Annotated in this window: 42 protein-coding genes, 5 tRNA genes and 1 other RNA gene (1 of these 48 running past the window's edge); 32 read left to right on the top strand and 16 right to left on the bottom strand. The window is 67.6% G+C overall.

What is annotated here, in order from left to right; translation table 11 throughout:
• The 5 genes from carA to F1599_RS07400 form a co-directional block, all read left to right on the top strand.
• A protein-coding gene (gene carA, locus F1599_RS07420) for a glutamine-hydrolyzing carbamoyl-phosphate synthase small subunit (protein WP_064576072.1) crosses the window boundary here: on the top strand, positions 1-559 show its end. The gene continues 578 nt to the left of window position 1, outside the view; 559 of the gene's 1,137 nt are visible here — the last part of the coding sequence; the start codon falls outside the window, past its left edge; it ends in the stop codon at positions 557-559.
• Between the two features lie 82 nt (positions 560-641).
• Positions 642-1,352: a leucine efflux protein LeuE gene (leuE, locus tag F1599_RS07415; RefSeq protein WP_149319829.1), complete on the top strand. Its 711-nt coding sequence runs from the start codon at positions 642-644 to the stop codon at positions 1,350-1,352.
• 67 nt (positions 1,353-1,419) lie between these two features.
• The gene (carB, locus tag F1599_RS07410) at positions 1,420-4,668 is read left to right on the top strand and encodes a carbamoyl-phosphate synthase large subunit (protein ID WP_149319830.1); all 3,249 of its coding nucleotides are present in this window, start codon (positions 1,420-1,422) and stop codon (positions 4,666-4,668) included.
• Between the two features lie 303 nt (positions 4,669-4,971).
• Positions 4,972-5,448 (top strand): transcription elongation factor GreA, encoded by a 477-nt coding sequence (gene greA, locus F1599_RS07405; protein WP_149319831.1) that lies wholly within the window; start codon positions 4,972-4,974, stop codon positions 5,446-5,448.
• 67 nt (positions 5,449-5,515) lie between these two features.
• The gene (locus F1599_RS07400) at positions 5,516-5,989 is read left to right on the top strand and encodes a DUF4149 domain-containing protein (RefSeq protein WP_149319874.1); all 474 of its coding nucleotides are present in this window, start codon (positions 5,516-5,518) and stop codon (positions 5,987-5,989) included.
• A 67-nt stretch (positions 5,990-6,056) separates the two neighbouring features.
• Here F1599_RS07400 and F1599_RS07395 read toward each other — a convergent pair whose 3' ends face one another.
• Positions 6,057-6,557 carry a YhbY family RNA-binding protein gene (locus F1599_RS07395; RefSeq protein WP_150082652.1) on the bottom strand — a complete coding sequence of 167 codons (501 nt, stop codon included), beginning with the start codon at positions 6,555-6,557 and terminating at the stop codon, positions 6,057-6,059.
• Between the two features lie 148 nt (positions 6,558-6,705).
• On the opposite strand from F1599_RS07395, the gene F1599_RS07390 reads away from it, so the two are divergent.
• From F1599_RS07390 to phoR, 11 genes are all read left to right on the top strand, one after another.
• A complete protein-coding gene (locus F1599_RS07390) occupies positions 6,706-7,371 on the top strand; it encodes an RlmE family RNA methyltransferase (RefSeq protein ID WP_149319833.1) in 666 nt (221 codons plus the stop codon).
• Between the two features lie 250 nt (positions 7,372-7,621).
• Entirely contained in the window at positions 7,622-9,505 is a 1,884-nt protein-coding gene (gene ftsH, locus F1599_RS07385) for an ATP-dependent zinc metalloprotease FtsH (RefSeq protein WP_006576612.1), read from the top strand.
• Between the two features lie 212 nt (positions 9,506-9,717).
• Positions 9,718-10,584: a dihydropteroate synthase gene (gene folP / locus F1599_RS07380; RefSeq protein WP_150082651.1), complete on the top strand. Its 867-nt coding sequence runs from the start codon at positions 9,718-9,720 to the stop codon at positions 10,582-10,584.
• A gap of 85 nt (positions 10,585-10,669) precedes the next feature.
• Complete coding sequence (gene glmM / locus F1599_RS07375) at positions 10,670-12,013, top strand: phosphoglucosamine mutase (protein ID WP_150082650.1); 1,344 nt, start codon at positions 10,670-10,672, stop codon at positions 12,011-12,013.
• A 291-nt stretch (positions 12,014-12,304) separates the two neighbouring features.
• A complete protein-coding gene (gene pstS, locus F1599_RS07370) occupies positions 12,305-13,336 on the top strand; it encodes a phosphate ABC transporter substrate-binding protein PstS (RefSeq protein ID WP_149319836.1) in 1,032 nt (343 codons plus the stop codon).
• Positions 13,337-13,431: 95 nt separating this feature from the next.
• The gene (pstC, locus tag F1599_RS07365) at positions 13,432-14,397 is read left to right on the top strand and encodes a phosphate ABC transporter permease PstC (RefSeq protein ID WP_149319837.1); all 966 of its coding nucleotides are present in this window, start codon (positions 13,432-13,434) and stop codon (positions 14,395-14,397) included.
• Positions 14,394-15,305: a phosphate ABC transporter permease PstA gene (gene pstA, locus F1599_RS07360; protein WP_150082649.1), complete on the top strand. Its 912-nt coding sequence runs from the start codon at positions 14,394-14,396 to the stop codon at positions 15,303-15,305. Before pstC ends, pstA begins: the two co-directional genes overlap by 4 nt.
• Before the next feature lie 49 nt (positions 15,306-15,354).
• Complete coding sequence (gene pstB / locus F1599_RS07355) at positions 15,355-16,143, top strand: phosphate ABC transporter ATP-binding protein PstB (RefSeq protein WP_006576607.1); 789 nt, start codon at positions 15,355-15,357, stop codon at positions 16,141-16,143.
• A 74-nt stretch (positions 16,144-16,217) separates the two neighbouring features.
• Positions 16,218-16,922: a phosphate signaling complex protein PhoU gene (gene phoU, locus F1599_RS07350; protein ID WP_006576606.1), complete on the top strand. Its 705-nt coding sequence runs from the start codon at positions 16,218-16,220 to the stop codon at positions 16,920-16,922.
• A gap of 180 nt (positions 16,923-17,102) precedes the next feature.
• Positions 17,103-17,810 (top strand): phosphate regulon transcriptional regulator PhoB, encoded by a 708-nt coding sequence (gene phoB / locus F1599_RS07345; protein WP_149319839.1) that lies wholly within the window; start codon positions 17,103-17,105, stop codon positions 17,808-17,810.
• A 191-nt stretch (positions 17,811-18,001) separates the two neighbouring features.
• Positions 18,002-19,321 (top strand): phosphate regulon sensor histidine kinase PhoR, encoded by a 1,320-nt coding sequence (gene phoR / locus F1599_RS07340; RefSeq protein ID WP_149319840.1) that lies wholly within the window; start codon positions 18,002-18,004, stop codon positions 19,319-19,321.
• A gap of 92 nt (positions 19,322-19,413) precedes the next feature.
• Here the strand turns inward: phoR and ppk1 are convergent, their stop codons facing one another.
• Positions 19,414-21,531, bottom strand: a complete 2,118-nt coding sequence (gene ppk1, locus F1599_RS07335) for a polyphosphate kinase 1 (RefSeq protein ID WP_150082648.1) — start codon at positions 21,529-21,531, stop codon at positions 19,414-19,416.
• A gap of 130 nt (positions 21,532-21,661) precedes the next feature.
• On the opposite strand from ppk1, the gene ppx reads away from it, so the two are divergent.
• Positions 21,662-23,194, top strand: a complete 1,533-nt coding sequence (ppx, locus tag F1599_RS07330; protein WP_149319842.1) for an exopolyphosphatase — start codon at positions 21,662-21,664, stop codon at positions 23,192-23,194.
• 168 nt (positions 23,195-23,362) lie between these two features.
• On the opposite strand, the gene F1599_RS07325 is transcribed toward ppx, so the two are convergent.
• From F1599_RS07325 to fabI, 6 genes are all read right to left on the bottom strand, one after another.
• On the bottom strand, positions 23,363-24,199 hold the full coding sequence (locus tag F1599_RS07325) for a GNAT family N-acetyltransferase (RefSeq protein WP_149319843.1): 837 nt from the start codon (positions 24,197-24,199) through the stop codon (positions 23,363-23,365).
• 346 nt (positions 24,200-24,545) lie between these two features.
• Entirely contained in the window at positions 24,546-25,022 is a 477-nt protein-coding gene (locus F1599_RS07320) for a SixA phosphatase family protein (RefSeq protein WP_149319844.1), read from the bottom strand.
• A gap of 677 nt (positions 25,023-25,699) precedes the next feature.
• A complete protein-coding gene (infA, locus tag F1599_RS07315; protein WP_006578938.1) occupies positions 25,700-25,921 on the bottom strand; it encodes a translation initiation factor IF-1 in 222 nt (73 codons plus the stop codon).
• Between the two features lie 249 nt (positions 25,922-26,170).
• Positions 26,171-26,247, bottom strand: a tRNA-Arg gene (locus F1599_RS07310).
• A gap of 51 nt (positions 26,248-26,298) precedes the next feature.
• Positions 26,299-26,375, bottom strand: a tRNA-Pro gene (locus F1599_RS07305).
• A gap of 107 nt (positions 26,376-26,482) precedes the next feature.
• On the bottom strand, positions 26,483-27,271 hold the full coding sequence (gene fabI / locus F1599_RS07300) for an enoyl-ACP reductase FabI (protein WP_006578939.1): 789 nt from the start codon (positions 27,269-27,271) through the stop codon (positions 26,483-26,485).
• Between the two features lie 373 nt (positions 27,272-27,644).
• Here fabI and F1599_RS07295 point away from each other — a divergent pair, with 373 nt between their 5' ends.
• The 5 genes from F1599_RS07295 (at position 27,645) to F1599_RS07275 (ending at position 34,603) form a co-directional block, all read left to right on the top strand.
• Positions 27,645-29,534, top strand: coding sequence for an extracellular solute-binding protein (locus tag F1599_RS07295; protein WP_150082647.1), 1,890 nt, complete (start codon positions 27,645-27,647; stop codon positions 29,532-29,534).
• A gap of 46 nt (positions 29,535-29,580) precedes the next feature.
• On the top strand, positions 29,581-30,630 hold the full coding sequence (locus F1599_RS07290; RefSeq protein ID WP_149319846.1) for a microcin C ABC transporter permease YejB: 1,050 nt from the start codon (positions 29,581-29,583) through the stop codon (positions 30,628-30,630).
• Complete coding sequence (locus F1599_RS07285) at positions 30,627-31,829, top strand: ABC transporter permease (RefSeq protein ID WP_149319847.1); 1,203 nt, start codon at positions 30,627-30,629, stop codon at positions 31,827-31,829. Before F1599_RS07290 ends, F1599_RS07285 begins: the two co-directional genes overlap by 4 nt.
• Positions 31,830-31,846: 17 nt before the next feature.
• Positions 31,847-33,544, top strand: coding sequence for an ABC transporter ATP-binding protein (locus tag F1599_RS07280; protein WP_150082698.1), 1,698 nt, complete (start codon positions 31,847-31,849; stop codon positions 33,542-33,544).
• 378 nt (positions 33,545-33,922) lie between these two features.
• Positions 33,923-34,603, top strand: coding sequence for a C40 family peptidase (locus F1599_RS07275; protein ID WP_149319848.1), 681 nt, complete (start codon positions 33,923-33,925; stop codon positions 34,601-34,603).
• Positions 34,604-34,781: 178 nt separating this feature from the next.
• Here F1599_RS07275 and F1599_RS07270 read toward each other — a convergent pair whose 3' ends face one another.
• Positions 34,782-35,720: a patatin-like phospholipase family protein gene (locus F1599_RS07270; RefSeq protein WP_150082646.1), complete on the bottom strand. Its 939-nt coding sequence runs from the start codon at positions 35,718-35,720 to the stop codon at positions 34,782-34,784.
• Between the two features lie 306 nt (positions 35,721-36,026).
• On the opposite strand from F1599_RS07270, the gene gltX reads away from it, so the two are divergent.
• The 4 genes from gltX (at position 36,027) to F1599_RS07250 (ending at position 38,157) form a co-directional block, all read left to right on the top strand.
• Complete coding sequence (gltX, locus tag F1599_RS07265; RefSeq protein WP_150082645.1) at positions 36,027-37,433, top strand: glutamate--tRNA ligase; 1,407 nt, start codon at positions 36,027-36,029, stop codon at positions 37,431-37,433.
• A 316-nt stretch (positions 37,434-37,749) separates the two neighbouring features.
• Positions 37,750-37,825 (top strand) — tRNA-Ala (locus F1599_RS07260).
• Between the two features lie 102 nt (positions 37,826-37,927).
• Positions 37,928-38,003 (top strand) — tRNA-Glu (locus F1599_RS07255).
• A 77-nt stretch (positions 38,004-38,080) separates the two neighbouring features.
• Positions 38,081-38,157 (top strand) — tRNA-Asp (locus F1599_RS07250).
• A gap of 142 nt (positions 38,158-38,299) precedes the next feature.
• Here the strand turns inward: F1599_RS07250 and F1599_RS07245 are convergent.
• The 6 genes from F1599_RS07245 to trxA all read right to left on the bottom strand — a co-directional run bounded on the left by F1599_RS07245 (position 38,300) and on the right by trxA (position 45,111).
• The gene (locus F1599_RS07245) at positions 38,300-39,649 is read right to left on the bottom strand and encodes an MATE family efflux transporter (RefSeq protein ID WP_150082644.1); all 1,350 of its coding nucleotides are present in this window, start codon (positions 39,647-39,649) and stop codon (positions 38,300-38,302) included.
• A 130-nt stretch (positions 39,650-39,779) separates the two neighbouring features.
• Positions 39,780-41,561 (bottom strand): ArnT family glycosyltransferase, encoded by a 1,782-nt coding sequence (locus F1599_RS07240; protein ID WP_150082643.1) that lies wholly within the window; start codon positions 41,559-41,561, stop codon positions 39,780-39,782.
• 291 nt (positions 41,562-41,852) lie between these two features.
• Complete coding sequence (locus F1599_RS07235; RefSeq protein ID WP_149319853.1) at positions 41,853-42,116, bottom strand: type B 50S ribosomal protein L31; 264 nt, start codon at positions 42,114-42,116, stop codon at positions 41,853-41,855.
• 193 nt (positions 42,117-42,309) lie between these two features.
• Positions 42,310-43,161 (bottom strand): M90 family metallopeptidase, encoded by an 852-nt coding sequence (locus tag F1599_RS07230; protein ID WP_150082642.1) that lies wholly within the window; start codon positions 43,159-43,161, stop codon positions 42,310-42,312.
• Between the two features lie 159 nt (positions 43,162-43,320).
• The gene (gene rho / locus F1599_RS07225; protein WP_006578219.1) at positions 43,321-44,583 is read right to left on the bottom strand and encodes a transcription termination factor Rho; all 1,263 of its coding nucleotides are present in this window, start codon (positions 44,581-44,583) and stop codon (positions 43,321-43,323) included.
• A 201-nt stretch (positions 44,584-44,784) separates the two neighbouring features.
• Positions 44,785-45,111, bottom strand: coding sequence for a thioredoxin TrxA (gene trxA / locus F1599_RS07220; RefSeq protein WP_006578220.1), 327 nt, complete (start codon positions 45,109-45,111; stop codon positions 44,785-44,787).
• On the opposite strand from trxA, the gene F1599_RS07215 reads away from it, so the two are divergent.
• From F1599_RS07215 to F1599_RS07200, 4 genes are all read left to right on the top strand, one after another.
• On the top strand, positions 45,110-45,412 hold the full coding sequence (locus F1599_RS07215; RefSeq protein WP_150082641.1) for a hypothetical protein: 303 nt from the start codon (positions 45,110-45,112) through the stop codon (positions 45,410-45,412). The genes trxA and F1599_RS07215 overlap by 2 nt on opposite strands.
• A 334-nt stretch (positions 45,413-45,746) precedes the next feature.
• Complete coding sequence (locus tag F1599_RS07210; protein WP_370639541.1) at positions 45,747-46,061, top strand: hypothetical protein; 315 nt, start codon at positions 45,747-45,749, stop codon at positions 46,059-46,061.
• 144 nt (positions 46,062-46,205) lie between these two features.
• Entirely contained in the window at positions 46,206-49,523 is a 3,318-nt protein-coding gene (locus tag F1599_RS07205) for a PD-(D/E)XK nuclease family protein (protein ID WP_223819521.1), read from the top strand.
• Entirely contained in the window at positions 49,520-53,188 is a 3,669-nt protein-coding gene (locus tag F1599_RS07200) for a UvrD-helicase domain-containing protein (RefSeq protein WP_150082640.1), read from the top strand. The genes F1599_RS07205 and F1599_RS07200 overlap by 4 nt, the downstream gene beginning before the upstream one ends.
• Positions 53,189-53,383: 195 nt before the next feature.
• Here the strand turns inward: F1599_RS07200 and ffs are convergent.
• An RNA gene (ffs, locus tag F1599_RS07195) (signal recognition particle sRNA small type) lies at positions 53,384-53,482 on the bottom strand.
• Positions 53,483-53,698: 216 nt separating this feature from the next.
• Between ffs and F1599_RS07190 the strand changes: the two genes are divergently transcribed.
• Positions 53,699-56,221, top strand: a complete 2,523-nt coding sequence (locus tag F1599_RS07190) for an adenosylcobalamin-dependent ribonucleoside-diphosphate reductase (RefSeq protein ID WP_150082639.1) — start codon at positions 53,699-53,701, stop codon at positions 56,219-56,221.
• Between the two features lie 99 nt (positions 56,222-56,320).
• On the top strand, positions 56,321-57,671 hold a 1,351-nt coding region (locus F1599_RS07185; RefSeq protein ID WP_150082638.1), incomplete at its 3' end, for a DNA polymerase III subunit gamma/tau.

The raw sequence follows: 57,671 nt of genomic DNA, 5'->3' as shown, positions 1-57,671 counted from the left end.
GGTCGCGTTCGACTACGGCGTCAAGTTCAACATCCTGCGGATGCTGGCCCAGCGCGGCTGCCGCATCACGGTGCTGCCGGCCCAGTCGACCGCCGCCGACGCGCTGGCCTACAAGCCGGACGGCATTTTCCTGGCCAACGGCCCGGGCGATCCCGAGCCGTGCGACTACGCGATCCGCGCCACGCAGGAATTCCTGCAGCGCGGCATCCCGACCTTCGGCATCTGCCTGGGCCACCAGATCATGGGCCTGGCCGTCGGTGCGAAGACCGTCAAGATGCCGACCGGCCACCACGGCGCCAACCATCCGGTCAAGGACCTGGATGACGGCCGCGTGGTGATCACCTCGCAGAACCACGGCTTTGCGGTCGACGCCGCGACGCTGCCGGCCAACGCGCGCGTGACCCACGTCTCGCTGTTCGACGGCACGCTGCAGGGCTTCGCGCTGAACGACAAGCCGGCCTTCTGCTTCCAGGGGCACCCGGAAGCGTCGCCCGGCCCGCACGACGTGGCCTATCTGTTCGACCGCTTCACGAAGCTGATGGAGGAGGCCCGCCAGTAAGGCGGACCTCGACATCGAGACCGGACGAGACGCGGACGAGACGCTGACAAGACGCGGACGAGACGACGACAGGATCGCGACCATGAACGCCCTGATGCACGCCACCTTCGGCATTACCGATTTCTGGACCTACCTGCTGGGCACGATCTTCATCGTGCTGCTGCCGGGGCCGAATTCGATGTACGTGCTGTCGGTCGCCGCGCAGCGGGGCGTGCGCGCCGGCTATCGCGGCGCCTGCGGCGTGTTTCTCGGCGACGCCATCCTGATGGTGCTGTCGGCGGCCGGCGTGGCCTCGCTGCTCAAGGCCAGCCCCGGGCTGTTCTACGTGATCAAGTACATCGGCGCCGCCTATCTGGCATGGATCGGCTTCCAGATGCTGCGCGGCGCGCTGCGCAGCTGGACCGGCCACGGCAAGGGCGCGCAAGCCGCGGCGGCGGTTGAGGGCGCGGGGCAGGGCGAGGGCCAGGGACCGGTGCAGGCCACCGACCCGACCAACCCCTTCCGCAAGGCGCTGCTGATCAGCCTGCTGAATCCCAAGGCCATCCTGTTCTTCGTCTCGTTCTTCATCCAGTTCGTCGATCCGCAGTTCGCCTATCCGGTGCTGTCGTTCGCCGCGCTGGGGCTGGTCTGCCAGGTCTGCAGCTTCGCCTACCTGACCGCCATCATCTTCGTCGGCGCGAAGCTGGCCGAGGCCTTCCGCCGCCGGCGCAGGCTGTCGGCCGGCATGGCGAGCGGCGTGGGCGCGATGTTTATCGGCTTCGGCGCCAAGCTGGCGACGGCCACCCTGAACTGAATATTGATATCCGGCGCGGTGCGCCTGCTCCCAGCGAGCGCGGACCGGCCGACAAAGAGAGCGTGCAATGCCAAAACGCACAGACATCCAGAGCATCCTGATCATCGGCGCGGGCCCCATCATCATCGGCCAGGCCTGCGAGTTCGACTATTCCGGCGCGCAGGCGTGCAAGGCGCTGCGCGAGGAAGGCTTCAAGGTCATCCTGGTCAATTCGAACCCGGCGACCATCATGACCGACCCGAACACCGCCGATGTGACCTACATCGAGCCCATCACCTGGGAAGTGGTCGAGCGCATCATCGCCAAGGAGCGTCCCGATGCGATCCTGCCGACCATGGGCGGCCAGACCGCGCTGAACTGCGCGCTGGACCTGCACCGCCACGGCGTGCTCGACAAGTACAAGGTCGAGCTGATCGGCGCCTCGCCCGAGGCGATCGACAAGGCCGAGGACCGCCAGAAGTTCAAGGACGCGATGACCAGGATCGGTCTCGGTTCGGCCAAGTCCGGCATCGCCCACTCGATGGAAGAGGCGCTGGCCGTGCAGTCGCAGATCGCGCGCGAGACCAACACCAGCGGCTATCCGATCGTGATCCGCCCCTCCTTCACCTTGGGCGGCACCGGCGGCGGCATCGCCTACAACCGCGAGGAATTCGAGGAGATCTGCAAGCGCGGCCTGGACCTGTCGCCGACGCGCGAGCTGCTGATCGAGGAATCGCTGCTGGGCTGGAAAGAGTATGAGATGGAAGTGGTCCGCGACAAGAAGGACAACTGCATCATCGTCTGCTCGATCGAGAACCTGGACCCGATGGGTATCCACACCGGCGACTCGATCACCGTCGCGCCGGCGCAGACCCTGACCGACAAGGAATACCAGCTGCTGCGCAACGCCTCGCTGGCGGTGCTGCGCGAGATCGGCGTCGATACCGGCGGCTCCAACGTGCAGTTCTCGATCAATCCCAAGGATGGCCGGATGATCGTGATCGAGATGAACCCGCGTGTGTCGCGTTCGTCCGCGCTGGCCTCGAAGGCCACCGGCTTCCCGATCGCCAAGGTCGCCGCCAAGCTGGCGGTCGGCTACACGCTGGACGAGCTGAAGAACGAGATCACCGGCGGCCAGACCCCGGCATCGTTCGAGCCGTCGATCGACTACGTGGTCACCAAGGTGCCGCGCTTCGCCTTCGAGAAGTTCCCGCAGGCCGACAGCCACCTGACCACGCAGATGAAGTCGGTGGGCGAGGTGATGGCGATGGGCCGCACCTTCCAGGAATCGTTCCAGAAGGCGCTGCGCGGCCTCGAGGTCGGCGTCGACGGTCTGGACGAGAAGTCGACCGACCGCGACGAGATCGTCGAGGAGATCGGCGAGGCGGGCCCGGACCGGATCTGGTACGTCGGCGATGCGTTCCGCCTGGGCATGTCGCTCGAGGAGGTGTACGCCGAGACCGATATCGACCCGTGGTTCCTCGCGCAGATCGAGGACATCGTCAAGACGGAAGCCCAGGTCAAGGCCCGCACGCTGGACAGCCTGTCGGCGGCCGAGCTGCGCTACCTGAAGCAGAAGGGCTTCTCCGACCGGCGCCTGGCCAAGCTGATGAAGACCGACGCCAAGGCCGTGCGCCAGGCGCGCCTGGCCAGCAACGTGCGCCCGGTCTACAAGCGCGTCGACACCTGCGCGGCGGAATTCGCCACCAACACCGCCTACATGTACTCGACCTACGAGGCCGAGCACGGCGAGTGCGAGGCCAACCCGACCGACAAGCGCAAGATCATGGTGCTGGGCGGCGGCCCGAACCGGATCGGCCAGGGCATCGAGTTCGACTACTGCTGCGTGCACGCGGCGCTCGCGCTGCGCGAGGATGGCTACGAGACCATCATGGTCAACTGCAACCCGGAGACCGTGTCGACCGACTACGATACCTCCGACCGCCTGTACTTCGAGCCGCTGACGCTCGAGGACGTGCTGGAGATCGTCGACAAGGAAAAGCCGGTCGGCGTGATCGTGCAGTACGGCGGCCAGACCCCGCTGAAGCTGGCGCTGGATCTGGAGGCCAACGGCGTGCCCATCATCGGCACGAGCCCCGACATGATCGACGCGGCCGAGGATCGCGAGCGCTTCCAGAAGCTGCTGCAGGAACTCGGCCTGCGCCAGCCGCCGAACCGTACCGCACGCGCCGAGGACGAGGCGCTGAAGCTGGCCGAGGAAATCGGCTACCCGCTGGTGGTGCGCCCGTCGTACGTGCTGGGCGGCCGCGCGATGGAGATCGTCCATGAGCCGCGCGACCTCGAGCGCTACATGCGCGAGGCGGTCAAGGTGTCGAACGACTCGCCGGTGCTGCTCGATCGCTTCCTCAACGATGCGATCGAGTGCGACGTCGATGCGCTGTGCGATGGCAAGCGCGTCTTCATCGGCGGCGTGATGGAGCATATCGAGCAGGCGGGCGTCCACTCGGGCGATTCGGCGTGCTCGCTGCCGCCGTACTCGCTGTCGCAGGCGACCGTCGACGAACTGAAGCGCCAGACCGCCGCGATGGCCAAGGCGCTGAACGTGGTCGGCCTGATGAACGTCCAGTTCGCGATCCAGCAGAAGGACGGCCAGGACATCGTCTACGTGCTCGAAGTGAACCCGCGCGCCTCGCGCACGGTGCCGTACGTGTCGAAGGCCACCGGCCTGTCGCTGGCCAAGATCGCCGCGCGCTGCATGGCCGGCCAGTCGCTGGACGAGCAGGGCATCGGCGACGAGGTGGTGCCGCCGTACTACAGCGTCAAGGAAGCGGTGTTCCCGTTCAACAAGTTCCCTGGCGTCGATCCGGTGCTCGGACCCGAGATGCGTTCGACCGGCGAGGTGATGGGCGTGGGCAAGACCTTCGGCGAGGCCCTGTTCAAGAGCCAGCTGGCGGCCGGTTCGCGCCTGCCGGAACGCGGCACCGTGCTGCTGACCGTCAAGGACAGCGACAAGCCGCACGCGGTCAGCGTCGCCCGCATGCTGCACGACATGGGCTACCCGCTGGTGGCGACCCGCGGCACCGCGTCCGCGATCGAGGCGGCCGGCATTCCGGTGCGCGTGGTCAACAAAGTCAAGGACGGCCGTCCGCATATCGTCGACATGCTGAAGAACGGCGAGCTGGCGCTGGTGTTCACCACGGTCGACGAGACCCGCACCGCGATCGCCGATTCGCGCTCGATCCGGATCTCGGCGCTGGCCAACCGCGTGCCGTACTACACGACCATCGCCGGTGCCCGCGCCGCGGTCGAGGGCCTGAAGCAGATGCAGAATCTGGAGGTCTACGACCTGCAGGGCCTGCACGCTTCGCTGGCCTGATCACGGTCCCAGCCGAGCCCAGGTTCGGCTGACGGGACCGGATGCGCCGGACCCCTGCGTCCGCCGGTGTTGATGCCGGCGGACGTCTTGTCCTAAACTAACGGGAATTTCGGCGGCCTGCCGGCCGAAAAAGAAGCAATACGAAGCAATATCCGGTATTGCAACGGTATCGCAACGCATTACCGAATATTCCCTGGTAGTCACCAACGAACCTAAAAGCCGCGGTTGAGCGGAGGTGTGCCGGCAAAACCGCTGCGTACATCGCCCGCTGCGCTGCGGCTCATTTTTTTGCCTGACGAAGACATGAGCACCATTCCGATTACCAAGCGCGGCGCAGAACTCCTGAAAGCGGAGCTGCAACGCCTGAAGGCCGTCGAACGTCCCGCGGTGATCAATGCCATCGCCGAGGCGCGCGCGCAGGGCGATCTGTCGGAAAACGCGGAATACGACGCAGCCAAGGAAAAGCAGGCCTTTATCGAGGGCCGCATCCAGGAAGTGGAGGCCAAGCTGTCGGCCGCGCAGATCATCGATCCCACCCAGCTCGACACCGATGGCCGTATCGTGTTCGGCGCCACCGTCGACCTGGAAGACCTGGAGTCGGGCAAGTCGGTCCGCTATCAGATCGTCGGCGAGGACGAAGCCGATCTCGACAGCGGCAAGATCTCCGTCAGCTCGCCGATCGCGCGGGCGCTGATCGGCAAGTTCGAGGGCGATGTCGCAACCGTGCTGGCCCCCGGGGGCGAGCGCGAGTACGAAGTCATCACCGTCCGCTACATCTGAGGCGGCGCGCGCCGTGGTCTCGCCGTCCTCCCCGCTGCCGGGCCCGGCGTCCGCCGGCCAGCCGCTGCTGCCCCACCGGCTGTTCCTGCTGCTGACGGTGATCTGGGCCGGCAGCCTCTGGACGATCGGCTATCTGGTCGCTCCCACGCTGTTTGCCGTGCTGCCGAGCCGCGAAATGGCCGGCATGCTGGCGGGGCAGCTGTTCCGCACCGAGGCCGTGCTCGGCGTGGTGATCGGCGTGCTGCAGCTGGTGCTGTGCAACGTAATGATCCGGCGCGGCGCCACGCGCTACCGGGCGCTGCGCTGGCTGGTGCTCGGCATGCTGTGCTGCGTGCTGATTGGGTATTTCGGGCTGCAGCCCTTCATGGAGAGCCTGCGGCACAAGGCGCAGGCGATGGGGCTCGGCGTGTCCGAGTCGCCGTTCCGCGCGCGCTTCGGCATGCTGCACGGCATCTCGAGCGCCTTCTATCTGCTGCAGAGCGTGCTGGCGCTGGTGCTGGTCTGGCGTCTCGCCGGCCGGCGCACCGTGGCGGAGGACTGAAGGGACTTCCCCGCTGGGCGGTTTTTTTGCCCCTCTCCGCTTGCGGGAGAGGGGTGCACGGCACCGATCAGCCCAGCGACTTCTTTTTCTGGCTGGCCTGGCGGCTGCGGGCGCGCTTGACGTTGCCGCCGGCGGTCACGCGCTCGTTGCCGAGCACGCGCACCTCGTTGCGGGTCGGGCGGCCGCCCGGCTTGGCGGCGGGCTTGCGCACCGTGACGGTGCGCGGTGCCGCGCCGCGGCGAGCCGGCGCCATGCGGCCGAGGTCCTGCGGCTGGTTCTCCTTGAGCCGCGCGGGGCCGGGACGCCAGACCACCAGCAGCTTGCCGATGTGCTGGATCGGGGCGGCGCCGAGTTCATCGCAAATGGCTTCGTAGATGGCGATGCGGGTGTCGCGCTCGTCGCCGAACACGCGGATCTTGATCAGTTCGTGGGCCGCAAGGCTGCGGTCGATCTCGGCCAGGACGGCACGGGTCAGCCCCTCGGCGCCGATCATCACGACCGGGTTCAGGCCGTGGGCACGGGAGCGGAGTTCGGAGCGCTGGGCGGGATTCAATTGAAGGGCAGGCATAGTCAGGCAGGAATAGGGGCGACGCCGGTAAAGGCGGCTGCGAAGTCGGCTGGAAATGCGGCCGGTAGGGCCTCTTACGTCGCAAGGGCGTCGCAACGGCGCGTATTATCCGTCAAACCGTCACGGTCTGGCGGCGAAATCACGAGAAATGGCCAAGAACAAGTTCAGGCAGTCGTGGCTGCACGACCATATCAACGATCCCTACGTCAAGCTGGCGCAGCGCGAAGGCTATCGCGCGCGCGCGGCCTACAAGCTCAAGGAGATTGACGAGCAGGACAAGCTGATCCAGCCGGGGCAGGTCATCGTCGACCTGGGCGCGGCGCCGGGCAGCTGGAGCCAGTATGTGCGCAACAAGCTGGCGGCCTCGCCCCGGGCGCGGGAAGGGCATATCGACGGGGCGGTGGTCGCGATCGACCTGCTGCCGATGGAGCCGGTCGCCGACGTGACCTTCATCCAGGGCGACTTCCGCGAGGAGGCGGTGTTCCGCCAGCTCGAGCAGATCGTGCTGGAGGCCTCCGGCGGCAACAAGATCGACCTTGTTTTGTCCGATATGGCCCCCAATTTGTCCGGTGTGGCCTCGGCCGATGCGGCGCGCATCGAATATCTGTGCGACCTGGCGCTCGAATTCGCCCAGGCCCATCTGAAACCCGATGGCGCGTTGCTGGTAAAGTGCTTCCACGGCAGCGGCTACAGCCAGATCGTCGAAAAGTTCAAGCGCCAGTTCAAGGTGGTCGCCAAGCGCAAGCCGAAGGCCTCGCGGGACAAGTCCTCCGAAACCTTCATTCTGGGGCGCCACCTGAAGTCGCCGGGCTGAAGTTGCCCGGCTGCGTGGCGGAAGCCGCCGGACCGCCCGGCACGGGGGCCGGGCACTGCCCATGGACCCGAAGCCGGGCACCATTTGAGCCGTTGCCGGTCTGAGTGTCGTCCCGCATTGGCCTACGGGCTGTCGGCCGCTGGCGCTATCGCTATCGGTCCGATAGGGACGCTTTTCGCCCCCCGGGGCGGCGCTGCATTACAATGCAATGCAGCTATCGTTGGCAAGGCATTCGCAAAGGAGTTCGGCCTTGAATAACAACCTGTTTCAAAAGGCGGCAATCTGGCTCGTGATCGCGCTGGTGTTGTTTACCGTCTTCAAGCAGTTCGACAAGCCCCGTGCGCAGGAAAGCGTCACCTATTCGCAGTTCATGGATGACGCCAAGAACGGCAAGGTGAGCCGCGTCGACGTACAGGGCCGAAACCTCGTGGTGACGCCCAAGGAAGGGCAGAAATACACCATCATCTCGCCGGGCGACATCTGGATGGTCGGCGACCTGATGAAATACGGCGTCCAGGTGACCGGCAAGGCCGATGACGAGCCCAATGTGCTGGTCCAGGCCCTGTACTACCTCGGACCGACCCTGCTGATCATCGTGTTCTGGTTCTACATGATGCGGCAGATGCAGGGTGGCGGGAAAGGCGGCGCCTTCTCGTTCGGCAAGTCGCGTGCGCGCCTGATCGACGAGAACCAGAACGCGGTCACCTTCCAGGACGTCGCCGGGTGCGACGAGGCCAAGGAAGAAGTGGTCGAGCTGGTCGACTTCCTGAAGGACCCGCAGAAGTTCCAGAAGCTGGGCGGACGCATTCCGCGCGGCGTGCTGCTGGTCGGCCCTCCGGGTACCGGCAAGACGCTGCTGGCGCGCGCCATCGCCGGCGAGGCCAAGGTCCCGTTCTTCAGCATCTCCGGTTCGGACTTCGTCGAAATGTTCGTCGGCGTGGGTGCTGCCCGCGTGCGCGACATGTTCGAGAACGCCAAGAAGCAGGCCCCCTGCATCGTGTTCATCGATGAAATCGACGCGGTCGGCCGCCATCGCGGCGCCGGCATGGGCGGCGGCAACGACGAGCGCGAGCAGACGCTGAACCAGATGCTGGTCGAGATGGACGGCTTCGAGGCCAACTCGGGCGTGATCGTGATCGCCGCGACCAACCGTGCGGACGTGCTGGACAAGGCCCTGCTGCGTCCGGGCCGCTTCGACCGCCAGGTCTTCGTCGGCCTGCCGGACATCCGCGGCCGCGAGCAGATCCTGAAGGTCCATATGCGCAAGGTGCCGATCGGCAACGATGTCGACGCGTCGGTGATCGCGCGCGGCACGCCGGGCTTCTCCGGCGCCGACCTGGCCAACCTGGTCAACGAGGCCGCGCTGTTCGCCGCCCGCCGCAACAAGCGCGTGGTCGACATGCAGGACTTCGAGGACGCGAAGGACAAGATCTACATGGGTCCGGAGCGCAAGTCCACGGTGATGCGCGAAGAGGAACGCAAGGCGACCGCGTACCACGAGTCGGGCCATGCGGTGGTGGCCAAGCTGCTGCCCAAGGCCGACCCGGTGCACAAGGTCACGATCATGCCGCGCGGCTGGGCGCTGGGCGTGACCTGGCAGCTGCCCGAGCATGACAAGTACTCGAAGTACAAGGACAACATGCTCGACGAGATCGCCATCCTGTTCGGCGGTCGCGCCGCGGAAGAGGTGTTCCTCAATGCGATGAGCACCGGGGCGTCCAACGACTTCGAGCGCGCCACCAAGATCGCGCGCGACATGGTGACCCGCTTCGGCATGAGCGACACGCTGGGCACGATGGTCTATGTCGACACGGAGCAGGAAGGCCTGTTCGGCAAGATGTCGTCCAAGTCGGTGTCCGAAGTCACGCAGCAGAAGGTCGACGGCGAGATCCGCCGCATCCTCGACGAGCAGTACGCGCTGGCCAAGCGCCTGCTGGAAGAGAATCGCGACAAGGTCGAGGCCATGACCGCCGCGCTGATGGAATGGGAAACCATCGATGCCGACCAGGTCAACGACATCATGGCTGGCAAGCCGCCGCGTCCGCCGCGCGGCATGCCCGGCGCCAGCGGTGGCGGCACGCCGCCGTCGGGCGGCTCGCCGGTGACGCCGTCGAACGCGCCGGCCGCGGCCTGATCCGGGACCGTCCGGGACTGTCCAGTCAAAGGATGATGGCAGCGCTGCGCGTCACGCGCTGAGCCTCGCAAAGCCGGTGCCCCAGGGCACCGGCTTTTTTCGTCCCCGACTGTCGTGCCGGCTTTGGTCCCGGCTTTCGTCCCGACTTTCCGCGCCACGTGCCTCGCCCGACGTCCCCGCATATTCCTTCCCCGCTTATCCAGGACCGCAACTTGTCGACCTCGTATTTCCAGTGCGGGCGCTATCGCTTTGCACGCGACCGCCGCCCGCTGGTCATGGGCATTCTCAACGTGACGCCGGACTCGTTCTCCGACGGCGGCCAGCATGCGAGCCGCGACGCGGCGCTGCGGCATGCCGAGCAGATGATCGCCGAGGGCGTGGACATCATCGATATCGGCGGCGAATCGAGCCGGCCAGGCTCGGCGTCGCTTCCGCTGGAGCAGGAGCTGGCGCGCGTGCTGCCCGTCGTCGAGGCGCTGCGCGACTGCGGCAAGCCGCTGTCGATCGATACCTACAAGCCCGAGACCATGCGCGCCGCGCTGGCGGCCGGCGCCGACCTGATCAACGACATCTGGGGCCTGCGCATGCCGGGCGCGCTCGAGGCCGTGGCGGCAGCCGAGGCGGGCAATGCGGGACTATGCGTGATGCACATGCAGCGCGACCCGCAGACGATGCAGGAGGCCCCGCACTACGACGACGTGATCGGAGAGGTCCGCGGTTTCCTGCGCGAGCGGGTCGATGCGCTGCGCGCGGCCGGCATCGACGACAGCCGCATCGTGCTCGACCCGGGCTTTGGCTTCGGCAAGACCGCGGATCATAATCTGCGCCTGCTCGGCGAACTGCCGCAGCTGGCCGTCGATGGCCTGCCGCTGCTGGCAGGGCTGTCGCGCAAATCGACGCTCGGCGCGATCCTTGGCGGACGGCCGCCGCGGGAGCGCGTCGCGGCCAGCATCGCCGCGGCTGTGTGCGCGGCCGAACGCGGCGCCTATATCGTGCGCGTGCACGATGTGCAGGCGTCGGTCGATGCGATCAAGACCTGGTGGGCCGTGCGGCAACAGCGCGTGGATGCCGCGGCCTGAGCCCGGGCACTGCATCGCCGCAACACCGCGAACCCCCTCACAACGCAAACACCTGAACCCGAATCAGAACAGGGAGAACGATCGGATGACACGTAAATATTTCGGCACCGATGGCGTGCGCGGCAGGGTCGGCGAGGCGCCGATCACGCCGGACTTCGTGATGCGGCTCGGCTATGCGGCCGGACGCGTGCTGGCGCTTGGCCAGCCGAGCGCGCAGGGCAAGCCCACGGTGCTGATCGGCAAGGACACGCGGATCTCCGGCTACATGCTGGAGGCCGCGCTGGAGGCGGGCTTTACCGCGGCCGGTGTCCATGTGCTGCTGACCGGTCCGCTGCCGACGCCGGGCATCGCCTATCTGACCCGCGCGCTGCGCCTGGCCGCTGGTGTGGTCATTTCGGCCAGCCACAATCCGTATCACGACAACGGCATCAAGTTCTTCTCGGCCACGGGCGACAAGCTGCCCGACGAGGTCGAACTGGCGATCGAGGCCGAGCTTGAGGCGCCGATGCATTGCGTGCCGTCCGACCAGCTGGGCCGCGCCCGCCGGATCGACGATGCGGCAGGCCGCTACATCGAGTTCTGCAAGAGCACCTTCCCGTACGACCGGGACCTGCACGGCCTGAAGCTGGTGGTCGACTGCGCGCATGGCGCCGCCTACCACATCGCGCCGCACGTGTTCCACGAGCTGGGCGCCGACGTGGTGTCGATCGGCAACCAGCCCAATGGCCGCAACATCAATGACGGCCACGGCGCCACCGCGCCCGACAAGCTGGTCGAGGCCGTCAAGGCCCAGGGTGCGGACCTCGGCCTGGCCTTCGACGGCGACGCCGACCGGCTGCAGGTGGTCGACGCCGACGGCCGGCTCTACAACGGCGACGAGCTGCTGTACGCGATCGTGCAGGACCGCATCGCCTGCGGACAAAGCGTCCCCGGCGTGGTCGGCACGCTGATGACCAATATGGCGGTCGAACTGGCCCTGCAACGCCAGGGCGTCCAATTCGTACGGGCCAAGGTTGGCGACCGCTACGTGCTTGAAGAGCTGGGCAAGCGCGGCTGGACGCTGGGCGGCGAGGGCTCCGGCCACTTGTTGTGCCTGGATCGTCACTCGACGGGCGACGGTATCGTGTCGGGCCTGCAGGTGCTGGCGGCGCTTCGCCGCAGCGGCAAGACGCTGGCCCAGCTGCTCGACGGCGTGTCGCTGTTCCCGCAGACGCTGATCAATGTGCGCGTGCAGAAGGGCTTCGACTGGCAGAACCACGCCGGCCTGCAGGCCGCGCGCGCCGAGATCGAGCCGGCGCTGGCCGGCAAGGGCCGGGTGCTGATCCGCGCTTCCGGCACGGAGCCGGTGGTGCGGGTGATGGTCGAGGCCGAACAGGCCGAGACCGCCGAACAGGCGGCCCGCAAGCTGGCCGACGCGCTGGCGACCTGACACGGCGCAAGGCAGTCAGCCGCCATGGAACGCCCGGCCTCGGCCGGGCGTTTTCCTTTGGCCCCCAGCCCCCACTCAACCGCCAGCAACCCACCCCCCGGTCACCTCCGCGGTCCTCCCAGCCACCCCAGCCACCCGCATCCGCTCCAGCTACCCCCAGCCGACGCCCCTCGCTTGCCTTAAATGTCTCTTCAGAGAAATTTTCGCGATGTCATGGAACTGTCATAGAGGCCGCATACAGTTCGGGATGTCAAAAAACTGACATTCCCAACCATGTTCTCTGGAGGACATATGAAGCTGGTCAAGACTGCCGTTGCGGGCATCGTTTCGATGGTGGTAGCAGGCTCCGCATTCGCGGCAGAAATTACCGGTGCAGGCGCTTCTTTTCCGGCGCCCGTCTATTCCAAGTGGGCCGACGCATACCAAAAAGCTACGGGTAACAAGGTCAACTATCAATCGATCGGCTCGTCCGGCGGCATCAAGCAGATCAACGCCAAGACGGTCGATTTCGGCGCCTCGGACGCCCCGCTGAAGGACGAGGAACTGGCCAAGCAAGGCCTGGTGCAGTTCCCGACGGTGATCGGCGGCGTGGTGCCCGTGGTCAATCTGCAAGGCATCAAGCCGGGCGAACTGACCATCACCGGCGAAGTGCTGGCCAACATCTACCTGGGCAAGATCAAGAAGTGGGACGATCCGGCGATCAAGGCGCTGAACCCCAACGCCAAGCTGCCGAGCCAGGACATCCTGCCGGTGCGCCGCGCCGACGGTTCGGGCACCACCTTCATCTTCACCAACTACCTGTCGAAGGTCAGCGCTGACTGGAAGAGCTCGGTGGGCGAAGGCACCTCGGTCAACTGGCCGGGCGGCGGCACGGGCGGCAAGGGCAACGAGGGCGTGGCCGCCTTCGTGCAGCGCCTGAACGGTGCGATCGGCTATGTCGAGTACGCCTACGCCAAGCAGAACAAGATGACCCACGTGAAGATGAAGAACGTCGCGGGCGCGGTCGTCGAGCCGAGTGACGACGCCTTCAAGGCTGCCGCCGCCGGCGCCGACTGGAGCAAGTCGTACTACCAGATCCTGACCAACCAGCAGGGCAAGGACGCCTGGCCGATCGCCGGCGCGACCTTCATCCTGGTGCACAAGAACCAGGAAAAGCCGGCGCAGGGCGCGGAAGTGCTGAAGTTCTTCGACTGGGCCTACAAGAGCGGCGCCAGCATGGCGAGCGAACTGGACTACGTGCCGATGCCCGAGTCGGTCGTCAACCAGATCCGCGCGACCTGGAAGAGCAGCATCAAGGACGCCTCGGGCAAGGGCCTGTACTGATCGTCTGTCGATGCGAAGGGAGGGCGTAGTCGGCCCTCTCCCCAAGCCCTTCTCCCGCATGCGGGGGAGGGGCGCAAACCGGAATACTCCCTGCCATGGCGACCACGTCCGATCTTCCCGCCGTACGCGCACCCGGCCGCACCGGTGACATCCTGTTCGGTGGCCTGACCCGCGGCGCCGCCATCATCACGCTGATGCTGCTGGGCGGCATCATCGTCTCGCTCGCCATCAGCGCCTGGCCTTCGATCCAGGCCTTCGGCTTCAAATTCCTGTGGACCGCGCAGTGGGACCCCCCCGCGGATATCTACGGCGCGCTGGTGCCGATCTACGGCACGGTGGTGACCTCGCTGATCGCGCTGATCATCGCGGTGCCGGTCAGCTTCGGCATCGCGCTCTTTCTGACCGAGCTCTCGCCCGCATGGCTGCGCCGCCCGCTGGGCACGGCGATCGAGCTGCTGGCCGCGGTGCCGTCGATCGTCTACGGCATGTGGGGCCTGCTGGTATTTGCGCCGCTGTTCGGCGAATACTTCCAGAAGCCGCTGGCCGCCACGGTGGGCCAACTGCCGCTGATCGGGCCGCTGTTCCAGGGCGCGCCGCTGGGCATCGGCCTGCTGTGCGCGGGCGTGATCCTGGCCATCATGATCATTCCGTACATCGCCTCGGTGATGCGCGACGTGTTCGAGGTCACCCCGGTGCTGCTCAAGGAGTCCGCCTACGGCGTGGGCTGCACCACCTGGGAGGTGATGTGGAACGTCGTGCTGCCCTATACCCGCGCCGGCGTGATCGGCGGCGTGATGCTCGGCCTGGGCCGCGCGCTGGGCGAGACCATGGCGGTCACCTTCGTGATCGGCAACACCAACCTGCTGGACAACGCCTCGCTGTTCTCGCCGGGCAACAGCATCACGTCCGCGCTGGCGAACGAGTTCGCCGAGGCCGGTCCCGGCCTGCATACCGCCGCGCTGATGGAGCTCGGCCTGATCCTGTTCTTCATCACCTTCGTGGTGCTGGCGCTGTCCAAACTGCTGCTGCTGCGCCTGTCGCGCAATGAGGGCAAGAAATGAATTCGACCAGCCAAGCGACCATGTCGACGTCGTCGATTCCGGCTGTCCATGCCGATGCCAACGAGGTGCGTGAGCGCCTGCAGGCACGGCGCAAGCGCATGAACGTCTACGCGCTGGCGGCCTCGCTGGCGGCGATGACCTTCGGCCTGTTCTGGCTCGCGTGGATCCTGTGGACCACGATCTCGCTGGGCATCGGCGGCCTGTCGATCGACCTGTTCACGCAGATGACGCCGGCGCCGAACACCGCCGGCGGAGGCCTTGCCAACGCCATCTTCGGCAGCTTCGTGATGGTGGGCCTGGCCACCGTGCTGGGCACGCCGCTGGGCATCCTGGCCGGCATCTATCTGGCCGAGTACGGCCAGAAGTCGCCGCTGGCCAGCTTCATCCGCTTCATCAACGACATCCTGCTGTCGGCGCCGTCGATCGTGATCGGCCTGTTCGTCTACGCGCTGGTGGTGGCCCGGATGGGGCATTTCTCGGCCTGGGCCGGCATCTGCTCGCTGGCGCTGCTGCAGATCCCGATCGTCGTGCGCACCACCGAGAACATGCTGAACCTGGTGCCCAACGCGCTGCGCGAGGCCGCCTTCGCGCTCGGCACGCCGAAATGGAAGATGGTGCTGTCGATCACCGTCAAGGCCTCGTACGCGGGCATCATCACCGGCGTGCTGCTGGCGGTGGCCCGGATCGCCGGCGAAACCGCGCCGCTGCTGTTCACCGCGCTGTCGAACCAGTTCTGGAGCACGGACCTGAACAAGCCGATGGCCAACCTGCCGGTGACGATCTTCCGCTTCGCCATGAGCCCGTTCACCGAATGGCAGCAGCTGGCCTGGGCCGGCGTGTTCCTGATCACGATCGGCGTCCTGGCGCTGAACATCCTGGCGCGCGTGCTGTTCAAGAAGAGCCAGTGAGCCAAACCGCGCAGCCTGCGAAACCACGAATCTACCTGCGAGACCCAGCATGACTTCGACTGTCATCGACATCCCCGACAGCGTCCGCGCCAAGATCGACGTGCGCAACCTGAACTTCTACTACGGACAGTTCCACGCGCTGAAGAACATCAACATGTCGATCCCGGACCGCAAGGTCACGGCCTTCATCGGTCCCTCGGGCTGCGGCAAATCGACCCTGCTGCGCACCCTGAACAAGATGTACGCGCTCTATCCCGAGCAGCGTGCCGAGGGCGAGATCAACATGGACGGCGAGAACCTGCTGACCAGCCGCAAGGACATCGCGCTGCTGCGCGCCAAGGTCGGCATGGTGTTCCAGAAGCCGACGCCGTTCCCGATGTCGATCTACGACAATATCGCCTTCGGCGTGCGGCTGTTCGAGAAGCTGTCGCGCTCGGAGATGGACGACCGCGTCGAGTGGGCGCTGTCGAAGGCCGCGCTGTGGAACGAGGCCAAGGACAAGCTGCACCAGTCGGGCTACAGCCTGTCCGGCGGCCAGCAGCAGCGGCTGTGCATCGCGCGCGGCATCGCGATCCGCCCCGAGGTGCTGCTGCTCGACGAGCCGTGCTCGGCGCTGGACCCGATCTCGACCGGCCGCATCGAGGAACTGATCGCCGAACTGAAGGACGAGTACACGGTGGTGATCGTGACCCATAATATGCAGCAGGCCGCGCGTTGCTCGGACTTCACCGCCTATATGTACCTGGGCGAGCTGATCGAGTTCGGCGAGACGGAGAAGATCTTCATCAAGCCGCACCGCAAGGAAACCGAGGACTACATCACCGGCCGTTTCGGCTGAGCACCAAGGCAGCCCGTCCAAGCAACGCCCGCCGTGCCGCGCGACGCGCCAGCATCCGCGGCCAGGAGAACATGATGACCGACAAGCACCTGTCGACCCAATTCGACGCCGACCTCAACGCGATCAATACCAAGCTGCTGCAGATGGGCGGCCTGGTCGAGGCGCAGATCGATACCGCGATGAAGGCGCTGGCCGATTTCGACGCCACGCTGGCCGAGCAGGTCATCGAGCGCGAGAACCAGATCAATGCGCTGGAGATCGAGATCGACGCCGACTGCGGCAATATCATCGCGCGCCGGCAGCCGACCGCGCGCGACCTGCGCCTGGTGATGGCCATCTCGAAGACCATCACCAACCTGGAGCGCGCCGGCGACGAGGCGGAGAAGATCGCCAAGCGCACCAAGCACATCATGGAAGAGACGGGCGCGCAGGGCATCAACTACGCCGAGGTCAAGCTGGCCGGCGATCTGGCGATCGCGCTGCTGCGCAAGTCGCTCGATGCCTTCGCCCGCCTCGATACGGTCGCGGCCGCGCGCATCGTCAAGGAAGACAAGGCAATCGACGACGAATTCCGTGCCTTCGTGCGCAAGCTGATCACCTACATGATGGAGGACCCGCGCACGATCTCGGTCGCGCTGGACTTCCTGTTCATCGCCAAGGCGGTCGAGCGCATCGGCGACCATGCCAAGAACATCGCCGAGTTCATCATCTATATCGTCAAGGGCACCGACGTTCGCCATACCTCGCGCGAGGACATGGAAAAGGAAGCGCTGAGCTGATACGGCCGGACCGGTCGAACGACGCCGCGGTACCTGCCCGTTGTTCAGCTGCCCGGTCGGTACCTGGCCGTTGCGAGGCGCTTGCCGTACATGGCTCGCTGTATTTCGTCCGCTGTATATCGCCATCTCGCTGTTCCATCTGCCAATACCTGAACCTGCCAGAGAGCGGAGAACTCATTCATGCCTAGCAGTATTCTGGTCGTCGAAGACGAACCGGCCATCGCCGAACTGATCGCCGTCAACCTGCAGCACGCGGGGCACTATCCGATTCGTGCCTACAACGCCGAGCAGGCGCTGTCGCTGATGAGCGATGTGTTGCCTGATCTGGTCCTGCTCGACTGGATGCTGCCGGGCAAGTCGGGCGCGGTGTTCGCCAAGGAGCTGCGCAACAACGAACGCACCAAGCAGATCCCGATCATCATGCTGACCGCGCGCAGCGAGGAGCAGGACAAGGTCATGGGGCTGGAAGCCGGCGCCGACGACTACGTGACCAAGCCGTTCTCGCCGAAGGAGCTGCTGGCGCGCATCAAGGCGGTGCTGCGCCGGCGCGCGCCGCAGCTGACCGACGACGTGGTGGCGATCAACGGCCTGCGGCTGGATCCCGCCACGCATCGCGTCACCGGCGAAGACGAATCCGGCCCGATCAAGCTCGAGCTTGGCCCGACCGAATTCCGCCTGCTGCATTTCCTGATGACGCATCCGGAGCGGGTGCACAGCCGCTCGCAGCTGCTCGACCAGGTCTGGGGCGACCACGTCTTCGTCGAGGAGCGCACCGTCGACGTGCATATCAAGCGCCTGCGCGCGGCGCTGGCCCCCGGGGGCTACAGCGCGATGATCGAGACCGTTCGCGGCAGCGGCTACCGCCTGGCCCGTTCGCCGGGGCAGTGAGCGGCCGGCCTCGCGCGGTTTGCCGCGCGGTTGGCGGCCCGGGCGAGGCGGCTTTTCTGTCGCCGCGCGGTTGCCTCGCCGTTGCGTCGCCGTTCCATTTTTCGTGGCACACTGCGGCCCATCCCGCCTGCGGCGGCCGGACCTGATCTCCACCGACGCCGTTCCCCGCCAGGCTGCCATCGCACGATCTCATGAATGTCATCTGGGCCCGATCCGCGGCCGTCCTGATCCTGCTGGCCATCGCCGCCGCGCTGCTCGCCGTCTTCGTCGGCGTGACCGCCGCGCTGGCGCTGACCACCGGCGCGCTGCTCGCGCTGCTTGTCTTTTATCTGTATCAGATCAACCGGCTGTGGAAGGTGCTCGACGCGCCGGCCTACGGCGAGATTCCGAGCGCGGTCGGGCTGTGGGGCGAGGTCTATTATCGGCTGCACCGGCTGGTCAAGCGCTGGCGCATGCAGGTGCTGCAGGTCGAGCAGCAGCACACGCGCTTCATCCAGGCCATCCAGGCTTCGCCCAACGGCGTGCTGATGCTGGACGACGCCGACCAGATCGAGTGGTGCAACGCCGTGGCCGAGCTGCATTTCGGCCTCAGCGCACGGCGCGACGCGCGCCAGCGCATCACGCACCTGATCCGGCGCCCGGAGTTTGTGCAGTACCTGATGTTGCAACGTTTCGACGAACCCTTGCAGATGCGCGACATGGGCGAACACAAGCAGAGCGTGCTGGCGGTGCAGGTGCTGCCCTATGGCGACAATCGCAAGCTGGTGCTGACGCAGGACATCACCAAGCTCGAGAACACCGAGTCGATGCGGCGCGATTTCGTCGCCAACGTCTCGCATGAACTGAAGACGCCGCTGACGGTGCTGACGGGCTTTCTGGAGACCGTGCGCGACCTGCCGGTCTCGGACGAGGATCGTCGGCGCTATGTCGACATGATGATGACGCAGGCCATGCGCATGCAGCATATCGTCGAGGACCTGCTGGCGCTGGCCAAGCTCGAGAGCGACATGCAGCCGCCCAGCCAGGATCCGGTCGATATCGGCGCGCTGGTGCACCACCTGGTGCATGACGCGCAGGGGCTGTCGCAGGGCCGGCACGAGATCACCGCCGACATCGACCGGGCGGTCGGCATCCGCGGCAACGAAACCGAGTTGCTGTCGGCGCTGGGCAATCTGGTGTCGAACGCGGTGCGCTACACGCCCGACGGCGGCCGCATCGGCATCGGGCTGTGCTATCGCGACGGCCATGCGGTGTTCTCGGTCAGCGATACGGGCCTGGGCATCGCCGCCGAACACATTCCGCGGCTGACCGAGCGCTTCTATCGCGTCGACCGCAGCCGCTCGCGCGATACCGGCGGCACCGGCCTGGGCCTGGCGATCGTCAAGCACGTGCTGTCGCGCCACCACGCCGAACTGCGCATCAGCAGCGAGGTGGGGAAGGGCAGTGTGTTCCGGGTGGTGTTCCCCGTCGATCGCAGCATTCACCAGCCGGGCGCGCGGCACGCGGCGTAGAGGCGGATCTCGGGTTGATTGGCGGACGAGGTACCGCCTTTCCTGCACGCCTTTCTCTTCAGCAGGAACCAGCAGGAAAGGCCGTGTGGCCCTCAGGCGAACATCCCCAGCAACTCCATCTGGCTGACCCGCCGTTCCTTCCCCTTGCCCGTCTGCTGGACATAGCTGCCGTCCGGCTGCATGACCCAGGCCGAGCCGTTGTCGCGCAGATGGACCAGCAGCCCTTCCTGGATCACGCGCGTCTTCAACGTCTTGTCGAGGATCGGGAAGGCGACCTCGACGCGGCGGAACAGGTTGCGGTCCATCCAGTCGGCGCTCGACAGATACAGCAGCTCGGTGCCGCCGGCCAGGAAGTAGTTGACGCGATGGTGTTCGAGGAAGCGGCCGACGATGGATCGCACCGTGATGTTTTCGGACATTCCCGGCACGCCGGGCCGCAGCGCGCAGACGCCGCGCACGATCAGATCGATCTGCACGCCGGCGCGCGAGGCCTTGTACAGCTCCTCGATCACCGACGGCTCCAGCAGTGCGTTCATCTTGGCGATGATGCGCGCCGGCTTGCCGGCCCGCGCGTTGCGCGCCTCGGCCCGGATATGTTCGACCAGATTGCTCTGCATCGTGAACGGTGACTGCCACAGGTGCTTGAGCTTGATCGAGCCGGCCGTGCCGGTCAGCAGCTGGAACACGTGATGCACGTCCTCGCACACCTCCTCGTTGGCGGTCAGCAGCCCGAAGTCGGTGTACAGCCGCGCGGTGCGCGGATGATAGTTGCCGGTGCCCAGGTGCACGTAGCGGCGCAGCTTGGTCTGTTTGCTCTTCGGACCGGCAGGCTCGCGCCGCACGATCAGCAGCATCTTGGCGTGGCACTTGTGGCCGACCACGCCGTAGATCACGTGCGCGCCGGCTGATTCGAGGCGCTCGGCCCAGTTGATATTGGTTTCCTCGTCGAAGCGCGCCAGCAGCTCCAGCACGACGGTCACATCCTTGCCGTTGCGCACCGCGGTCATCAGCGCTTCCATCACCAGCGAATCGTTGCCGGTGCGGTAGACGGTCTGCTTGATCGCGACCACGTCCGGATCGTTGGCCGCCAGCTGCAGCAGGTCCAGCACCGAGCTGAAGCTCTCGTACGGATGGTGCAGCAGCACGTCGCGCTGGCGGATCACGTCGAACATCGGCGTGCCGCCGCTGAACGCCTTCACTGCGGCGGGGACGTGCGGCGGATATTTGAGGGCAGGGCGGTCGACCATGTCGGGGATCGACATCAGCCGCACCAGATTGACCGGCCCGCTGACGCGATACAGGTCCTGCTCGCCGAGCGCGAACTCGGTCAGCAGCCGCCGCGTCAACGCCGGCGGCGTTTCGGCCGCGACCTCCAGCCGCACCGCGTCGCCGTAGTGGCGCGTCGGCAGTTCGCCCTGCAGCGCCTCGCGCAGATCGGTGATCTCGTCTTCGGAGACGAACAGGTCCGAATTGCGCGTGACGCGGAACTGATAGCAGCCGTCGACCTCGATCGCCGGGAACAGCTCGTGCACGAAGCCCTGCATGAACGAGGACAGCAGCACGAAGCCGTACGGATAGCCCGACAGCGACTGCGGCATCCGCACCACGCGCGGCAGCGCGCGCGGGGCCTGCACGATCGCCAGGTCCGCCTCGCGGCCGAACGCGTCCTTGCCGGACAGCTCGACGACGAAGTTCAGGCTCTTGTTCGAAACACGCGGGAAGGGATGGGCCGGATCGAGCGCGATCGGCGTCAGCACCGGACCGATCTCGCGCACGAAGAAGTCGCGCGCCCAGTCGCGCTGCGCGTCGTTCCAGACCGTGGTCATATGGAAGAACACGCCCTCGCGCTCCAGCAGGGGGAAGAGCACGTCCTGCAGCATGGCATACTGCGCTGCAACGAGGCGCTGTGTCCGCTCGGTGATCGACTGGTAGGTCTGCTGGAACGACAGGCCGTCCGGGGTCAGGCCGGACGGGTTGTCGCGCATCTGCTCCTTGAGCCCGGCCATCCGGATCTCGAAGAACTCGTCGAGATTGCTCGACACGATGCAGATGAACTTCAGGCGCTCGAGCAGCGGCACCGCCGGGTCCGCTGCCTGGGCCAACACACGGGAGTTGAATTCCAGGATGCCGAGTTCGCGATTGAGCAGCGTACCGGGCGGGGTCGTCGACATGGGCATGACCTTCTTTGGGCGATGCGGCGACTTTTCCATAGAATCGTGTCAACTTGATGACAACGTGATTTTGTCATGACACCGACACGGCCAGGACATATTCTTCGTGCCTCGCGCGGCCGGCGATGAACGGAATGCCGCCGGTCCGTGTTTCCAGACTGCTATGACGATGAACAATACTCCACGCCTGCTCGCCGCCGTCGATATGGGCTCCAACAGCTTCCGGCTGATGATCGGCCGGGTGGACGAGATCCAGACCGCGACCGGTCCGGTCAGCCAGATCTTCCAGGTCGATGCGCTGCGCGAGCCGGTGCGCCTGGCCGCCGGCCTGACCGCCGACAAGTACCTGGACCAGCCGGCGCGGCGCCGCGGCGTCGAGGCGCTGCGGCGCTTTGGCGACCGCCTGCGCGAATTCTCGCCGGACCAGGTGCGCGCCGTCGCCACCAATACGCTGCGCGTGGCCAAGAACGCGTCCGAATTCCTGATCGAGGCGGAGAACGCGCTGGGCTTTCCGATCGAGGTGATCGCCGGCCGCGAGGAAGCCCGGCTGATCTATCTGGGCGCGTCGCACGATGCGCCTGCCTGCGCCGGCAATCGGCTGGTGGTCGATATCGGCGGCGGCTCGACCGAATTCATCATCGGCCATGGGTACTCGGCCAAGCTGATGGAGTCGCTCTATATCGGCTGCGTTTCGCACAGCCGGCAGTTCTTCCCCAGCGGCAATGTCGACGAATACGCGATGAAGCAGGCCGAGCTGGCGGCGCGCCGCGAGATCCAGGTGCTGGTGCGCCAGTACCGCAGCGCGGGCTGGCAGCAGGCGGTCGGCTCGTCGGGCACGGCGCGCGCGCTGGCCGAGCTGATCGAGCTGAACGGCATGAACGACAACGCGCAGGAGCACGGCATCACGCGGGAAGGGCTGGAGCGGCTCAAGCGCGCGCTGATCAAGGCGGAGAACACCAACCGCGTGCGGCTGGTCGGATTGAAGCCGGACCGCATCCCCGTGCTGCCCGGCGGGCTGTCGATCATGCTCGGCGTGTTTGCCGAGCTCGATATCGACCGCATGGACGTCACCGACGGCGCGCTGCGCCTGGGCGTGCTGTACGACCTGCTCGGCCGCAGCCATCACGAGGACATGCGCACGGTGACGGTGGATCAGTTCATGCGCCGCTACGGCGTCGACCGTGCCCAGGCCGCGCGCGTGCGCCAGGCCGCGCAGCGGCTGCTGGCCCAGTTTCCCGATCCGGCCAACGAACGGCGCGAGGACAATCTGGCGCTGCTGGGCTGGGCCGCGAGCCTGCACGAGATCGGCATGTCGATCGCGCACAGCAGCTACCACAAACATTCGGCCTATATCGCCACGCATGCGGACATGCCGGGATTTTCCAAGACCGACCAGGCGCGGCTCGCCACGCTGCTGCTCGGCCATGCCGGCAAGCTAGGCAAGCTGTCGGGGCGTGGCCGCTTTCTCGACTGGCGCATGCTGTTCAGCCTGCGCCTGGCCTTCGTGCTGTGCCGGCGGCGTGCCGATGTCGAACTGCCGGAGATCAGGGTCAGCCAGCGCGCCGACGCGCTGGAAGAGGGCTTCGAGGTGCGGCTGCCGAAGGCGTGGGTCGAGACCAATCCGCTGGTCGAATACAGCCTCGGCAAGGAAGCCGACGAATGGGAGCGGATCGGGATCCGCTACAAGGTGGTGTACGTCTGAAGGAAGGGGCCAACCGCCGTCGGCGGACGCGTACAGGCTGCGCCGGTGTTCTACGTCTTCCGCTTGCGGGCGAGGGCCGGACAGTGCCTCTGTTGGCCCATGGCCTGCGGGAGAGGAGGCGAGAGGAGACAGCGCGCGACTGGCGCGCCGCCTCAACCCCTCAACCTCTTAGCGCTGCAGCCCGAGGAAATGCCGCGCGTAACGCGGATTCATGTCCCCGACGCGCAGCAGCGTGAGGAAATCCGCCACGTTGAAGTCCGGATCCCAGGCCGGCATGCCGCAGATGCGTGCGCCCAGGCGCAGATAGCCCTTGATCAGCGCCGGCGGCTCGACTTCCAGGTCCTGGTTCAGCTCGTGCACCGGCAACGGCAGCCGCGGAAACGCGTGGTATTCGATCGGCGCCAGATAATCGCGCGCGAACACGCGGCTCAGGCTCGCGGCGATATGGCCGCCATCGTTGATCGGCACGCTCGCGCAGCCGAGCATCGACTCGATGCCCCAGCGCTGCAGGTACTCGCCCAGCCCGCCCCACAGCGCCATGATCACGCTGCCGGTGCGGTAGTCGCGATGCACGCACGAGCGGCCCAGTTCGACCATCTTCGGCTTCAGATGCGCCAGCCGGACCAGGTCGAATTCCGATTCGGCGTACAGGCAGCCGATGCGCTTGGCCTGGTGCGGCGGCAGCACGCGGTAGGTACCCACGACCTTCAGCGTGGCGAGGTCGCGCACGATCAGGTGGTCGCAGTAGGCATCGAACATGTCGATGTCGAGCTCGGGCGACGAGGTCGACAGGCGCGCGCCCATCTCCTCGGCAAATACCTTGTAGCGCAGGCGCTGCGCTTCGACTACTTCGTCCTGGTGGCGCGCCCACGCCACGCTGAGAGCAGGCGCTGCATCTTGCTGCGCAACGGATTGGCGATGAAGACGCCTCCGGCCCGGATGGCCCGCCAGGCCATTGGGCAAGGAATCGAAGAGCGGCTGGGTAGGCGTCGGGAGGTCTCGCATCAGATGTCCTTTCGATGACAACATGGCTGCGAAACAATGTAGAGGGGAGCGGTGACAGAGCCGTGAACCGGCGATGACGGTTGCGTGACCGTGCTGCCGTGGCAGATGAGGGCGTGGCGGCATGAACCTGTCGCGACAGAGGACGTCGCGGCATGAGGACGTCGCGGCATGAGGACGTCGCGGCATGAGGGCGTCGCGGCATGAGGGCGTCGCGGCATGAAGGCGTCGCGGCATGAGGGCGTCGCGGCATGAGGGCGTCGCGGCATGAAGGCGTCGCGACATGAAGGCGTCGCGACATGACGGCGTGGCGACGATCACCTCGCCACGCAGCGCCGCCGGACGAAGGTCACAGGAATTCGGGATTGATCACCGCACGCAGCACGACCTGGTCCTCGTGCTCGCGCGTGCGGGCCGTCAGCCACCAGATGCCGCTCTTGCGGATGCTCCAGCTGATCTCCGTGCCGGCGAGCAGTAGAGCCGCGAGCCGGCCGATCCAGGGCTGATGGCCGACCACGACCGTGGTACCGGCCGCATGCGGCCAGTCGATCGCCGCCAGCACGTCGGTGACATCGCTGTCTGGCGCCAGCGCGGGCACCACCAGCGCGTCGGCGCGCAGCGCCGCGGCGGTTTCGCGGCTGCGCTGCGCGGGGCTGCACAACAGCCGCGCATCGGGTGGCAGATGCGCCCGCAGCCAGGCGGCCGAGGCTTCGGCCTGCTTGCGGCCGCGGCGGGTCAGGGCACGTTGCAGGTCCGCGGCGCGGCCCATGCCGGCAACATCGGGGAGCGCTTCCGCTTCGGCGTGGCGCCACAGGATCAGGTTCATTGCTGGAGATCGGCACGGCGCGAATGCCGTGCGGTGGTCGTTCGTGTTGGAACTCCGGAAACCGGTACCGGCTCCGTCTGGATCGGTTCGACTGGGGTGTCGGGCCTGCGTTCGACGCGGCGTCCGGTCCGTGGTGTCGGCGCCGTCTTCCGGTGCGTGGCCGGCCAGTCGATGCCGCGGTCAGTATCGCGCACCGACATGGCGTGGGCAATGCGCCGCCATGCCGGTGACAGGATCAAGTCACCGGGCGACGCGGGAGTATCGGCGGCGTCGATGACAGCAAGATGACGGTCGCGCGACGGTCACAATGCGTGTCGTGACGGGACGACCGGCAACGAGACGACCGGCAAGGGGTAAGGGAAGAGCGACGCCGGGGCGACCAGCAATGAAGAGAGCGGCGACGGGGCGACCGGCAAAGGGGCGACCGAAGGCGGGGGCCGTGTCGAACTTCAGGGGGAGGGCGGCGCGGTCGATGCCAGTACACCGGCACCTCGAAGGGGTGCGGCGAGGCATCTTCCCGCCAGACGCGCGAACGCCACCGTCGCGGTCATTCGGATCGAGTGACCGCGTGCAAGCTGCGCTGGGTGGGAGGCACGACGCGGCCAGGCGACGAGCAGAATCGCGTCGTCGCCGCGACGCCGAACAGGAGCGAAACCGTTGGACCGGGCGGTCCGGTATCAGCTCTTGTGACGGAAGTTGATGCGACCCTTGGTCAGGTCGTAGGGCGACATTTCCAGCGTCACGCGGTCGCCGGCCAGAATACGGATCCGGTGCTTCTGCATCTTGCCCGATGCGTAGGCCCAGATTTCCACGCCGTTTTCCAGCAGCACGCGATAGCGGTTGTCGGGCAGCGCTTCCGAAACGACGCCGCCGAATTCAATGAGTTCTTCCTTAGCCAAGCTTCCTTCCTTTGTGGCTCCATGATGGGCAGCCGGACGGCCGCCTTTGCGGATGCGCGATTATAGCACGAACGCACCTGCAGCATTTTGGGTTCCGGGCGCCTGCCTTTAGTTCCCGTACGCGGGCGGGAACCGGCGAAACGTGGTGTCGGCGCGGCAGGCTTTGTGAACCGGCGGCGATAAAAGCAGAGGGGAAATCGGGCGGAATAGTCTCCGCCTGGGAGTGCCTTTGCCGCCACCAAAGAGGTGTGGCCCGCCCTGCACGATTCGAACGTGCGACCGCTCGCTTAGAAGGCGAGTGCTCTATCCAACTGAGCTAAGGGCGGTCGGAAGAGAAAAAGGGTTAGCCGGCCGTGGCCTGCTAACCCTTGTCGTTCTGGTCGGGGCGACATGATTCGAACATGCGACCCTCTGATCCCAAATCAGATGCGCTACCAGGCTGCGCTACGCCCCGAAGCCGCGCATTGTATCCGTCGGCACTGCGGCGGTCAAACGCGATCGGCGGTGCACAGACAGCCCGGTTATCCGTCCCTGTTCGCCCCTGTTCGGCCCTCTACGACCTTACTCGCCTTCCGGCAGGCTGGCGCCGACGATATTGAAGCCCGCGTCGACGTACGTGATCTCGCCGGTCACGCCGCTCGACAGGTCCGACAGCAGGAAGGCCGCGACGTTGCCGACTTCCTCGATGGTGACGTTGCGGCGCAGCGGGGCGGCTTCCTCGAAGTGGCCGAGCAGCTTGCCGAAGCCCTTGATGCCCGAGGCGGCCAGCGTCTTGATCGGGCCGGCCGAGATGCCGTTGGCGCGGATGCCGCGCGGGCCGACCGAGGCGGCCAGGTAGCGCACGCTGGCTTCCAGCGACGCCTTGGCCAGGCCCATCGTGTTGTAGTTGGGCACCACGCGTTCGCTGCCCAGATAGGTCAGCGTCAGCAGCGAGGCCTTGTCCGACAGCAGCGGCAGCGCGGCCTTGGCGAGCGCCGGGAAGCTGTAGGCCGAGATGTCGTGGGCGACGCGGAACGCCTCGCGCGACAGGCCGTCGAGGAAGTCGCCGGCGATCGCCTCGCGCGGGGCGAAGCCGATCGAATGGACCAGGCCGTCGAGCTTGTCCCAGCGCTGGCCGAGCGCGGCGAAGGTGGCGGCGATCTGCTCGTCGCTCGACACATCGCATTCGAATACCAGATCGCTGCCGAATTCCTTGGCAAAGTCCTGGATACGGTCCTTGAAGCGCTCGCCGACATAGGTGAAGGCCAGTTCCGCGCCTTCGCGCTTGCAGGCCGACGCGATGCCGTAGGCGATCGAGCGGTTCGACAGCAAGCCGGTGATCAGGATCCGCTTACCTGCCAGAAATCCCATAAGTTCTCCATGGTGGTCTTGTGATGCGCGTTCGCGGCGCGCCGGCGTGGGGCACGCTGCCGGGCACGGTTCGTGCTGAGCCTCGCCGGGCCGCAGGGCCGGATGACCGACCCGCTTGCCGTACCGGATCGCCGATGGCGAGCGGGCAGGCCCGTTGCGGCCGCGGCCACGCCGCGTACTGGAATGTCCGGATGGCTGGAACGCCGCCGAACGAAGGTAAAATTGTCGCACAACTTGGCCCGGGCACCGACCGCGGCCGTACTTGGCAAGCGAAGTTCTGGGGGAGGGCATCGACCGGATGCAAAGGCAAGCAGCAGGGCCGTTTTCGGCATGGCATCGTATCCGGGCGCGGACTCGCACCGGCCTGGTCCAGATGCTGGCACGGTCCGCCGCAGCCGCCCTGGTGGCCGCGCTGTTGCCGACGATGCCGACCACGGCATGGGCCGCGCACGGCTTCGCGCTGCACGGCGACCTGAAGTACCCGCCCGACTTCCACCATTTCGACTACGTCAATCCCGATGCCCCCCGCGGCGGCACGCTGACGTTGGCGAATCCGGACCGGCGCACCAGCTTCGACAAGTTCAACCCGTTCACGCTGAAGGGCGTCGCCGCGCCGGGCCTGACCTCGCTGATGTTCGAGTCGCTGCTGATCGGCAGCGCCGACGAGACCGCCAGCGCCTACGGCCTGCTGGCCGAGGACGTCTCGGTGGCCCCCGACGAGCTGTCGGTGACCTTCCGCATCCATCCGCAGGCGCGCTTCCACAACGGCGATCCGGTGCTGGCCAGCGACGTCAAGTATTCCTTCGACATGCTGATGAGCAAGGCTTCGAGCCCCGGCTATCGCAGCATGTGCGCCGACGTCAAATCGCTGACCGTGATCGACGACCGAACCGTGCGCTACGACTTCAAGCAGCGCAACGGCGAGCTGCCGCTGATCGTCGGCTCGCTGCCGGTGTTCTCGCGCAAATGGGCGGCCAAGGTGCCGTTCGAGAAGCTGACCTTCGAGACGCCCGTCACCAGCGGTCCCTATCTGATCGAGCGCTACGACGCGGGCCGCGGCATCATCTACAAGCGCAATCCGAACTACTGGGGCAAGGACCTGGCGGTGCGGCGCGGCACCTTCAACTTCGACCGCGTGGTGTACCGCCTCTACAAGGACGAGACCGCGCGGCTGGAGGCCTTCAAGGCCGGCGAATTCGACGCCATCGTCGAGTACCGCTCCAAGAGCTGGGCCAAGAGCTATGTCGGCAAGCGCTTCGCCAACGGCGAGCTGATGAAGACCGAATTCCCGCACCGCAATGGCGCGGGCATGCAGGGCTTCGTGATGAACATGCGCAAGCCGCTGTTCCAGGACGTGCGCGTGCGCCAGGCGCTGATCCTCGCGCTGGATTTCGAATGGCTGAACCGGCAGCTGTTCTACGGCGCCTACAAGCGCCTCGACAGCTGGTTCTCCAACAGCGAACTGGCCGCCAGCGCAACCTTCGACGGCCGTCCCGGCCCCGGCGAGCTGGCCTTGCTGGAGCCGCTGCGCGACCAGCTGGCGCCCGAGGTATTCGGTCCCATTGTCACGCAGCCGACTACCGAGCCGCCGCGCTCGCTGCGCGACAACCTGCGCGAGGCGCGCCGGCTGCTGGCGCAGGCGGGCTGGACCTATAGCGACGGCGCGCTGCGCAACGCCAGGGGCGAGCCCTTCGTGTTCGAGTTTCTCGACGACGGCGGCGCGATGAGCCGCGTCATCACGACCTATGTACGCAACCTGGAGAAGCTCGGCATCCAGGTCCATCAGCGCACCACCGACTTCGCGCTGTACCAGAAGCGGCTGGAAGACTTCGACTTCGACGTGGTGTCGATCCGCTTCCCCGATTCGCAGAGCCCGGGCAACGAACTGCGCGATCGCTTCACCAGCGAGGCGGCCTCGATGCCGGGCTCGGACAATCTGTTCGGGCTGAAATCGCCCGCGGTCGACAAGCTGGTCGACCAGGTGCTGCGCGCGCATACGCGCAAGGACCTGATCAATGCGTCGCGCGCGCTCGACCGCGTGCTGATGCACGGCTACTACGTGGTGCCGAACTGGTACAGCGCCTCGCATCGCGTGGCCTACCGGCGCGAGCTGGTCTATCCGCAGCGGCTGCCGTACTACTACACGGCCGAGGGCTGGGTGCTGAGCAGCTGGTGGCGCAGCGATGTGCCCGCTGCGCAGGCGAAGGCGGCCCAGGCGAAGGCAGCCGAAGCGAAGCCAGGCCCGGCCAAGGCGGCGCGCTGAGCGCGGCGATGGCCGCGACTGACGCCAAAGGACAACAGGAAACGGCATGCTGGCCTATCTGCTCAAACGCGTTCTGCTGATGATCCCGACGCTGATCGGCGTCATCACGCTGACCTTCGTCGTGATCCAGTTCGTGCCCGGCGGCCCGGTCGAGCAGATGATGATGGAGCTCAAGGGCCGCGGGGGCGGCGGCGAGGCCAGCGGCGGCGGTGCCGAATATCGCGGCCGGCGCGGCGTCGACCCCGAGAAGATCAAGGAGATCCAGGCGCTGTACGGCTTCGACAAGCCGCCGCTGGAGCGCTACTGGATGATGCTCAAGCGCTTTGCGCAGTTCGATCTGGGCCAGAGCTACTTCCAGCACCGCAGCGTGTGGGAGCTGGTCAAGTCCAAGCTGCCGGTGTCGGTCAGCCTGGGCCTGTGGACCTTCTTCCTGACCTATCTGATATCGGTGCCGCTCGGCATCGCCAAGGCGATCCGGGCGGGCAGCCGCTTCGACGTGGTGACCAGCATGATCGTGCTGGTCGGCTACGCGATCCCGGGCTTCGTGCTGGGCGTGCTGCTGCTGGTGCTGTTCGGCGGCGGCACCTTCGTGCAGTGGTTCCCGCTGCGCGGCCTGACCTCGGACAACTGGGAGCAGCTGTCATTGATGGGCAAGGTGATGGACTACCTGTGGCACCTGGTGCTGCCGATCACCGCGTCCGTGGTCGGCAGCTTCGCCGTGGTGACGATGCTGACCAAGAACGCGTTCCTGGAAGAGGTGCGCAAGCAGTATGTGCTGACCGCGCGCGCCAAGGGCCTGTCGGAGCGGCGCGTGCTGTGGAAGCATATCTTCCGCAATGCGCTGATCCCGCTGGTGACGGGCTTCCCGGCGGCCTTCATCGGCGCCTTCTTCACCGGCTCGCTGCTGATCGAGACGCTGTTCTCGCTCGACGGGCTGGGCCTGCTGTCCTACGAGGCGGTGCTGCGCCGCGACTATCCGGTCGTGCTCGGCACGCTGTACCTGTTCACGCTGATCGGCCTGGTGACCCGGCTGATCTCCGATGTCTGCTACGTGCTGGTCGACCCCCGCATCCATTTCGAGGCCATGCCGCGATGATCCCGCGTTGGCAAACTCCTTTCCGCTCGACCCCGCGGCCGCCGCGCCTGGACCGGCTGCCGTCCTCGCTGTCGCCGCGCCAGCGCGCCTGGCAGCGCTTCCGCCGCAACCGGCTCGGCTACTGGAGCCTGATCGCCTTCGTCGTGCTGTTCGTGCTCAGCATGTTCGCCGAGGTGCTGTCGAGCGACCGCCCGCTGGTGGTCAAGTACCGCGGCGAGTGGTATTTCCCGATCGTGCAGACCTATGCCGAGACGACCTTCGACGGCGACTTCCCGACCCCGACCGACTATCTCGATCCCTTCATCCGCCAGCGCATCACCAGCAACGGCAACTGGGCCATCTATCCGCCCAACCGCTATTCGTACGACACGCTGAACTACTTCGCCAAGGAGCCGAATCCCGCGCCGCCGTCGTCGGAGAACTGGCTCGGCACCGACGATCGCGGCCGCGACGTGCTGGCGCGGCTGATCTACGGCTTCCGCGTGTCGGTGCTGTTCGGCCTGGCGCTGACCGTGATCGGCGTGGTGATCGGCACCATCACCGGCGCGCTGATGGGCTTCTTCGGCGGGCGCTTCGATCTGATCTCGCAGCGCGCGATCGAGATCTGGAGCTCGATGCCCGAGCTGTATCTGCTGATCATCTTCGCGTCGATCTTCGAGCCGAGCCTGGCGCTGCTGATCATCCTGCTGTCGCTGTTCGGCTGGATGGGTTTGTCGGACTACGTGCGCGCCGAGTTCTACCGCAACCGCTCGCTCGACTACGTCAAGGCGGCGCGCGCGCTGGGCCTGTCCAATGTGCAGATCATGTGGCGCCATATCCTGCCCAACAGCCTGACGCCGGTGATTACCTTCCTGCCGTTCCGCATGAGCGCCGCGATCCTGGCGCTGACGAGCCTGGACTTCCTTGGCCTGGGCGTGCCGCCGACCACGCCGAGCTTGGGCGAGCTGCTGGCGCAGGGCAAGGCCAATCTGGACGCGTGGTGGATCTCGCTGTCGACCTTCGGCGTGCTGGTGGTCACGCTGCTGCTGCTGACCTTCATGGGCGACGCGCTGCGCGATGCCTTCGATACGCGGCTGGGCCTGGCGGCGCTGCGCGGCCGGGTCGAACCCAAGCTGCCCGACCCCTCGGCGGGATCGGCGGGCGGACCGGCGGCGGACGCCGCGGCGGCGGGGCAGTCCGCCGCGGGAGCGCGGCCATGAACGACCTTCCGATCACGATGCCGCCGCAGCCCGTGGGCGCACCCCCGGACGCCGCCGACCCGGCGCTGATCCGCGTCGACCGCCTATCTGTGACCTTCGGGGACGGCCCGGAGGCGACCCGCGCGGTGCGCGATGTCAGTTTCTCGCTGCGACCCGGCGAACGCTTCGCGCTGGTCGGCGAGTCCGGCTCCGGCAAGACCGTGACCGCGCTGTCGATGCTGCGGCTGGTCGAGGATGCGCGCTACCAGGGCGCGATCCACTTCGGGGGGCGCGACCTGCTGCGTGTGCCCGACCGGGAGATCCGCGCGATCCGCGGCAGCGATATCGCGATGATCTTCCAGGAGCCGATGACCGCGCTGAACCCGCTCTATACCGTCGGCAACCAGATCGTCGAGACGCTGGAGCTGCACGAGGGGCTGGACAAGCGCGCCGCGCGCGATCGCGCGATCGCGCTGCTCGAGCGTACCGGCATCGAAGAGGCCGCGCACCGCTTCGACAGCTTCCCGCACCAGCTGTCGGGCGGCCAGCGCCAGCGCGCGATGATCGCGATGGCGCTGGCCTGCCGGCCGAAGCTGCTGCTGGCCGACGAGCCGACCACCGCGCTCGACGTCACCATCCGCGTGCAGATCCTCGAGTTGCTGCGCGACCTGCAGGCCGAGTTCGGCATGGCGGTGATGCTGATCACGCACGACCTGAACATGGTGCGCGCGTTCGCCCAGCGTATCGGCGTGATGGAGCAGGGCGTGCTGGTCGAGATCGGCGAGACCGCCGAGGTCTTCGCCAACCCGCGCCATCCGTATACGCAGCGGCTGATCGACAGCCGCCCGCGGCGCGACGTGGTGCCGGTGCTGCCGCTGGCGCCGACCCTGCTGAGCGCGCGTGGACTTGACGTCAACTACACGCGCAAGCGGCGCGGGCTGGCGGGCTGGTTCGGGCGCGACGTGGTGCGCGCCGTCAAGGAGGTCGACTTCGATCTGCGCGAGGGCGAGACGCTGGGCATCGTCGGCGAGTCCGGCTCGGGCAAGACCACGCTCGCCCATGCCGTGCTGGCCTTGCAGCGCAAGAGCGGCGGCCAGATCCAGTTCCTCGGCCGCAGCCTGGACCAGGTCAAGCGGGCCGAGCGAGCGTCGCTGCGGGCCCGGCTGCAGGTGGTGTTCCAGGACCCGTTCGGCTCGCTGTCGCCACGCATGACGATCGAGCAGATCGTCGGCGAAGGCCTGGCGCTGCATCAGCCCGGTCTGTCGCGCGAGGCGATGCGTGAGCGCGTGATCGAGGCGCTGCGCGAAGTCGGGCTGGACCGGACCGCGCTGGGACGCTATCCGCACGAATTCTCCGGCGGACAGCGCCAGCGCATCGCCATCGCGCGCGTGCTGATCCTCAAGCCGCAGGTGGTGGTGCTCGACGAACCGACCTCCGCGCTCGACGTATCGATCCAGCAGCAGGTGCTGGCGCTGCTGGCGCAGCTGCAGCGCAAGTACAACCTCAGCTACCTGTTCATCAGCCACGATCTGGCCGTGATCCGGGCGATGGCGCACCGGGTCATCGTGATGAAGGGCGGCGAGGTGGTCGAGGCGGGCGAAACCGAGGCGGTGCTGGGCGCACCGCAGCATGCCTACACGCGCAAGTTGATGCGGGCCGCCCAGCTCGGCATGGATTCGGTGCTGGGGCGGGGCCTGGAACCGCGTCCTGGAGACGTGGGCGGCTGGCGGGGTTGATCCCGCCGATGTCTCCGCTCCATGTCCGCGCTCATGTCCGATATTGCGGTCAATCGGAAGAATTAGCGTGCAAGTCCCTCGCTATTCCGTTGATTACATGGCGATTTCGGCCGATTTTGTAACGAACTTTGACATCGCTGGCGTGACCTTATACCATCCCGCGAGAACTTGATGTGTGGGTGGTTTGCACGCCGCACGTCTCCTGGCGGATGCATGCACGCCGTGCCCCGACGCCGTTGTCGGGATGATTCGGTGCCGACATCCGCCCTCGGCAGTTTTTCCACATAGTCATCTCCGATCCACACGACGATGGATTGCCGCGTCGCGTGAGGGATCGTGTGATTTGAACCATCCGAACCGGAACCAACGGGAGAACCCATGCAGCGAACGGTGCTTCATTCCCTGGCGCGTGCCGCCATCGGACTGACCCTGGCATGCGGCGCGGCCTTGTCGAATGGAGCCCTGGCTGACACGGTGTTCAAGGAACCCGGCGCGGAGCTGAGCGTCGAGGCCCCGCAGCAGTCCGAGCCGAGGAAGGGCCTGCTGTCGTCGATGATGAATTCGACGAGCCATGTCGCCAACAAGGCCGGCGACCTGGTGATGAACGCGCTCGGCCTGATCGGTGTCCGTTATCGCTTCGGCGGCAACACGCCGGAATCGGGCCTGGACTGCAGCGGCTTCGTCCGCTACGTCTTCAATGACACCTTCGGCTTCATGCTGCCGCGGCGCTCGGTCGAGATCAGCCGCGTCGGCACCAACGTCGCCGCGCACGAGCTGCGCCCGGGCGATCTGGTGTTCTTCAACACGATGCGCCACGCGTTCTCGCATGTGGGCATCTATATCGGCGACAACAAGTTCGTGCACGCGCCGTCGACCGGCAGCAAGATCCGCGTCGACGACATGCGTTCGGCCTACTGGGTCACGCGCTACAACGGCGCGCGCCGCATCGACGATATGCCCGAGCGCGACAACGGCGCGGCAGGCGGCATCGGCGGCATGGTCGAGACGCTCAAGCGCTTCGATCCGAACGCCAGCGGACGCACGTTCTACGGCGGCTGAGCGGCGAGGGCGCCGCGCGGCGCCGATCGGTGCGACACGGTGTCGAATCGGCGCCAATCCGTGCCGATCGCCATGCAACAAAAAGGACTGCCTCGGCAGTCCTTTTTGTTTGCCTCTTTTATTTGCGCGGTCGTTCCTTGCGCTCGCCTTGTCCACTTCCGCGCCTGCTTCCCGCCGCCTACTTGCCCGCAATCGGAGCGACCGGCTGCAGCCGCGCCTGCGCCAGCTTCTCGCGCAGCGCGGGCAGGGCGGCGACGGCGGCCTTCTCGCCGGCCAGGATCGCGCGGTTGCGCGCGCCGAAGTCGCTGCCGCTCATGTCGGGCAGATCGGGACGGATCACCACGTCGGCGCGCGCCAGCGCAAGCCGGTTGATCGATTGCCCCATGATTGCCGTGGTCTGCAGCAGCACGCCGCTCTGGCCGGCATTGTTCTGGCTGGCCGGATCGGCCGAGATATTGACCGCGATGACGAAGTCCGCGCCCATGCTGCGTGCCGAATCCACGGGCACCGGCTCGACCAGGCCGCCGTCGACATAGTCGTGCCCCTGGATCGACACCGGCTGGAACACGCCCGGCACGCTGCTGGAGGCGCGCACCGCCTGTCCGGTGTTGCCGCGCCGGAACAGGATCGCGCGGCCCGTCTTCAGGTCGGTGGCGACGATGCCGAGCGGGATCTTCATCGCCTCGATCGGCCGGTTGTCCACCAGCCGGTTCACATAGTTCTGCAGCGCCTCGCCCTTGAGCCAGCCGCCGAATCGCGTGCCGAACGGCAGCGCCCAGTCGGCGATGGTGGCCTCGTCCATCTTCAGCGCATGCTTGTTCAGCTCGAAGCCGTCCATGCCGGAGGCGTACAGCGCGGCGACCACGGCGCCGGCGCTGGTGCCGGTGACCAGGTCGGGGCGGATGCCGTGCGCTTCCAGCGTCTTGATCACGCCGATATGGGCGAAGCCGCGCGCGGCGCCACCGCCCAGCGCCAGGCCGATGCGGATGGGCCGCGGCGGCGGCGTGACCGCGGACGGTTCGGCGGGAGTGTCAGGCTTGGGGCCCAGGCTGCAGGCCGCCAGCAGGGACGCCGCGGTGGCGCCCGCCGCCGCGCTCAGGAAGGTACGTCGTTGCATGCCGGAAATGAAAGGGTCGGGCGGGAGGTCGGTCCGCCGGTCCGCCGGTCCGCCGGTTCGTCGGTTCTTAAGCGAGCCACCGGCGCCATTCGAGGGCGGGCCCGGCGGGGCAGCGGTTCGGACGGGGCGATAGCATAAACGATTCCGCCGCGCGGCCTGCGGAACGGGCAGGGGTGACAGATATGCCTGCCGGGAGTGACAGGGGCCTTTGCTACAATAACCCGCTCCGAATCGTCGGCCCCGCCTGTTGCTGCGCGGGCCTTTTTGTTTGCCGAGTTTCCGCGGTATTCCCCCTGTTTCCCGTCTATGACCACACGCGTCCGCACCCGCTTCGCCCCGAGCCCGACCGGCTTCATCCACCTGGGCAATATCCGCTCCGCGCTGTATCCGTGGGCCTTCGCCCGTCGCATGAAGGGCGATTTCATCCTGCGCATCGAGGACACCGACGTCGAACGCTCGTCGCAGGAAGCGGTCGACGTGATCCTCGAAAGCATGGAGTGGCTGGGCCTGGACATCGACGAGGGCCCGTTCTACCAGATGCAGCGGATGGACCGCTACCGCGAGGTGGTCCGGCAGATGCTCGACGCGGGCCTGGCCTACCACTGCTATATGAGTACCGAGGAGCTGGACGCGCTGCGCGAGGAGCAACGCGCGCGCGGCGAGAAGCCGCGCTACAACGGCTTCTGGCGGCCCGAGCCGGGCAAGGTCCTGCCGACGCCGCCGGCCGGCGTCGATCCGGTGGTCCGCTTCAGGAATCCGATCGGCGGCAGCGTGGTGTGGGACGACGCGGTCAAGGGCCGCATCGAGATCTCGAACGACGAGCTCGACGACCTGGTGATCGCCCGGCCAGACGGCACGCCGACCTACAACTTTTGCGTGGTCATCGACGACCTCGACATGAAGATCACCCATGTGATCCGCGGCGACGACCACGTCAACAACACGCCGCGCCAGATCAACATCATCCGCGCGCTGGGCGGCACGCCGCCGGTCTACGCGCACCTGCCGACCGTGCTGAACGAGCACGGCGAGAAGATGAGCAAGCGCCATGGCGCGATGGCGGTGACCGCCTATCGCGACGAAGGCTATCTGCCCGAGGCGGTGCTGAACTATCTGGCGCGGCTGGGCTGGGCGCATGGCGACGCCGAAATCTTCTCGCGCGATCAGTTCGTGGAGTGGTTCGACCTCGAACACCTCGGCAAGTCGCCGGCGCAGTACAACCCCGAGAAGCTGGCCTGGCTGAACAACCACTACATCAAGGTCGGCGACAACGAGCGGCTGGCCGAGCTGACCCGACCCTTCATCGAGCAGCTGGGTGGCAAGGTGGAAGGCGCCGACCTGGTCGGCGTGGTCGCGCTGGTCAAGGATCGCGCCAATACGCTCAAGGAGGTCGCGCAGACCGCGCTGCTGTTCTATCGCGGCGAGCCGCAGCCCGATCCGGCGCTGAAGGCAGAGCACCTGACCGCCGAGATCGTGCCGGCCGTGCGCGCGCTGGCCGAGCGCCTTGCTGGCCTGGCCGAATGGCGTCGCGAGGCGATCTCCGCCGAGTTCAAGGCGGTGCTGGCCGAGTTCGGCCTGAAGATGCCGAAGCTGGCGATGCCGGTGCGGTTGCTGGTGGTCGGCCAGCTGCAGACGCCGAGCATCGACGCGGTGCTGGAACTGATCGGCCGCGAAACGGTGCTGCGCCGGCTGCAGGCCGGTGTGGGTGCCTGATTCAGCAAAAAAAGTTGCGGCAGGGGCTTGCGCTTTTGCCGCGACTTGCGCATAATCTCTTTCTCCCTGCAGCGCGGTTCAACACCAAGCGGGCATCACGGCAGTACCGCGGCGGTAACGGCGGCGAATATCCGAAGCGATATCGACGACAAACCGAAGCAGTAAAAAAGTGAAATAGGGGCTTGCAAAAAAGCAAGGCTGTTATATAATCTTGGCTTCGCTGGAAACGACAAGATAATCGCTTCGGTAAAACGAAGGATAATCTGGAAACGAAGGGCGAAACGCCGGTGGCAATAACGGCGGCAGCAGTACTTATGGGGCTATAGCTCAGCTGGGAGAGCGCTTGCATGGCATGCAAGAGGTCAGCGGTTCGATCCCGCTTAGCTCCACCAAAATTCCAGCGGTAACATCAGCAGCACGGTGTTATCCGTTTCCGCAAAGCGGCTCGCCGCGATGCGCGAAACAAGACGGAACGTGTTGAAAAACAGGTTTCTGTCCCCTTCGTCTAGAGGCCTAGGACATCACCCTTTCACGGTGAGTACAGGGGTTCGAATCCCCTAGGGGACGCCAGATAATGGGCGTAATCAAACGTCCAGATTATTGGTAAAGCCTGCACCTCGGTGCGGCAATATCGATAAGCCGACTAAGGAGTGGTAGTTCAGTCGGTTAGAATACCGGCCTGTCACGCCGGGGGTCGCGGGTTCGAGTCCCGTCCACTCCGCCAAAACTGAACCCGCATGGTTAACGCCATGCGGGTTTTTCTTTTTGGTTTTCCTTTTTGGCGCGGGATTTTGCCGCCCGATTCGTCCGGGCGGAAGGGCGGAGCGCCGCGAGTGCCGTGGGTTCGACCTCTGGTCTCAATCCCCTCAGCTGCGCTCCTCGCTGATCCGAATGAAATAGAACACCAGCAGCGCCCCGGCAATCGCCAGGCTCAGGCTGTTGGCCAGCCAGAAACCGGCGGCGCCGTGCGTGAACGCCGGCATCCCGTCGATCAGCCCGAAACCCAGCACATAGCCGCCGCCCAGGCCGATTCCCCACAGCGACACCGCATAGATCACGGTCGGCACCAGCGCAATCTTGTAGGCGCGCAGCACGAAGGCCGTGGTCACCTGCACGGCGTCGAAGGCCTGATAAAGCGCGACGAAAGTCACCAGCGGCAGCGCGGCCTGTACCACCGCCGCATCGCTGGCATAGGCCCGCAGCACCGGCGCGCGCAGCAGCCATAGCGTTGCCCCGACCGCCAGCGCCAGTGCCGCCGCCAGGCGGATGCCGCGCCAGCCGACGCGACGCGCGCCGGCCCGGTCGCGCGCGCCGACCGCCTGCGCCACCAGCGTCGAGGTGGCAATGCCCAGCGACAGCGGCAGCATATAGGCCACCGCGCCGAGGTTGGCGATGATCTGGTGGCCGGCCAGCGTCACCGTGCCCAGCCGCGTGATGAAGACCGACATCAGCGTGAACGAGGTGATCTCGATCAAATAGGTCAGCCCCATCGGCACGCCCAGCCGCAGCAGCGCCCACAGATGCGAACGCATCGGCCAGCTCCACGCGGCGAAGATGCCCAGCGGGCGATAGGCGCCGCCATGGCGCAGGATCAGCGCGCCGGACAGGCACCACATCCAGCTGATCAGCGTCGACGCCAGCGCGCAGCCCGGCCCGCCCATCGGCGCCAGGCCCAGCCCGCCATGGATGAACCACGCGTTGAGCGGTATCTTGACCGCCAGCCCCAGCAATTGCAGCAGCGTCACCATGATCGGCCGCGACAGCGCATTGTTCAGCGCCGAATAGATGCGAAAGCCCAGCGCGGCGGGCAGGCCGAACGCCTGCAGATGCAGGTAGGCGGTGGCCTTGTCGACCAGTTCGGGCGGCGCCTTGGCGAACGCCAGCAGCGGGCCCGGGAAGCTGAGCAGCAGCATGCCCGGCACAGCCAAGGCCAGCCCGAGCCACGCGGCCTGGCGCACCTCGACGCCGATCTCGGCGTGGCGGCCGGCGCCATAGAGCTGGCCGGCGATCGGCGCCAGCGCCTGCAGCACCCCCATCAGGCTGATGTAGACCGTCACGTAGATCGAGCCGCCCAGCCCGACCGCGGCCAGGTCGGTGGCCGAGGCGCGGCCTGCCATGATGGTGTCGATCACGCTGAAGGCGATCACGGCCAGCTGGCCCACCAGCACGGGGCCGGCCAGCGCGGCGATGCGGCGAAGGTCCTGGGTCAGGGTCATGGTCGTTCGAGGGCGCGGGCCGGGCGATGGCAGGACAGGTGCGCGAGGGCGCCGGGAGGGGCGGAGCAAGGGCAGGCAGGGCTGGCAGGCAAGGAAGCGCCGGCTGCCCGGCGCTGGCCGCGACCGCCGATCAAGGCTGCCGCGGCAGCCGGCGCGTGCTCTTGCGCGGCGGCGGGGCGGGCGGCTTTTCGATCAGCTGGTACATGCGGAAGCGTTCATCGCGGTCCGAGGGGCGGCGGCCTTCCCAGATCAGCCGCCATTCGAAGCGCGAGATGCTGGACGGCTCGCCGTAGTCGACCGGGTCGTGCCGCAGCAGCACGTCGCAGCCGTCCTCCGGGCCGCCGAAGCGGAAATGCCCGAAGAACGCGAACGAGGCCAGCTGCGCGTCGCCCATGCGGATCGGCTGCACGCACTCGTAGGTGGTCGGCAGCGCCATCGAGGCGGCCTCGGCCACGTCGCGGTAGGTCTTGCCGTAGTTGATCGACGGCAGCCACAACGTCATCGCCATCACCCACATCAGCGTGGTGCCGGCGGCCGAGATCACCACCGGGCGCCAGATCTGCTTGGGCGCGCGCGACAGCCGCCAGCGCACCACCAGCACCCAGGCCGCGGTCGCCGCGAGCGCGAACAGCACCGCGCTGGCCGAGAACACATGCAGGTAGCCGGGCAGCTGCTTGAAGATGTTGTTGGCGATCCGTGGCGGCCAGCCGGTCGTCTTGGCCAGCCACATGAACCAGACGGTGCCGCCGAAGATCGTGAAGAAGAGCAGCGCGAACCAGTCGATCGCGTTGATGGTCGCGCGCGTCAGCGTCGGCAGGCCGAAGGCCGCCAGCACCGCCATCGGCGGCAGCAGCAGGATGAACTGCACGTCGCCGGGCTGGCGCAGCATCAGCAGCAGCACGAACAGCGGCAGCAGCAGCGCCAGCGGCAACGCGACATGGGGACCGCGCCGCATGCCGGCCCAGCTCAGCCAGGACCAGATCGCGATCGGCCACACCGGCCACGAGAACAGGAAGAAGTTGCGGGCGACGAAGCCGATGGCGAAGCCGTTCGGCCAGCTGTAGGTACGCCGGTCGTAGCGCGACCATTCGCGGATGAAGGCGACCGCCTCGTCGCGATGCGCGGCGCCGAAATAGGTCGCCGCCATCCACGCCGCGACCATCGCCAGCGCGATCGGCAGGGCGATCGTCAGCACGCGCCGCAGTGGCAGCGGCTTGCAGACCAGCGCGCCGATCAGGATCGCGGCAAACAGCGCCAGCGGCAGGATCGGCCCGCTGGCCAGCGTCAGCGCGCCCAGGCCGGCGCCCAGCCACAGCGCGCCCTGGGTCGGCATGTCGAGGCTGCGCACCAGGCCATACAGGCTCATCGCGACGAAGCAGACCTGGCCGACCTGCGGCGTGGTCTCGTGCCCGCGCATGGCCAGGCCGACGCAGGCCAGGAAGATCAGCAGCGCGCCATCGGCCAGCGTGCGGCCGTAGTCGCGCGCATTGGGCTGGCCGCCGAAGGCGAAGGCGAAGGGCTGCACCTCGGCACGGCGTCCGAGCAGATAGGTCGCGTACCAGATGAAGGCGCAGGTCGCGAAATAGAACAGCGCGGTGGCGAGCCGCGCGGCATCGGGCGCGCCAAGCCACCCGCCGGCCAGGCGGATCATCGTCGCGCCGACCCAGAACACCAGCGGGCCGTCCTGCCCGTAGGGCCGGCCGGCGATATTGGGCATCAGCCAGTCGTGCAGCCCGCCGATGGCCAGCTGCCACATCACGCCGAAGCCGGCGGCGTCCTCGTTCTTCCACGGGTCGCGGCCGAACAGGCCGACGGCGCCGTAGATGATGCAGATCGCCAGCAGCAGGGCGCGGGGCAGAGCCCCGGTGGCGGCGGCGGTCAGGTGGACGCGGGAGGCTTTGACGGGACTCATCGATCGGTCAGCGGACTGGGCGGCGTGGATTGGCGCCGGCTTGGGCGTCGGTTTTGGCGTCGGCTTGAGCGCCGGCCAGGGCGCCGGGCTCGCACCGGACTGGGCGGGCGCGGTCGACGGCGTGCATGGGAAAGACGACCGCGCTGCGCCAGACGCGTTGCAAAAGCAAAGAGGCAGCCTGGGCTGCCTCTTTTAACACAATGTGCACCGGTTCCTGCAGGAAGGCGCGCATCGGACGGCGGCAGAAGGCATGCGGGATGCGCTGCCGGCGCCGTCTCTGGTCCAGCCGGATTACTTCGCGGCCTTGCCCAGCTTGCTGCCGAACTTCTGGCGGAACTTCTCGACGCGGCCAGCCGTGTCCATGATCTTCTGGGTGCCGGTGTAGAACGGGTGCGATTCCGACGACACTTCGATCTTGGCCAGCGGGTATTCCTTGCCATCCTTCCAGGTGATCGTTTCCTTGGTCTGGATGGTTGAGCGGGTCAGGAAGCTGAAGTCGCACGACACGTCGACGAACACGACTTCGCGGTAATTCGGGTGAATGCCTTCTTTCATGGTGTTTCCTTGCAGGTTGGGTAGCCAGTCCGCGGCCGCCATTGCTGTTGCGCTTGCTGTTGCGATCGCTGGCGGCGAGCGAACCACTTGCCGGTGACGGACAAACGCGGATTATGGCAGAGAAACAAGGACTTGGGCAAGGTGCAACAAGCAGCGCGTCGTTGCGCCGTAGTGCTGCTTTATGCCTCATATGTCACATCGAGGCGGGATCCTGCCGGTAGAACGTCTTCAACAGCCCGTACAGCGCCGGCCAATGCCGCGAAAGCCCGGCCGGCTCGACGAAAAACGCCTCGGAAGCGACCGCAAAGAACTCGCCCGGCGTCTCGGCGCCATAGGGATCGATCACGCGCATCGGCGCCGGCAGGCGGTCCGGCTCGTCCCAGGCGGCGTCGGGCACCGCGTCGCAGGCGTCGGCAAAGCGCTGGTATTCGGCGTCGAATGTCTGCCCCCACTGGCTTCGCTGCACGCCGGCATGCAGCGCGCGCGAGAAGGGCGGCACGCCATCGGCCTCGCCATCCAGCATGTCCAGCTTGTGGGCGAACTCGTGGATCACCACGTTGTAGGTGTCGTCGGGCTGGTCCGCGGCGGCGTCCAGTCCCGCGCCCGGCAGACTGGCGTCGGGCCAGGACAGGATCACCGGCCCGTGCTCCCATGCCTCGCCGCTGGCCTCCTCGACCACGCCATGCACCAGGCCGATCTCGTCCTCGACGGTTCGCCGGATGATGAATTCGCCGGGATACAGCACGATGCCGTGCCAGCCGCGATACCACTCCAGGCCAAGCCGCAGGATCGGCACGCAGGCCTGCGCCGCGACGCTGACCACCATCTCGTCGGTCAGCACCAGCTCGTGCGCGGTCGAATATTCCTTGTCGGCGATGAACAGCGTGGCCAGCTCGCGCAGCGCCGCCAGATCGTCGCTGCCGTAGCGCTGCAGGAAGGGCAGCGAAGATACGGTCTGCCGCCACAGCGCGTCGTCGATCGCGTAGCGGCGCAGCTTGCGCTGGCGCGAGCGGGCATGCAGCAGTCTGGCGAGGCGGGCGAGCATGGCGGCAATCGGTTCAGTCGGTGAATACGGGGAGCGTGGCTGAATACGGCGAGGTGTGAATACGGGCAGCGTGGCGCGGACGGAAAAAAGGCGCGCCGTGGCGCGCCTTGACATCGAGCGATGCAAGCCAGTCGGGCGATGCGCCCGGCGAGGGCGGCCTCAACCGCCGCGGCGCATCATGTCGAAGAATTCGGCGTTGTTCTTGGTCGCCTTCATCTTGTCGAGGATGAATTCCATCGCCTGCACTTCGTCCATGTCCGAGATGAACTTGCGCAGCACCCAGATCTTTTGCAGGATCTCGGGCTTGATCAGCAGTTCCTCGCGGCGCGTGCCGGACTTGTTCAGGTTGATCGACGGGTAGACGCGCTTCTCGGCCAGCCGGCGTTCGAGGTGCACTTCCATGTTGCCGGTGCCCTTGAACTCTTCGTAGATCACGTCGTCCATGCGGCTGCCGGTCTCGATCAGCGCGGTGGCGATGATGGTCAGCGAACCGCCTTCCTCGAGATTGCGCGCGGCACCGAAGAAACGCTTCGGACGCTGCAGCGCGTTGGCGTCGACACCGCCGGTCAGCACCTTGCCCGAGGCCGGCACCACCGTGTTGTAGGCGCGCGCCAGACGCGTGATCGAGTCCAGCAGGATCACCACGTCGCGCTTCAGTTCGACCAGGCGCTTGGCCTTCTCGATCACCATCTCGGCCACCTGCACGTGGCGGATCGCCGGTTCATCGAAGGTCGACGCCACCACCTCGCCGCGCACCGAGCGCTGCATCTCGGTCACTTCCTCGGGACGCTCGTCGATCAGCAGCACGAACAGGTCGGCTTCGGGATGGTTGTTGGCGATCGCGTGGGCGACGTGCTGCAGCATCACGGTCTTGCCGGACTTCGGCGAGGCCACCAGCAGCGCGCGCTGGCCGCGGCCGATGGGCGCGATCATGTCGATGATGCGGCCGGTGATGTTTTCCTCGGCCTTGATATCGCGTTCGAGCGTCAGCGGCCGGTTCGGATGCAGCGGCGTCAGGTTCTCGAACATGATGCGGTTCTTGACCGCTTCGGGCGGCTGCCCGTTGACCTTGTCGACCTTGACCAGCGCGAAATAGCGCTCGCCATCCTTGGGCGTCCGCACCTCGCCCTCGATCGAATCGCCGGTATGCAGATTGAAACGGCGGATTTGCGAGGGGGAAATATAGATATCGTCCGTGCTGGCCAGATACGACGTTTCGGGCGAGCGCAGGAAGCCGAAGCCGTCAGGCAACACTTCCAGCGTGCCGTCTCCGTAGATGGTTTCGCCCATCTTGGCGCGCTTCTTCAGGATCGCAAACATCAGTTCCTGTTTGCGCATCCGCTGTGCGTTGTCGATCTCGAGGGTCGCGGCCATTTCGAGAAGGGCAGACACGTGAAGCGATTTGAGTTCTGTCAGGTGCATAGACGAGGGGTACAGATGGGGCCCGGACGGGCGGAAGCAAAGGAAGGGGAAAGAAATGAGCGAACGCTCGGGGAAGTTGTAGGGGGCATCTTAGCACAATCCGACCGGCGCACCAGAGCCGGGGCGCCAGCCGGATCGTGGCCGCCCGGGAGGGCGGCGATGCCTGTCGCGGCGCGCGTTGCGCGGCGCCGCGCGGGGCAATTACAGGTTGCCGTCGAGGAAGGCGGTCAGCTGCGACTTCGACAGCGCGCCGACCTTCTGCGCCGCGACCTGGCCATTCTTGAACAGGATCAGCGTGGGGATGCCGCGGATACCGAATTTGGCCGGCACCTGCTGGTTCTCGTCGACGTTGATCTTGGCCACCTGCAGCTTGTCGCTGTAGTCCTTGGCGACTTCGTCCAGGATCGGCGCGATCATCTTGCAGGGGCCGCACCATTCGGCCCAGAAGTCGAGCAGCACGGGCTTGTCGGATTGGAGGACGTCGGCGTCGAAGGAGGCGTCGCTCACATACTTGATTTGTTCGCTCATGGCGGAAAACCTCAGGGTTCGCTCGGGGATATCAAAAGGCTGGATTATGCCGAACCGCTACATTACACGACTTTTTCGCGGCTCGTCGGGGCCGGCCATATTGCGCCGGTTGATGCTGCCCGGATTGGCTGCCGGGATTGCCGCCCGGATTCGCAATACCGAAGATGGCGGCGGCGGCCTCGAATTCAACCGTCCCGCCGTCGCCCGCATGCCTGCGAACCGTGCGGTCCCGGCGCCGTCGGCATGGCCTCGTACCAGGGATGGCGCCATTTTGCCGCGCTCGGCGCCGCGAAGCCAATGATGCCTTTCAATCGGCGTCAGAGATTTTGTCAATATCGCCCGCTTGTGCATCGGGCGCTGATGCATCGGGTTTTCCCGGTGCGCGGCGGCGGCCGCGCTCGCCCTCGCGCTCTCTCTCGCGCTCGGCCTTGCGTTCGCCCTCCAGTGAGCCCTTCAATGAGCCCCTCGGTAAGCCCCTCAGTAAGCCCTTGACTGAGCCGCGCTTGCCGTGGGCCGGCACGGCGCGCGTAGAATGAACACGTGCCGGACAAGGCCCGGCGCAGCCCCTCCCAATCGATCAGGCCACCACCATGACGCCCGAAGACGATCCGACCCGCGATCCGACCCGCGACCCGATGCGCGATTCCGTACGCGATCCCGTGCGCGATCCCAGGCAGTTGCCCGAGGCGAGTGCCGACACGGATGCCGACGCGCCGACCGATCCCGCCGGCGCCGAGCACCTGGGCGACGCGCTGGCCCATCTGAGTACCGCGGTCGAAGAGAACAGCATTGCGGTGGGCGCGGCCAAGGGCCTCGTCTACAGCATCATCGAAACGCTCGGTACGCTGGTCGGCGATCCGGACCTGCCCGAGCATGCGCGCTCCGGCTACGAAGGGCTGCTCGAAACCGCGCGCGAGATCCGCGCCCGCATCGAAGGCGAGCGCTCCTGATCCCGAGCGCGATCGCCTGACGCCGGCGCGGGGCCGCGCGGCGCCGATGCGGCGCGTCCGCACGGTTCGCGCCGAGCGCTTGCCGATGTCCCCACGATTGCCATTGCTTCCGCCAGCTTCGCCCCTGCCATTCCACCCCGCTACATGACGACGCTGCGTTTCCGCCCCGGCCGCGACTTTCTCGACAATGCCGCGGCCGCGGCCTGGTATTTCCTCGACCGCTGCGAGCAGCACGGCCAGAGCGCGTCCGCCGCGCATCTGGTGGTGCCGACCGCGGCACAGATTCCGGGCGTGCGCCAGGCGCTGGACCGCGCCGCGCGCGCGTCCGGCACCCCGCGCCTGCTGCCGCGCATCCTGACGCTGGGCCATTGGCTGCTCGACTTTCCGCCGGCGATGCTGCATGGCGACAAGGTGCGCAGCCACGCCGCGCGCCTGCTCGCGGTGCAGCAGGCGATCCGCGGCCAGGACTGGCTGCGGCGGGCCTTCGGCGCGCAGACCGAACCGGCGGCCTGGGGGCTCGCGCAGACCGTGCTGACCGTCTGTGACGAGCTGTCGGCGCGATGGCTCGAGGACGCCGCCATCCGCGACGACGACGCGGTGCTCGCCGAGGACCGCGCCAGCCTGTTGCAGGAGGCGCTGCAACGCACCTATGCACATCTGTCCGAGCGTTTCCTCGGCGAGGAGGCGCGCATCGTGCTGGCGTTCTGGCAGGCGCTGTCCGGGCCTGACGATCCGCTGCCGGCGCGCCGCCGTGCGTTGCAGGCGCTCGCCCAGCAACTGACCGGCCCGGTGGTCTGGCTCGGCCCGACGCCGCCGACGCCGATCGAGGCGGCCTTCCTGCGCGCCGCGGCGGAGATGGCGCCGGTGCTGGAGATCGGCTACGACTGGCGCGGCGAGGCGGCCGAAGGCGAGGCGAGCGACGAGGATCAAGAGAGCGACGAGCGGGAACACCGCGGCGCGCCCGCGGAAGCGGCGATCGACCTTGCGCTCGATGGTGCCAATGGACGCGCCAAGGGACGCGCCAACGGTCGCCCCAACGATCACGCCAACGATGGCGCTCACGATGGCGCCGACGCTCCGGATGGCGGACGCGGCAGCTGGTATCGCACCTTGCTCGAGCTCTGGCCCGAATGCCGTCTGCCCGCTGATACCACCGCGGTGCCGTCGCTGCCGGCGCCGCGCCTGCCGGTCGACCGCCCGCGCGTGCGGCTGATCGGCAGCGCCCGCTTCGAGGACGAGGCGGCCGCCGCGGCGGACCAGCTGGTGCGCTGGCTCAACGAGGGCCGCAAGCAACTGGCGCTGGTCGCGCATGACCGCGTGGTCGCGCGCCGCGCCCGCGCGCTGCTGGCGCGCGCCGGGGCGCCGGTGCGCGACGAGACCGGCTGGAAGCTGTCGACCACGCGTGCCGCGGCCGCGCTGATGCGCTGGTTCGACCTGGTGGTCGGCGACGGCGATACCGCGGCGCTGCTCGATCTGCTCAAGAGCCCGTTCTGTCTGCCTCAGCTGCCGCAACGCGGCGCCGCGATCGCGCTGCTGGAGCGGCAGGTGCGCCGCCATGGCATCACGGGCGGATGGCGCCGGCTGTTGCAGCGCTTTCCGGCGGCGCCGCAGCCGCAGTGGACGGCCGACACCGGCCCGCAGGACGACGAGGAAGCGGCCGCGCTGGCCGCCGCCCAGGCCGCCGCTGCCGCGCTGCTGCGCCAGATGGCCGGCGAGGCACAGGCCTGGCCGCGCGGCAACGATGCGCGTCCGGTCGGCTTCTGGCTGCAGCGCCTGCAGACCACCCTGGACGCGCTCGACATGCGCGCGGCGCTGGCCGCCGACGATGCCGGCGCGCAGCTGCTCGACGCGCTGGCGCGGCTCGACGAGCTGCCCGACGACGAGGCCGGCGCCACCGCCACGCTGACGCTGGCCGAATTCCGCGCGATGCTGGCCGCGCTGCTCGAAGCGGTGGCCTACAAGGAGCCGAGCGAGCCCGCCGCCGCGCGCATCACGATCCTGCCGCTGAACGGCGCGCGCATGCGGCGCTTCGACGGCGTCGTGATCGTCGGCTGCGACGACGCGCAACTGCCGTCGACCGCCGCCGAGCTGATGTTCTTCTCCAACCAGATGCGGCGCGAGCTCGGCCTCGAGGACCGCGAGGCGCGCTTCGCGCAGCAGGCGCGCGACCTGGCCGAGGTGCTGCTGAACAACGACGACGTCGTGATGACCTGGCAGCGTTTCGGTGGCCGCGGCGAGCCGAAGCATGTGTCGGGCTGGCTCGAACGATTGGCGGTGCATTGCGAAGCCGCCGGCGCGCCGATCGGGGCGAGCGTCGTGCCTTCGCTGCACGAGGCCCGAGCAGAGGTCCGCAATATGCCCGCGCCCTCGGCACCGGAGCTGGCCCCCGCGCGCTGGACCGCGCAGTCGTACAACATGCTGCGCCGCTGTCCGTACCAGTTCTTCGCCGGCCGCATGCTGGGCCTGGCCGGCCTGGAAACGGTCAGCGACGACCTCGAGAAGCGCGATATCGGCGAGCTGCTGCACCAGATCCTGCTGCGCTATCACCGCGACGTGCAGGCACAGGACGTGCGCGACGACGCGGCCCGCATCGCCCATCTGCAGGCGGTCTCGCGCGAGGTCTTCGACGGCGTGATGGCCGAGGACGGCAATGCGATCGGCTACTACCGCCGCTGGCTCGCGGTGCTGCCTTCGTATGTCGCGTGGCAGGCCGCGCGCGAGCGCGAAGGCTGGTACTGGCATGCCGGCGAGCTCGACGCCGGCGCCGACCTGCCGATGCGCGACGGCCAGCCGATTCGGCTGCATGGCCGCATCGACCGGCTCGACCGCCATCGCGACGGGCGCCATGCGGTGCTCGACTACAAGACGCAGAGCGCCGCGCGCCTGAGGCGCAAGGCGCGCGACGCGCAGGAAGATTGCCAGTTGCCGTTCTACGGCCTGCTGCGCGCCGATGCGCGCGCGGGCAGCTGGATCGCGCTGGAGGACGGCCGCAACGAACCGCGCAGCGCGTCGCCGGCCAGCCGCCGCGAGGTCTCGCTGCCGGACTTCGACGAGGCGGTGGCGTGGCTGCACGAGCAGCTGACGCACGACGCGCTGCGCCTGCGCGAGGGCGCGCCGCTGCCGGCCTTCGGCGACGCCGCGGCGTGCACCTGGTGCAATGCGCGCGGGCTGTGCCGCAAGGGGTATTGGCAGTCGACTGCGCTGCCGGAAGCGGTCGCCGCGACGCCCAGATACGCGCACGAGCGCGCGCCCGCACAGCAGTCCGGCTCGCCGGAAGGGCGAACCGCCGACGAGCCGCCGGGGCGGCAAGGGCACGAGCAGATGAGCGAACAGGCGAACGAACAGGCGAACGAACAGGCGAACGAACAGGCGAACGAACCAACGAGCCAACAAGCGACCGAACCAACGACCGAACCAACGACCGCTCCATCGAGCAACAAGCAAGGAGGACCGCTGGCATGACCGTGCACGCCTATCTGCGCGACGGGCAGGACGTCAGCGAAGCCGAATTCACGCGCGCCGCCTGCGATCCCGCGCGCTCCGTGGTGGTCGAGGCCTGCGCCGGCAGCGGCAAGACCTGGCTGCTGGTGGCGCGGCTGCTGCGCCTGCTGCTGGCCGGCGCCGAGCCGAGCCAGATCCTCGCCATCACCTTCACCCGCAAGGCCGCCGAGGAAATGCGCGAGCGCCTGCTGGACGTGCTGGCGCAACTGGCCCGCGGCACCGACGCGCACGTGCTGGCCGCGCTGGAGCAGCGCGGCCTGTCGCCCGAGGCCGCGCGCGCCGCGCTGCCGCGTGCCCGCACCTTGCATGCGCGCGTGCTGGCCAGCCCGGGCCGCATCGCCATCGACACCTTCCACGGCTGGTTCGGCACCTTGCTGCGCGGCGCGCCGCTGGCCTCCGGCATCGTGCCGGGCGCGGCGCTGCGCGAGGATGCGCTGCGCATGAAGCGCGAGGCGTGGGCGCCGTTCTGGCGCGGGCTGTCCGCGCCCGAGGCGGCGCCGTACCGCGAAGCCTACGAGAGGCTGGTCGACGCGATCGGCGAATTCTCGGCGCGCGCGCTGCTCGACGCGATGTTCCACGCGCGCAGCGAATGGTGGGCGATGCGCGAGGCCGCGCCCGATGAAGATCCCGCCGAGCGGCTGGCGGACGATCTGGGCGACGACGCGCGCATCGACGTGCTGGCACAGGCGATGGCCGACGCGGCGCTGCGCGCCGACTGCGAGGCGCTGGCGGCTTCGCTGTCCCAGGCCGGCAAGACCGAGCAGGGCCATGCCGATCGCATCGGCGCCGCGCTGGCGGCAATGCGGACCTGGGCGGAGGCCGGCGCGCTCAGCGGGCAGCCGGCGCAGGACGCGTTCGGCTGCTGCTGGGAGGCCTTCTTCACCGGCAAGGGCGAGCCCCGCGCGCTGCGGCGCACCGCGGCGCTGGTCAAGGCCGCAGGAGGAGAGGCCGAGGCCGACGCGCTGCTGGCCAGGCACGCGGCACTGTGCGACGCCTTGCGGCAGGTCGCCGCGCGCCGTTGCGAGGCGGCGGTGCTGGCGCTCAATCGCGATCTCTATCTGCTGGGCGACACGCTGCTGGCGCGCTATCAGGAGCACAAGGGCCAGCAGCGCGCGATGGACTTCGCCGACCTTGAATGGCTGGCGGCGCGGCTGATGCGCGACGAGCAGACCGCGACCTATCTGCAGGTGCGGCTCGACGCGCGCTATCGCCATCTGCTGCTCGACGAATTCCAGGACACCAACCCGCTGCAATGGCGCATCCTGCAGGGCTGGCTGGCCGGCTATCAGGATCTGGCGGAACGGCCGACGGTGTTCCTGGTGGGCGATCCGAAGCAATCGATCTATCGCTTCCGGCGTGCCGACGCGCGGCTGTTCGACGTCGCGCGGCAGATGCTGCAGCGCGAGTTCGGCGCGACGGTGCTGCGCACCAACCGCACCCGCCGCAACAGCGGCAGCGTGCTGCGCTGGGTCAATGCAGTGTTCGACCAGGCGCGCGCGGAAGGACGCTATCCGCTGTACGAAACGCAGACCACCGCGCTGGACCAGCAGGGCGGGCCGGTGTGGCTGCTGCCGCTGGTTCCGGCGAACGGCAACGGCGGCAGCGACGGCAATGGCGGCAATGGCGAGGACGACAACGGCAACGGCAATGGCAACGCCAACGGCAACGGCAACGGCAATGGCAACGGCAACGGCAACGGCAACGCCAACATCGCCCCCGATTCCCGGGACACGCTGACACAGCCGCGCACGCCGCTGGGCGATTCGCCGCGCTTCGAGGAGGGCCGCCGCGTCGCCGCGTGGCTGCGCCATCTGCGCGCGACCGTGCCGGTCCAAGAGGGCGACGGCCAGCGTCCGGCCTGCTGGCGCGACATCACGCTGCTGGTCCGGCGCAAGACCTATCTGGCCGACTACGAGCGCGCCTTCCGCGAGGCCGGCATTCCCTGCCTGAGCCCGCGCCGAGGCGGCCTGCTGGCCACGCTCGAGGCGCTGGACCTGTCGGCGCTGCTGGCCTTCCTGATGACGCCCGAGTCCGACCTCGATCTCGCGCACGTGCTGAAGAGCCCGCTGGTGGGCGCCTGCGACGAAGACCTGATCGCGATCGCGCGGCTGGCAGGCAACCGCCGCTGGTGGCCGACGCTGTCGGCCGGCGAGGTTCCGCAGCACGCGTCTGCGGCCTTGCGCGAAGGACTGGCGCGCCTGCGCGGCTGGCTCGAGATCGCGCCGCATCGGCCGGTGCACGACCTGATCGACCACATCTATCACACCGGCGAGGTGCGCCGCCGCTATGCGCAGGCCGCTCCCGCGGAAATCCGCGAGCAGGTGCTGGCCAATCTCGACGCGTTCCTGAAGCTGTCGCTGGATCTCGACGGCGGCCGCTATCCGAGCCTGCCGAAGTTCATCGACGAGCTGCAGGCGATCCGCCGCGGCGACGAGGACGAGAGCCCCGACGAAGGCGGCATGGGCGATGCGGCGGAAGCCGAGGCCGACGAGCCCGAGGGCGCCGACGACAGCAATGGCACGCTCGACGCGGTGCGCATCCTGACCGTGCACGCGGCCAAGGGGCTGGAGGCGCCGTTCGTGGTGCTGCTCGACGCCAATCACAGCGAGCCGGCCGCCGATCGCGCCGGCATCCTGATCGACTGGCCGCCGTCGGCCGCGGCGCCGGTGCATTTCTCCGCGTACGGCAAGCGGTCCGAGCGTGGGCTGGCGCGCGCGGCGCGCTTCGACGAGCAGGCCGCGCTGGCCGAACGCGAGAACTGGAACCTGCTCTATGTCGCGATGACGCGCGCCCGCCAGGGGCTGATCGTCAGCGGCATCCAGCGCAACGGCAAGGGCGCGGGCGACGGCGAACCGGGCAGCGAGATCGCCGGCAGCTGGTATGTGCGCCTGCAGGTCGCGGATGTCGGCGAGCCGGTGCCACCGCTGCCGGACGATTACGTCGGCGTGCGTGGTGTCGCGTCGGGCGGCGTGGAAGGGCCGATCCGCTTCACCGACTTCCGCGCGCGCTATCGCGATGCGCAGCCCATGGCGCCGCGCGAAGCCATCGGTGCCGAGGGTGAGGAAGAGGGCGAAGAGCGCGACGACGAGATCGTCTTCGATGCCGCCGCTGCTCGCCATGGCGAACTGGTGCATGCGCTGCTCGAACGGATCACGCGCTATCCCGGCGCCTACGACGGCGTGCCCGATGCCGAGGCGGTGATGCGCTGGTTTCCGCTGGCCGGAGCGGGCAGCCCGCAGGCGCGCACCGAGTGGCGCGAGCAGGCCGAGGCCGCCGTGCAGGCGGTACGCACCATGCTGAACGCGCCCGCGCTGCGGCCGCTGTTGCTGGCCGAGGGCGCGCTCGGCGCGCGCAACGAGGTCGAGCTGTATGGCGCGCAGGGGCGCCTGCTGCGGATCGACCGGCTGGTCGAATACGCCGATCGCGTGGTGGTGGTCGACTACAAGCTGCGCCTGCTGCCGCAGGAGCACGCCGGCTACGCGGCGCAGTTGCGTCGCTACGAGGCCGCGCTGCGGCCGATGTTCCCGGGCCGGCGCATCGAGTCGGGCATCGCCACCGCGGACGGCGAATGGATCGCGTTGGGGCAACTGTCGGCGCCGCCGCCGCGGCAGGCGTCGCTGTTCTGACGGCAGCAGGGCAGCGGCAAACGGCGATAAGATGGCGCGTGAGCTACGGGCGAGGGGATAGGCGAACTACGGGCGAGCGCGGTCCCTCGGCAAGTCGTCGCAAAGAAGCGTGGGAACCCGGTGGGAATCGTGGCGTCGCGGCATGCCGCCGTGGCCAGCAGGGAAAAAGAAGGGGAAGGAAAGACAGGAAGGAAGGGGGACGAGCCTGACCCTCGGCACTGGCGGAAAACGGCTGTGGCTGCTTCGTTCCCGACCTGACCAGGTTGACCGCGCCGCCATGCGAGGAGGCCCGTCCGACCGGCATTGTAACCCAGAGTGCGTGCGTCGCGCGAAAAGCCGTCGTCGGCATTGCCAGATCGCATCGCGGGACGGCATGGCGGGGTGGCATCGAGACCCGATATCCGCATGCCGGATGCGGCAGGGGCGAGCGGCAAAATGACGGCGCAAATGACGGCGCGAATGACGGTGCGAATCCAACGGCGCCGACAAGGGCGATAGGTGAGCTGACCGATGAATGCCAACGAACAGATGATGCAGGCCGTACTGCCGCCGCAGGAAATCTCGGTCGAGGTGCTGCGCGAGAAGTACGCCAAGGGCGAGGAACGCAGCGCGGCCGATGTGCGCGCCCGCGTGGGCCGCGCCCTGGCCGAGGCCGAGCCCGAGGCGCAGCGCGAACGCTGGGCCCAGCGTTTTCTTGCCGCGCTCGAAGGCGGCTTCGTGCCGGCCGGGCGCATCCATTCCGCGGCGGGCACGCGCATCGAGGCCACGCTGATCAACTGCTTCGTGCAGCCGGTCGGCGACGCGGTGTCCGAGACCGTGGACGGCAAGCCCGGCATCTACGCCGCGGTGGCGCAGGCCGCCGAGACCATGCGCCGCGGCGGCGGAGTCGGCTACGACTTCTCGGCGATCCGTCCCTCGGGCGCGCTGGTGCGCGGCACCCATTCGCGCGCCTCGGGCCCGGTCTCGTTCATGAAGGTGTTCGATGCCTCGTGCGCCACCGTCGAATCGGCCGGCGCGCGGCGCGGCGCGCAGATGGGCGTGCTGCGCGCCGATCATCCCGATATCGAGGCTTTCATCCACGCCAAGGACCGCGGCGAGCTGACCAACTTCAATCTGTCGATCGGCGTGGACGATGCCTTCATGCAGGCGGTCGAGGACGATGGCGAGATCGACCTGGTCCACGTCGCCGAGCCGGCGCCCGAGACGATCGCCGCCGGCGCCTGGCGCCGCGATGACGGCATGTGGGTGTACCGGCGCGTGCCGGCGCGGCAGCTGTGGGATCAGGTCATGCAGGCGACCTACGATCACGCCGAGCCGGGCATCCTGTTCCTGTCGCACATCAACGACGACAACAACCTCCATTACTGCGAACGCATCGAGGCCACCAATCCGTGCGCCGAGCAGCCGCTGCCGGCCTACGGCTGCTGCGACCTGGGTTCGATCGACCTGACCCGTTTCGTGCGCGGTCCGTTCAGCGAGGCCGCGTCCTTCGACTTCGACGGCTTCCGCGCGCTGGTCGCGGTGGCGGTGCGGATGCTGGACAACGTGCTCGACGTCACCTATTGGCCCCTGCCGGAACAGCGCGCCGAGGCGATGGCCAAGCGCCGCATCGGCCTCGGTTTTCTGGGCCTGGGCAGCGCGCTGGTGATGCTGGGCGTGCGCTACGACAGCGAGGCGGGCCGCGCGCTGGCAGCGCGCATCGCGCAGACGCTGCGCGATGCCGCCTATCTGGCCTCGACCGAACTGGCGCGCGAGAAGGGCGCCTTCCCGCTGTTCGATGCCGACGCCTATCTGCGGAGCGGCTTCGCCAGCCGGCTGCCCGAGCCGGTGCGGGCCGCGATCCGCGCGCATGGCATCCGCAATTCGCATCTGCTGTCGATCGCGCCGACCGGCACCATCACGCTGGCCTTTGCCGACAACGCCTCCAACGGCATTGAGCCGGCGTTCTCGTGGACCTACCAGCGGCGCAAGCGGATGGGCGACGACAGCTACAAGGTCTACGAGGTCGCCGACCATGCCTGGCGCCTGTACCGTCATCTGGGCGGCGATGTCGAGCAGCTGCCGGACAGCTTCGTCACCGCGCTGCAGATGTCCGCGCTCGATCATATGAAGATGCTGGAGGCGGTGCAGCCCTATATCGACACCAGCATCAGCAAGACCGTCAACGTGCCGGAGGACTATCCGTACGAAGCCTTCCGCAACCTGTATCTGGAGGCGTGGAAGGCCGGGCTGAAAGGCCTGGCCACCTATCGGCCCAATCGCGTGCTGGGCGCGGTGCTGTCGGTCGCGGAGGCGGCGGGGCAGGGCACGGCGGGCACGGCCGGCGCAGCGGCCGCAACAGGCGCCAATGGCGACGATCCGCTGCGCAAGCCCTTCGAGAGCCGGCCGGTGGGCGATCTGGAGGGCGTGACGTCCAAGGTCGAGTACCTGACCTACGAGGGCCACAAGACCGTCTACCTGACCGTCAACTTCATGCGCGTCAACGGCGTGGTCGACGGCAGGCCCGTGACGATCGAGCGGCCGGTCGAGTTCTTCATGCCGGCCGGCCAGCGCAGCGAAGGCCAGCAATGGATTACCTCGACGATGCGGCTGCTGTCGATGGTGGCGCGCTCGGGCGGCTCGATCGCCAAGGCGCTGGCCGACATGCGCAACGTGGTGTGGGACAAGGGCACGGTGCGCTATGGCACGCTGACGCGGCAGGACGGCACCGAGGTGCCGCGCTTCCACGATTCCGAGGTGGCGGCGCTCGGCTACGCGCTGCAGCGCATCCTGATCAAGCGCGGCTTTCTCGATGCGGAGGGGCAACAGGTGCCGGTCGCCGCTCTGGGCGAGCGGCTGGCGCAGCGAGAAGCCGGGCTCGCGCAGGACGCGATGCCGCTGCGGGGTGCCGCGGCGCCCGGCGCCGGCCTGCCCGTCGGCGCGCCGGGCGTCGGCACCGGCAAGCCATGCCCGGAATGCGGTGCGCATGCGCTGCACAAGGTCGATGGCTGCGCCAAATGCGCCAATTGCGGCTACGTCGGCGAGTGCGGCTGATGGCCCGCTGAATCCCCGATCGACCCCGCGCCCGTTCCGCTTGCCGGGCCCCGCGACAGGCCGCCGGCCGGCGGGTCGCCATTTGCTACAATCGCCGCCATGAGTTACCAAGTTCTAGCGCGCAAATGGCGCCCCAGGGATTTCACCACGCTGGTCGGCCAGGAGCACGTGGTGCGCGCGCTCACGCATGCGCTGGAACAGCAGAGGCTGCATCACGCCTACCTGTTTACCGGTACGCGCGGCGTCGGCAAGACCACGCTGTCGCGCATCCTGGCCAAGGCCCTGAATTGCACGGGGGCTGACGGCAACGGCGGCATCACCGCGCAGCCCTGCGGGGTCTGCAAGGCCTGCACCGAGATCGATTCGGGCCGCTTCGTCGACTACATCGAGATGGACGCCGCGTCGAACCGCGGCGTCGACGAGATGGCCCAGCTGCTCGACAAGGCGGTCTACGCGCCGACGGTCGGACGCTTCAAGGTCTACATGATCGACGAAGTGCATATGCTGACCAACCACGCCTTCAACGCGATGTTGAAGACGCTGGAAGAGCCGCCCGGCCACGTCAAGTTCATCCTCGCCACCACCGACCCGCAGAAGATCCCCGTCACGGTGCTGTCGCGCTGCCTGCAGTTCAATCTGAAGCAGATGCCGCCCGGCCATATCGTCAACCACCTCGACCGCATCCTGGCCGAGGAGGGCATCGCGCACGACGGCAATGCGCTGCGGCTGCTCGCGCAGGCCGCGCACGGCTCGATGCGCGACGCGCTGTCGCTGACCGACCAGGCCATCGCCTACAGCGCGGGCGAGGTGTCCGAGGCCTCGGTGCGCGGCATGCTCGGTGCGATCGACCAGAGCTACCTGGTGCAGCTGCTCGACGCGCTGGCCGCCGAGGACGGCGCCGCGATGCTGGCGGTGGCCGACAGCATGGCCGACCGCAGCCTGTCGTTCGCCGGCGCGCTGCAGGACCTCGGTTCGCTGCTGCACAAGATCGCGCTGGCGCAGGCGGTGCCGGCGTCGGTGCAGGAGGAATGGCCCGAGGCCGGCGAGGTGCGGCGTCTCGCGGCCGCCTTCGATCCGCAGGAAGTGCAGCTGTTCTACCAGATCGCCAATCTCGGCCGCAGCGAGCTGGCGCTCGCGCCGGACGAGTACGCCGGCTTCACGATGGCGCTGCTGCGGATGCTGGCGTTCCGGCCCTCGGCGATGCCGTCGGCGCCGACGCCGGCAGGCCCGGCGACGGCCGGTGCGCGCAGGATGTCCGGCTCCGCGATGGCCGGTGTGGCCGGCGCCGCGGCGGCATCGGCATCGACGGCATCGGCTTCGGCAGCATCGGCTTCGCCGGTTCCGCACGGTTCGCCGGTTTCGCCGTCCGGCGCGGGTCCTGCCAGGTCCGCCGCCGGCACCGCACCGAATACCGCTGTCGCCGCCGCTGCCGCCCCGGCTGCCGCGCCCG

The organism is Cupriavidus cauae, from assembly GCF_008632125.1.
GTDB lineage: Bacteria > Pseudomonadota > Gammaproteobacteria > Burkholderiales > Burkholderiaceae > Cupriavidus > Cupriavidus cauae.
The sequence above is the reverse complement of the archived record's forward strand: the minus strand, read 5'-3'. Positions and strand labels throughout refer to the sequence as shown.

Bases quoted from the DNA above. Each gene is read 5' to 3' on its own strand.
- leuE (WP_149319829.1), top strand. From the start codon at position 642: ATGAACGCCCTGATGCACGCCACCTTCGGCATTACCGATTTCTGGACC.
- carB (WP_149319830.1), top strand. From the start codon at position 1,420: ATGCCAAAACGCACAGACATCCAGAGCATCCTGATCATCGGCGCGGGC.
- greA (WP_149319831.1), top strand. From the start codon at position 4,972: ATGAGCACCATTCCGATTACCAAGCGCGGCGCAGAACTCCTGAAAGCG.
- F1599_RS07395 (WP_150082652.1), bottom strand. From the start codon at position 6,557: ATGCCTGCCCTTCAATTGAATCCCGCCCAGCGCTCCGAACTCCGCTCC.
- F1599_RS07390 (WP_149319833.1), top strand. From the start codon at position 6,706: ATGGCCAAGAACAAGTTCAGGCAGTCGTGGCTGCACGACCATATCAAC.
- glmM (WP_150082650.1), top strand. From the start codon at position 10,670: ATGACACGTAAATATTTCGGCACCGATGGCGTGCGCGGCAGGGTCGGC.
- pstS (WP_149319836.1), top strand. From the start codon at position 12,305: ATGAAGCTGGTCAAGACTGCCGTTGCGGGCATCGTTTCGATGGTGGTA.
- pstC (WP_149319837.1), top strand. From the start codon at position 13,432: ATGGCGACCACGTCCGATCTTCCCGCCGTACGCGCACCCGGCCGCACC.
- pstA (WP_150082649.1), top strand. From the start codon at position 14,394: ATGAATTCGACCAGCCAAGCGACCATGTCGACGTCGTCGATTCCGGCT.
- pstB (WP_006576607.1), top strand. From the start codon at position 15,355: ATGACTTCGACTGTCATCGACATCCCCGACAGCGTCCGCGCCAAGATC.
- phoU (WP_006576606.1), top strand. From the start codon at position 16,218: ATGACCGACAAGCACCTGTCGACCCAATTCGACGCCGACCTCAACGCG.
- phoB (WP_149319839.1), top strand. From the start codon at position 17,103: ATGCCTAGCAGTATTCTGGTCGTCGAAGACGAACCGGCCATCGCCGAA.
- phoR (WP_149319840.1), top strand. From the start codon at position 18,002: ATGAATGTCATCTGGGCCCGATCCGCGGCCGTCCTGATCCTGCTGGCC.
- ppk1 (WP_150082648.1), bottom strand. From the start codon at position 21,531: ATGGAAAAGTCGCCGCATCGCCCAAAGAAGGTCATGCCCATGTCGACG.
- ppx (WP_149319842.1), top strand. From the start codon at position 21,662: ATGAACAATACTCCACGCCTGCTCGCCGCCGTCGATATGGGCTCCAAC.
- F1599_RS07325 (WP_149319843.1), bottom strand. From the start codon at position 24,199: ATGCGAGACCTCCCGACGCCTACCCAGCCGCTCTTCGATTCCTTGCCC.
- F1599_RS07320 (WP_149319844.1), bottom strand. From the start codon at position 25,022: ATGAACCTGATCCTGTGGCGCCACGCCGAAGCGGAAGCGCTCCCCGAT.
- fabI (WP_006578939.1), bottom strand. From the start codon at position 27,271: ATGGGATTTCTGGCAGGTAAGCGGATCCTGATCACCGGCTTGCTGTCG.
- F1599_RS07295 (WP_150082647.1), top strand. From the start codon at position 27,645: ATGCTGGCACGGTCCGCCGCAGCCGCCCTGGTGGCCGCGCTGTTGCCG.
- F1599_RS07290 (WP_149319846.1), top strand. From the start codon at position 29,581: ATGCTGGCCTATCTGCTCAAACGCGTTCTGCTGATGATCCCGACGCTG.
- F1599_RS07285 (WP_149319847.1), top strand. From the start codon at position 30,627: ATGATCCCGCGTTGGCAAACTCCTTTCCGCTCGACCCCGCGGCCGCCG.
- F1599_RS07280 (WP_150082698.1), top strand. From the start codon at position 31,847: ATGCCGCCGCAGCCCGTGGGCGCACCCCCGGACGCCGCCGACCCGGCG.
- F1599_RS07275 (WP_149319848.1), top strand. From the start codon at position 33,923: ATGCAGCGAACGGTGCTTCATTCCCTGGCGCGTGCCGCCATCGGACTG.
- F1599_RS07270 (WP_150082646.1), bottom strand. From the start codon at position 35,720: ATGCAACGACGTACCTTCCTGAGCGCGGCGGCGGGCGCCACCGCGGCG.
- gltX (WP_150082645.1), top strand. From the start codon at position 36,027: ATGACCACACGCGTCCGCACCCGCTTCGCCCCGAGCCCGACCGGCTTC.
- F1599_RS07245 (WP_150082644.1), bottom strand. From the start codon at position 39,649: ATGACCCTGACCCAGGACCTTCGCCGCATCGCCGCGCTGGCCGGCCCC.
- F1599_RS07240 (WP_150082643.1), bottom strand. From the start codon at position 41,561: ATGAGTCCCGTCAAAGCCTCCCGCGTCCACCTGACCGCCGCCGCCACC.
- F1599_RS07235 (WP_149319853.1), bottom strand. From the start codon at position 42,116: ATGAAAGAAGGCATTCACCCGAATTACCGCGAAGTCGTGTTCGTCGAC.
- F1599_RS07230 (WP_150082642.1), bottom strand. From the start codon at position 43,161: ATGCTCGCCCGCCTCGCCAGACTGCTGCATGCCCGCTCGCGCCAGCGC.
- rho (WP_006578219.1), bottom strand. From the start codon at position 44,583: ATGCACCTGACAGAACTCAAATCGCTTCACGTGTCTGCCCTTCTCGAA.
- F1599_RS07215 (WP_150082641.1), top strand. From the start codon at position 45,110: ATGGCGGAAAACCTCAGGGTTCGCTCGGGGATATCAAAAGGCTGGATT.
- trxA (WP_006578220.1), bottom strand. From the start codon at position 45,111: ATGAGCGAACAAATCAAGTATGTGAGCGACGCCTCCTTCGACGCCGAC.
- F1599_RS07210 (WP_370639541.1), top strand. From the start codon at position 45,747: ATGCGCGATTCCGTACGCGATCCCGTGCGCGATCCCAGGCAGTTGCCC.
- F1599_RS07205 (WP_223819521.1), top strand. From the start codon at position 46,206: ATGACGACGCTGCGTTTCCGCCCCGGCCGCGACTTTCTCGACAATGCC.
- F1599_RS07200 (WP_150082640.1), top strand. From the start codon at position 49,520: ATGACCGTGCACGCCTATCTGCGCGACGGGCAGGACGTCAGCGAAGCC.
- F1599_RS07190 (WP_150082639.1), top strand. From the start codon at position 53,699: ATGAATGCCAACGAACAGATGATGCAGGCCGTACTGCCGCCGCAGGAA.